Source organism: Nocardioides sp. CCNWLW216 (assembly GCF_037120545.1).
Taxonomy (GTDB): domain Bacteria; phylum Actinomycetota; class Actinomycetes; order Propionibacteriales; family Nocardioidaceae; genus Nocardioides; species Nocardioides lianchengensis.
Genome location: NZ_JBBBBJ010000002.1, coordinates 197,444 through 252,794 on the forward strand (window position 1 = coordinate 197,444; position 55,351 = coordinate 252,794).

Below are 55,351 nucleotides of genomic sequence, written 5' to 3' on the forward strand. Positions count from 1 at the left end.
GCAGCGGCGTCGGTGCGGCAGAAAGCGAGTCTCGTCATCAGGAGCGAGGCGACGATGCTGCGTCGTTCGGAATCGCCGTCGACCAGGACGTCGCAGACGGCCGTCATCAACCGGAGTCTGTCGTCCGCCGGCGAGGACGGGCCGCGGTCCCCCAGCACGCGACGGAGACCCTGCACCAACGCCTGCTCCGCCCGCGCCGGGTCACCGGTGACCGCGACGGCGAGCCCGTAGGCCTCGACCCCTGCTGCGTCGTACAGCGCCGACGCTCGTTCCGCGATCTTCATGGCCCCCCGGCTCATCTCTGACATCTGAGGAAGGCGGTACCCAGCCGAGGCGATCTCGCACGCAGACGCTCAGTCGACGACCGCGCCCCCGAGCGCGTCGCGGACGGCCGCCTCGACGCCGGCCATCGAGGTGCCCTCGGCGACCACGACGACCGCCGTACGGGTGACGGCGGGGGCGTCGAACGTCTCGTGGACGACGGCCAGCGCCTCCCCGACCTCGCGGGCCGGGTCGTCGCACTCGCCGCGCAGCCAGCGGCGCAGCACCCGGTTGTGGGCGGCGACCACGGCCGCCGCGGTGACCTCGGCGCGCAGCTCGGCGGCCTCGGAGCCGTCGCCCCAGGCGCTGAGGTAGCGGCGGAAGAGGCGCTGGTAGCGGGCGCCGCTCACCAGCTCCCGCTCGCGCAGGCTGGGGACGGACGAGGTGAGCCGGTAGCGCTCGCGGGCCCGGTCGCCCTCGTCGACGTAATGGACCAGGACGGCCCGGACCGCGTCGGTGACGGCGAGCAGCGCGGAGTCCTCGTGGGAGCTGCGCAGCCGGCGCTCCACCTGCTCCAGCATCTCGTCGTGGTCGGGGAAGACGACGGCCTCCTTGGAGCCGTACTGGCGGAAGAAGGTGCTGCGGCTGATACCGGCCGCGCTCGCGATCTCGTCGACCGAGGTGGCGTCGTACCCGCGCTCGGCGAAGAGCCGGAAGGCCGCGGCTCGGATGTCGGGGGTCTCGCTCACAGGGTCAGTGTGGCGGATGGGGGTGACCGATGGGACTGAGTGTCATACAGTGATTCCAGATTCCATGCGAAGGGATTATCGATGACGCTCGTCTCGCCCGAGGCACGACGTGACAGCACGACCTGGGTCACCAGCGCTCCGCACCTGCAGCCGGCCGGTCCGGGCGGGCGGATGCCGTGGGGCACCCGGCACGCCCGGGTGAACACGGAGCCGTGGACCGCCTGCGGGCTGCCCGCGGCCACCTGGAAGGTCTTCTGGCACCTGCCCTTCGAGACGACGGGCGCCCAGGCCTGCCGGGGCTGCGTCGACGAGGTGCTGCGGGTGCGGGTCGAGGGTCGCGCTCGCGGCTGAACGCCCTCAGGAGTCGAAGCCGAGGCCGAGGCGGTCGAGCAGGCGCAGCCACGGGTGGCGGCGTCCGGTGCGGTCCTCGCGGGCCAGCGCCCAGCGGGTCAGGTTGATCCCGATCCAGGCCAGCGGCTCGGGCGGGAAGGGCAGCGGCCGGCGGCGGACCATCCGCAGCCGGGTGCGCTCGGTCGGACGGCCGTCGAGCAGGTCGAGCAGCACGTCGGCGGCGAAGCGCGACGCGCCCACGCCGAGGCCGGTGAACCCGGCGGCGTAGGCCGTGCGGCCGCCGTGCGCCGTACCGAAGAAGGCGCAGAAGCGCGTGCAGGTGTCGATGACGCCGGCCCAGCGGTGGGTGAACCGGACGCCGGCGAGCTGGGGGAAGGTGGCGGCGAAGTTGCGCTCCAGGACGTCGTACGTCGCCGCACGGTCCTCGTGCGCGGGGTCGATGGAGCGGCCGTAGTGGTAGATCGCGTCGTAGCCGCCCCACAGGATCCGGCGGTCGGGCGTGACGCGGTAGTAGTGGAACTGGTTGCCCGAGTCGGAGATGCCGACCGCGGGGTCCCAGCGGATCTCGGCGAGCTGCTCCTCGGTGAGCGGCTCGGTGGCCAGCACGTAGTCGTAGACCGGCACGGTGGCGTAGCGGAGCCGGCGCAGCGGACCCGGGAACACGTTGGTCGCCAGCACGACGTGGCGGGCCCGGACCGTCGCGCCCTCCGTGGTCGCGACGACCCCGCGACCGCTGCGCTCGAGGGCCAGCAGGCGGGTGCCCTCCGCCAGCACCGCGCCCTGCCGCTCGGCGGCCTCGGCCAGGCCCCAGGCCAGCCGGGCCGGGTCGACCAGCGCGCACTCGTCGGGCGTGTGCCGGCCCGCGAGGTAGGTCGGCGAGTCGACCAGCGCGCGGACGGCGGCCTCGTCGAGGAAGCCGGGCGTGCCGGGTTCGAGGTGCTCGACCTCGTGGGGCCGGGTCGCGACCGCGAGCGAGCCGCCGCGGACGAAGCCGCAGTCGATCCCGTAGCGGGCCACCGTCTCCTCGATCGCGTCGAGGTTGCGCAGGCCGAGCTCGTGCAGGTCGTCGTACTCGTCGGGCCAGCGGGTGCGGCCGTTGCTCTCGCCGTGGGTCAGGCTGGCCTCGCAGAACCCGCCATTGCGGCCAGTGGCGTGCTCGGCGATCCGGTCGGCCTCGACCAGCAGCACCCGGGTCCCGGGGTTCCGCTCGACCGCGCGCAGCGCCGTCCAGAGCCCGGTGAACCCGCCGCCCACCACCAGCAGGTCGACCTCGTGCTCGCCCGCGAGGGTCGGGCGCGCGGCGGGCCGCAGCGGGGTGTCGAGCCAGAGCGGGAGGGTGGTGGGCACACACTCAGCCTAGTGGGGTACGACGGAATCAGTCTCTTCGGCCACTCAAGACGACGGATTCCTGCCTTCAGGCCGGTGAAAGCCGACGCACTCGGAAGGTCCGGGGCCGACTGAGCGCGTCTCGCGATACCTGACTAGAGTCAGACACATGTCCGACGCCACCGCGGTCCTGCGCCGCTTCAACCGCAGTTACACCCAGCGCATCGGGGCGCTCGACGACTCCTTCCTGGGCCTGGGGCTCCCCCTCGGCGCGATGCGGGTGCTGTTCGAGACCGGCGACGGGTGCGGCGCCCAGGAGCTGCGCGAGCGGCTGGGGCTGGACTCGGGCTACCTGAGCCGAGTGCTGCGGCAGCTCGAGGACCGGGGCCTGGTGGCGGTCGAGGCCGACCCGGCCGACCGGCGCCGTCGTACGGTCACGCCGACGTCGGCGGGTCGTCGTACCCTCCGGACGCTGGACGACCGATCGGAGGAGCTCGCGGCGCGGCTGCTCGCGCCGCTCACCGAGCGGCAGCGCGACCGGCTGACCGAGGCGCTCGCCACCGCCGACCTGCTGGTCCGGGCCGCGACCGTCTCGCTCGACCCGGTCGACCCCGCCTCTCCCCCGGCCCGGCACGCGATGGGTCGCTACTTCGACGAGCTCGACCGGCGCTTCCCCGGCGGGTTCGACCCCGGGCCGGTGGACGACGTCTCCTCGATGACCGCCGCCCGCGGCGGGACGTTCGTGGTGGCCCTCAGCGACGGCGTCCCGGTGGCCGCCGGGGGCGTCCAGCGGATCGGCGAGGGCGTCGGTGAGATCAAGCGGATGTGGGTCGACGACGCCTGGCGCGGCGCGGGGCTCGGATCGCGGATGCTGCGGCACCTCGAGGCCGAGGTCGTGCGGCTCGGGTACGACGTCGTCCGCCTCGACACCAACCGGGCGCTGGGCGAGGCGGTCGCGATGTACGCCCGCGCGGGCTACCGCGAGATCGGGCGGTACAACGACAACCCGTACGCCGAGGCGTTCTTCGAGAAGGAGGTCGGCTGAGTCAGCGCGCCCAGGTCGGGACGACCGCGACGCCCTCGACGGCCCTTGGGCGTCGTCCTCGACAGCGACGAGCCGGACCGGTCGACGACGGGCCGGGACCCGGCCGCGCCCGATCTGCCGGCTGCCCCGGTGCTGGCGGGGGCCGTCGCCCGGGCCCAGTTTGCTGGCCGACCCGCCCCGGAACCTGTCGTCGCGACTGACGCGGCTCCGCGGACCCGGCCGCCGGACCGAGACCTCAACCACCCCGACGCCGAGTCGTTGCGAGTTCGCGACGACTCGGCACCGAACTCACGCCGACTCGGCGAGGAGGCGGTAAGCGTCCCGGGTGAGGAAGGCCAGCTGGGCCGGCTTGGTGGAGAGCTCGACGACCGGGCCTAGCTCGAAGCCGAGGCGGGTGACCAGGGCGACCGCCTTGTCGTTGCGGGCGTCGGGCTCCACCACCAACCGTCGTACGGCGGGGTCGGCGAAGACCCGGTCGAGGAGGAACGCGGTCACGGCGGCGGTGAACCCGGGCTGAGCGACGGTCGCCTCGGCGAGCATGAAGTGGACGCCGAGGTCGCCGGGCTGCACGTCGTAGAGGCTGCCGATCTCCTCGGCGGTGGGCTCGTAGTCCTGGTAGAGCGCGACCGGCTCGCCGCCACGGCGCACCAGCCAGACGTGGTGGGTGGGCTGCTCGTCGAGCCAGGTGTAGATCTCGCGGACCTCCTCCAGCGTGCGCTCCTGCATCATCCAGAAGCGGGCACGGTCGGCGACCACCCAGGCGTGCAGGAGCTCGCTGTCGCGGGCGGGGTCGAAGCGGTCGACGGTCAAGTTCACAGGTCCTCCGAGAGCTGGTCCCAGTCGGTGACGACGGGCGCGAGCTCGCCGGCGACCCAGAGCGGGAGCTGGTCGTGGTGGTGGGGGTCACGGGGGTCGGCGTGCGCGCCGAGCGGGACGACCCAGCCGGACGCCGAGCGGTCGGCGAGGTCCCAGACGTAGCGGGCGACCGAGCCTCGGTAGCAGGCGTCGGTCAGGCCGGGCACGGAGCCGGTGCAGCGCACGCAGTCGGTGTCGCCGGAGACGGGAAGCGGCGGCACCGGCGGCGGGTCCAGGTCGACGCTGGCGACGTCGAAGGCGTGCGCGGGGGTGACGACGTGGGTCGCGCCCCAGGTCGCGGGGTGGCCGACGGCGTCCTCGAGGGCCGCAGCGGCGTGCGCCCTCAGGTCGATCCCGTACGGCGAGCCCGCGTCGGCGAGCGTCTCGAGGGCGAGCCCGATCCGGCCCGCCGCGTCGAGCCAGGGGGCGAAGACCCGGTCGTGCCGCTCCTCGAGCAGTGGCGCGAAGACCGGCTCGGCGGCCAGCCGCACCACCAGCGCGCTGCGCCAGGCCGCGAACGCCGCCGCCCCGACCGAGGTGGCGTCCATCCGCCCGTCCCAGTCGAGGATCTCGCTCCGCACGATCGCACCCGGACCGCCGGCGTCGACCGAGCGGACCAGCTCGCGCAGGGCGAGGGCCGGCAGCGACAGCGTGTCGTTGTGGAAGGCCGCGAAGTCGTCCGGCGCCAGGTCGGTGCGCCCGTCGAGCAGGGCGTGCAGCCGCTGCGCCCGGTGCGGCGGCGCGAACCCGGTGCCGATCGGGTCGCTCTCGGCGCCGCGTCGCTCGTTGGCGGTGACGACGTGCCCGTCGGCAGGTACGACGTGCCGCGGCAGTCCGCTCAGCCACCCGCGCCAGACGGCGTCCGCCGAGGCGGCGTCGACGATGCCGCGCCGGTTCGCGTCGTCGCGCACCGGCACCCGGCCGGCCACCCGGTAGCGGACCGCACCGGTGGTGTCGGCGACGACCACGTTGTTGACCGGTTCGACCCAGCCGTCGAGCGCGCGGTCGACGTCGTCGGCGGTGCGGGCGCGCAGCAACGGCAGCAGGGTGTCGAAGCCGAGGTCGCCGAGGACGATCGACGCGGCCCGCACCGACAGTCCCCGGCCCTCGTCGGGCCCACCCTCGAAGACCGGTCCCCGCTCGGTCACGACGACCTCGACGGGCTCGTCGTCCGCCCCGGCGACGGCCACCGTCTCCGTCTGGGCAGCCGCGGGGGCCCAGCCTTCGGGGCCGAGCGCCTCCACCCCGTCCGGGGTACGACGCAGCCGCTCGTCGTAGACGTCCTGGTAGTCGGCCATCGCGTTGGTGATCGCCCAGGCCACCCCGCCGGCGTGCGCGAAGTGCTGCACGCCGGGGACCCCCGGGAAGGCGAAGCCGACCACGTCGAACGCGTCGTCGGGGTCCTCGCAGGCCAGCCGCACCTGCTGGTAGACGCCGGGCGACTCGATCACGCGATGCGGGTCGCCGCCGATCAGCGGGAGCCCGCTCGCCGTGCGTCCTCCGCCGGCCGCCCAGGCATTGCTGCCGCTGGTGTGCGGCCCCTCGTGGGAGAGCAGCGACGCGTCGGCGCCGAGCACCTCGCGGGCGCGGTGCGACCACAGCTTGCCGGGCAGGCTGGCGAAGAGCAGGTGCTGGGCGAGGAACACCGCGAGCGACGTCCAGTCCTCCCACGGCTCCGCGACGATCCCGACGCCGCCGAACTCGGGTGCGTCGGAGTGCAGGCCCGCGTTGATGCCCGCGACGTACGACGCCAGGAACGCGCGGGTCTGCGCGGACAGGCCGGCGTGGGCGCGACGGGCGGTGGCGGCGATCGTCGTACGACGGGCGAGGCGGTCCCACGCCAGCGCGTGCGGGCCGAACGCCGCCGCGGTCGTGCCGGTCGCGCGGCGGCGGAGGAACTCCAGCTGCCAGGCCCGGTCGCGAGCGGTGACCTCGCCCTGCGCGAACGCCAGGTCGGCCACCGAGGAGGCTCGCACGTGCGGCACGCCCTGCGCGTCGCGGAAGATCCGAGCCCCCATAGTTAGGTGACCCTAACCCACAGTGCTCACGTGACGACCGGCAGCCGCACGTGGAAGGTCGTGCCCTCCCCCGCCTCCGAGGTCACCGCCACCGAGCCGCCGTGCTTCTCCACGATGCCGCGCACGATCGAGAGCCCGAGCCCGCTGCCCTGGATGGCGTTCTTCTGGGCCAGCTCGGAGCGGAAGAAGCGGGTGAAGAGCTTCGGCTGCTCGCTGACGGGGATGCCGATGCCGGTGTCCGCGACGTCGAGCTGCGCGAAGTCGCCGAGCACCGCGAGGCCGACCGCCACCCGGCCGCCGTCGGGCGTGAACTTGACCGCGTTGCCGACCAGGTTCACCACCACCCGCTCCATCAGGTCGCGATCGCCCAGGAACGGGACGGGCTCCTCCGGCAGGTCGAGGCCCATCTGCAGTCGGCGCGACTTCAGCACCGGCAGCACCACGGCGTACCCGGCCTCGACGACCGAGCGCAGGTCGAAGGCCCGCTCGCCCGACAGCCCGGAGTCCTGCACCCGCGAGAGGGTCAGCAGGTCGTCGATCAGCCCCAGCAGCCGGTCGCTGTTGCTCGAGACCCGGCGCACGGCGTCGCGCTGCAGCGGCGAGAGGTCGCCGTACGAGCCGTCCTCGAGCATCTCGAGGTAGCCCAGGATGCTGGTGATCGGGGTGCGCAGCTCGTGGCTGACGCTGGAGACGAAGGCGTCCTTGACCGCGTCGACCTCGCGCAGCCGCTGGACCGCCTCCTCGAGCGCGTTCTGGGTGTGCAGCCGCTCGGTGACGTCCTCGGACGTGCTGACGTAGCCGATGACGTGGCCGCGCTCGTCGGCGATCTGCGAGAGCGTCATCGCGTGACTGCGCTCCTCGCCGTCCTTGCGCAGGAAGCCCATCGCGGTCGCGACCAGGTCGCGGTCCATGATCGCGCGCGCCACCGAGGCGTGGTCCGGGTCGACCCCGAGCTCGTCGGCCTTGCGGGCGATCGACTCCTCGGAGTGGAACATCCGGGTCGGCAGGCCGAGGACCTCCTCGCGGGAGTAGCCGAGCAGCCGCTCGGCGCCCGGATTGAAGAGGGTGATCCGGCCCAGGTCGTCGGTGCCGATGATGGCGACGCCCTGGGTGCCGTCGACGACGTTGCGCATCCGGTCACGCTCGGCGGCCGCGTCGCGCGCGGTCACGAGATGCACGCCCGCGCGCAGCATCAGCGGGACGACGATGAAGGCGCAGGTGGCGGCGTACGTCGCCAGCACGATCCCGCGGGCGTCGACGGACATGCCGTACTCGCTCGGGACGTCGGCGAACGGACCCCAGCCGACGGTGGTCATCCCGATCGCGAACGCCAGCACCGCGACCATCTGCAGCAGCGCCTCGAACGGCGCCATCCGGAACGCGCTCCAGGCCAGGATCGGCACGGCCAGGAAGACCAGGCTCGGGAAGTCGTGGGGCAGGAAGACCAGCGGCGTCACGACCGCGATCGAGATCCACTGGAGCACCCGCTCCAGAGGGCCCGCCGACGGCCCGTGGTCGGGCAGCAGGGCGAAGAGCGGGATCACGCAGAGCTGGCTCGCGAGGTGGGCGGTGCCGAGCGCGAGGGCCACCGTCCCCGGCCGACCCCAGTCGGCGAGCGCCGAGGTGACCAGTCCGGTCACCGCCGCGACGGCCCCGCCCACGATCGAGGCCAGGAAGTAGATCCGCAGGTCGAGGTCGGAGCGCAGGGTCAGCGGACCCGGGCGGCCGCGCTTGAGGATCCACCACACGACCGCGGTCTCGACGGCGATGCCGACGGCGTACCCCGCAGCGACGCCGGTCGGTCGGTTGACCGTGATCTCGACGAACGCGAGGAGCCCGACGGCGAGGATCACCAGCGGGACCTGGCGCCCGCGCGCGAGCAGTGCCGCTCCGGTCGCCAGGCCGACCGGCCAGATGCCGATCACCCGACCGTCGTCGGGGGCGCCCCAGACCGCGGCGGCGCCGAAGAGTCCGACGGCCACGACCAGCAGTGCGACACGCACTCCTGAGGACCGAGTCACTGCCACCCTCCCGAGCGCGATAAGACGCCTCGATCCAAACACATCCCACCCCGGGGCGCGGCGCTCATTTTGACGGTTCGACGCGCTGGGCTGGTCAGGTGGGCTAGTCATCTACGGTGGGCCGGTGACATCGGACACCAGCACCAGCAGTCGGCGACAGTACGACGTGGTCGTCGTCGGCGGCGGCCACAACGGCCTCGTCTCCGCGGCCTACCTCTCGCGAGCCGGACTCTCGGTGCTCGTCCTCGAGCGGCTCGACCACACCGGCGGCGCCGCGGTCTCCGCCCAGGCGTTCGCGGGCCACGACACCCGGCTCTCGCGCTACTCCTACCTGGTCTCGCTGATGCCCCAGCGACTGATGGCCGACCTCGGCCTCGACGTCGCGCTGGCCTCGCGCACCACCGCGTCGTACACCCCCTGGGTCCGCGACGGCGTCCACGGCGGCCTGCTGGTCGAGCGGCCGGAGGGCAAGAAGACCCGCAAGTCGTTCGCGAAGCTCACCGGCTCCGACGAGGAGTACGACGCCTGGACCCGCTTCTACGAGGGCGTCGGCGGCCTCGCCGAGGTGGTGGCGCCGACCCTGCTCGACCCGCTGCCCACCGAACGCGACATCCGCGACCGCGTCGACCCCGAGATCTGGCGCGACGTGGTTGAGCGGCCGCTCGGCGCCGCGATCGAGGAGCGGTTCCGCGACGACCTGGTGCGCGGCGTGGTCGGCACCGACGCGTTGATCGGCACCTTCGCCTCGCTGCACGATCCGTCGCTGATCCAGAACCGCTGCTTCCTCTACCACCTGGTCGGCAACGGCACCGGGGAGTGGCGGGTGCCGGTCGGCGGCATGGGCGCCGTCACCGACGCACTCGCGCGATCGGCCGTCGAGGGCGGCGCCGAGATCCTCACCTCGGCCGGGGTCAGCGCGATCCGCACCTCCCCCTCCGGCGACGGTGGCGCCGAGGTCACCTGGGACGCCGACGGCCGCTCGCACACCGTCGAGGCGCGCTTCGTGCTCGCGAACGTCGCCCCGTGGGTGCTCGGCATCCTGCTCGGCGGCGACGAGGACCCGGCGGCCAAGCCGGTCGGCGCCCAGCTGAAGATCAACTTCCTGCTCGACCGGCTGCCCGAGCTCCGCTCGGGGCGCAACCCGGAGGTCGCCTTCGCCGGCACCCTCCACCTGGCCGAGGAGCTCAGCACCCTGGAGACGGCGTACGCCGAGGCCGCCGCCGGTCGGGTCCCGTCGGTGCTGCCCGGCGAGGTCTACTGCCACTCGCTGACCGACCCCTCGATCCTCGGCGCGTCCGGAGAGGGACGGCACACGCTGACCTACTTCGGCCTACACACCCCCGCGACCCTCTTCGGCGCTGACCCCGGCACCGCCAAGGCGAGCGCCGTCGCCCGCGCCATCGCCTCGCTCAACGAGCACCTGGTCGAGCCGATCGAGAGCTGCGTGTCGCGCGACGCGAACGGCAATCCCTGCATCGAGGCCAAGATCCCGCAGGAGATCGAGGCCGACCTGGCCATGCCGGGCGGCCACATCTTCCACGGCGACCTGGAGTGGCCGTGGGCCCCCAACCGCTCCCGCCTCGAAACCCCGGCCCAGCAGTGGGGCGTGCAGACCGGCCTGGACGCCGTACTCCTCTGTGGGTCCGGAGCCCGGCGCGGCGGGGCCGTCTCAGGCATCGGCGGTCACAACGCGGCCCAGGCGGTCCTGGCCTCCCGCTGAGATGTCACGGCGATTTTTCCCCACTGCCGCGCGCTGGTACTGTTCTTCTCGCTTCACCGGGCGCCATTAGCTCAATTGGCAGAGCAGCTGACTCTTAATCAGCGGGTTCGGGGTTCAAGTCCCTGATGGCGTACAGATCAAGCCCCTGACCAGCGGAAACGCTGGTCAGGGGCTTTGTCGTTCTCGGCCACCCCGTTCGCGGCGCCCCCTAGTCTTGCGGGCGTGACTGCCGCGCCGCGTGCCCGATCCCCACGGTGGGAGGCACTGCGCGGCGAGCAGGAGGCGGCCGTGGCCGCGGCCATCATCGCCGTCGTCGCCGAGGACCCGTCCGGGCTGAGCGTCGCCGAGGTCGCCCAGCGCGCGGGGATCAGCCGCCAGACGTTCTACAAGCAGTTCACCTCACTCGAGGCTGCCGTGGCCGTCACCCAGCAGCGCGTGGTGACCGATCTCGGCCGCCGGATCGCCGAGGACCTCGCGAGCGGCCCGCCGCCGACCGACGGGCTCGAGAGGCTCCTCCGCATCTTCGAGGCCTCGTTCGAGATCTTCGCGGCCGACCCCGCCACCCTGCGGTTCACGAGCTTCTACGACTTCAGCTTCCGCGTGCACCGGATGAGCGCGGCCGACCGCGAGGAGCACCCGCTCGCCCCGCCCGCCGACGGCGAGGGCGGCATGCACGACCTGTTGCGAGCGGGGCAGCTCGACGGGTCCATCGACCCGAGCCTCCCGGTCGAGACGACGTGGCGCGCCCTCTCCACCTCGATGCTCGGGGTGATCCAGCGACTCCAGATCCAGGACGACTGGACCGACGGCCGCGACAGTGCGGCCCGCGCAACCTACGCCGCGATGATCGCCGTCTGGAAGAAGACGCTCGCCAGCTCGTAGGCCTCCCCTCTCCCCGGAAGGCGACGCACGTCGCCGACCGTCGGTCCGTCATACCCTTAACGGTCAACCATTGACAGGGTGTCAGCACTAAGTGACGATGACGCACGTCACATTTCTTGAAACGTTCCACTCCCGACGTGGTCACGCGTCCCTCAGAACGGATGAACCTGCATGAGAAGAACACCCCGGCTCCGCGCCGCCGGCACGTACGGCGCCTGCGCGGTCATCGCGACGTCGCTGGTCGTCGGAGCCACGCCCGGCGCGACCAGCACCGGCACCGCCGCGGCGGTCGCGCCCCTCGCCTTCAGCACCCCTGCCCCGGACCCGCTGACGAGCGCCTCGTCCTTCACGAACCCGTCGGCGGGCTTCCGGCCGATGATGCGCTGGTGGTGGGCGGCCCCGCTGACCGCCGAGCAGACGGTCGCCGACCTGGAGCACATGCGGGACGCCGGCTTCGGCGGTGCCGAGATCGCCTACGACGCCAGCAGTTGGGCCACCCCCGCCCAGCGCGACGCGCTCGGTGCGGCGATCGACTGGGCCGAGGAGCACGACTTCCAGCTCGACATGACCCTCGGCGCGGCCTGGCCCGTCTCGACCCCCGCCACCGATGAGGCCAGCGGACTGGCCGAGCTCGAGCTGCAGTACGGCCGGGTCGACGTCGCCGGGGGTGACACCTTCAGCGGGGCCCTCCCGACAGCGTTCGACGGCGTGACCGACCGGACGGCGACCCTGGTCGCCGTGACCGCCGCCCGGGTCACCAGCCGTGGTCCGGCTGTGACGACGGCCAACGAGCCGCCGGCGAGGTCGACCGTCCTCGACCCCGCCTCGATGGTCGACCTCACCGACGAGGTCGACGCGGGCACCCTCGACTGGACGGCACCGTCGGGCGACTGGATCGTCTTCGCGTTCTGGTCCCGCGCCTCATCCGGCGGGAAGACCGGGGTCGCCAACCTCTTCGACGCCGACAGCGCCCGCGCCGCCACCGACTACGTCGGGGACAACCAGCTCGGGGCCTCGAACAAGGCGGCCCTGCCGGGCGTCGGCGGCGCGTACTTCGAGGACTCGCTGGAGAACCACACGGCCTCGCAGTACTGGACTCGCGACATGCTGACCCAGTTCCAGGAGCGGCGCGGCTACGACCTGAGGAAGTTCCTGCCCCTGGTCTTCATGCAGGGCATGAGCCAGTACGCGTTCGCCTTCGAGCACACGGGTCAGCCCGGCACGCTTCCGCCGGCCGACTTCGCCCTCCCGGGCGGCGACGGGCAGCGAGTGCTCACCGACTACTGGCGCACCCTGGACGACCTCTACGCGGACGAGCACCTCCAGCCGTTCATCGAGTTCGCCGCCGAGACCGACATGCAGTTCCGCACCCAGGCGGCGTTCGGGGAGAGCCTCAACACGACCCGGGCGGCCCGTGAGCTCGCCCGGGCCGGCGGCCTGATGGACGACGAGTCGCTGAACGCCGGCGGCTGGGCCCCCGACGAGGTCCTGACCGCCAACGAGGGTTCCTGGCGCTTCATGGCCGACCACTACCGCTCCGCGGTCGGCGGCTCCCACCAGGGCGGCCAGACCCAGGTCAGCAGCGAGCTCGGGGCTGCCATCCCGGCCTTCATGCCGACCATGCGCTCCTATCGGCAGCTCATGGACACCTCGTGGGCGATGGGCATCAGCCGGCCCATCGTGCACGGCTACGCCTACCAGACCCCTCGCGCCGCGTGGCCCGGCACCAGCCGGTTCGGCGACATCGTCGCCGAGTCGTGGAACGCCGAGACGTTCCCCCAGTGGGACGACTGGGAGCCGCTGGCCGACTACTGGGCGCGCGGCACCTACGTGCTGCAGTCCGGGACCCCGCGCAGCGACGTCGCCGTCCTCTACGACGGCTTCCTGACCTCCGCAGCCACGCCGAGCCTCGGCGCCTCGGCCCCGCTGCCGGCCCTGTTCGACGGCCTCTCGGCCGAGACCCGCGGCTACCAGCTGCAGTACGTCGACTCCGCGGGCCTCGCCGAGCCGGAGGCCGCGGGCAACGGCGTCCTCTACCCCGAGGGCCCGGCGTACCGGGCCCTGGTCGTCGACCAGCGGTCGATCGACCCCGCCGCCGCCGAGGCGGTCGCGGCCCAGGCGGAGGCAGGACTGGCCGTGGTGCTCGTCGGCGACGTCCCGAGCCGTTCGGCGACGTACGGCGCGGACCCGGCTGCCGCGGACGCGCGCGTCGTCGCGGCGGTACGGCGGATCCTCGCCGCGCCGTCGGTGCGCCGGGTCGCCTCCGACGCCGGTGTCGGCGCCGCCCTCGATCGTCTCGGGGTCGGTCCCGACACCTCGTGGTCGACCGGTGACCAGCTCTACAGCCAGCACCGGGAGACGGCGTCGTCCGACCTCTACTACGTCTACAACCCGACGACGGAGCCGATCACGACCGACATCGCCTTCGCGGCGACCGGCAGCCCCCGCGAGCTCGACCTCTGGACCGGGACGACGACGGCCCGGGCCGAGTACCGGCGGGTCGGCGACCGGGTCGTCGTCCCCGTCACCCTGGCGCCCGGAGAGAACACCGTGCTCGGCTTCCCCAAGAGCCGGGCAGGCGAGCGCCTGCACGTCACCTCGGCCGGCGGGTCCGACGTCACCTTCGCCGGCACCGGTGCCTTCACGGTCTCCAGCACCACCGCGGGGTCGCGCACCGTCACCTACAGCGACGGCCGGGCGTCGACGGTCACCGTGCCGACGCTGCCGGCGGCCCTGCCAGCCACGACGTGGGACCTGCGCGTCGAGGCCACCGGACCCGAGTCGGAGCAGCCCACCGTCGAGCTGTCCGACGTGACGCCGGCCGACTGGCGCTCGATCGACCAGCTGGAGGACATCGCCGGGGTGGGCACCTACACCACCACCGTCGACCTGCCGCGGTCGTGGACGACCGCCGACCGCGGGACCCGGTTGGACCTCGGCAGGGTCGAGGGCGGATCGGTCAAGGTCTACGTCAACGACCGGCTCGCCACCCCCGACGTCACCGCCGTCTCGCAGATCGACGTCACGCGGTTCCTCCGGCCCGGGCACAACGAGCTCCGGGTCGAGTTCCGCTCGACGCTGCGCAACAAGGCCACCTCGCTCGGCATCGGGACGCTGCTCGGGGCCACGACCCAGGCCACCGGACTGCTGGGGCCGGTGCGGCTGGTCCCGGATGCCCGCCAGCGGGTCGCCCCGACCCGGTCCTCGGCGCCGGTGAAGAAGGTGACGCGCGTCCAGAAGGTCGGCCAGCACCCGCGGAAGGCTGTCGCCGGAAGGCGCTTCAGCCTGCGGGTGTGGGTCAGCTCCCCTGCCGGCGGGCAGCCGAGCGGGCGGGTCCGCGTGCTCCGACACGGTAAGGAGCTGGGATCGGCCCGGGTGGTCGACGGCGTCGCCACGGTGCGCGTGAAGCTGTCGCGGGCGACGCGCCCCGGGAGGGTCACGGTGGTGCTGCGCTACAGCGGCGACGCGTCGTACCGGGCCGATCGGGCGGTGACCAGGGTCGCCGTCGCGAAGTCCCGACGTCGATGATCTGACCCCCCGACGTGCGCGGCGGGCCCCGGCAGCACAGACGCTGCCGGGGCCCCTCGCTACCCGGACCGCGCCGGGAAACCCCGGCCGGAGGGCCCCGCGTCGGAGGACTCCACTAACGTGGGGTGGTGAGCCATCCCCACCCCGAGCTGCAGCGTCCCCCCAAACTCCCCGTTGACGGGCTGCGGATCGTCGGCCTCGGCGGCCTCGGCGAGATCGGTCGCAACATGACCGTCTTCGAGCACCGAGGCAAGCTGCTGATCGTCGACTGCGGTGTGCTGTTCCCCGAGGAGCACCAGCCGGGGATCGACGTGATCCTCCCCGACTTCACCTGGATCCGGGACCGGCTCGACGACGTGGTCGCCGTGGTGCTCACCCACGGGCACGAGGACCACATCGGCGGCGTGCCGTACCTCCTGCGGGAGCGGCGCGACATTCCGGTCGTCGGCTCGCGCCTGACGCTGGCGCTGATCGACGCCAAGCTGAAGGAGCACCAGATCAAGCCGGTGCTCAACCAGGTCAAGGAGGGCGACCGCCTCACCCTGGGGCCCTTCGACATCGAGCTGCTGGCCGTCAACCACTCCATCCCCGACGGGCTCGCCGTGGCGATCCGCACCCGGGCCGGGCTGGTCCTGCACACCGGCGACTTCAAGATGGACCAGTTCCCGCTCGACGACCGGATCACCGACCTCCGCGCCTTCGCGCGCCTCGGCGAGGAGGGCGTCGACCTGTTCCTGACGGACTCCACCAACGCGGAGGTCCCCGGGTTCACCATGTCCGAGCGGGAGCTCACGCCCGCCATCGAGACCGTCTTCCGTACGGCGCCCCGCCGCGTCATCGTCTCCAGCTTCGCCAGCCACGTGCACCGCATCCAGCAGGTCCTCGACGCCGCCGAGGCGCACGGCCGCAAGGTCGCCTTCGTCGGCCGGTCGATGGTGCGCAACATGGGCGTCGCCCGCGACCTCGGCTACCTGCGCTACCCCGAGAGCCTCGTCGTCCCGTTCGAGCAGCTGGAGCGGATGAACCCCAAGAAGGTCGCGATCGTCTGCACCGGCTCGCAGGGCGAGCCGATGGCCGCGCTCGCGCGGATGGCCAACCGCGAGCACAAGATCCGGATCGGCGAGGGCGACACGGTGCTGATGGCCAGCTCGGCCGTCCCCGGCAACGAGACCGCCATCTCCTCCCTCATCAACGGCCTCACCCGCTGGGGCGCCAACGTGGTCCACAAGGGCAACGCCAAGGTGCACGTCTCCGGCCACGCCAGCGCCGGCGAGCTCGTCTACTGCTACAATATCGTCCGGCCGACCCACGTGATGCCGGTCCACGGCGAGTGGCGCCACCTGAAGGCCAACGGCGACCTGGCGATCCGGACCGGTGTCGCCCCCGACCGCGTGATCATCGCCGAGGACGGCGTGGTCGTCGACCTGGTCAAGGGTCGCGCCAAGATCACCGGCAAGGTCCCGGCCGGCAACGTCTACGTCGACGCCCAGACCGTCGGCGGCGCGACCGAGACCACGCTGAAGGACCGCCGTACCCTCGCCGAGGAGGGCGTCGTCACCGTGCTCGCCCTGGTCGATGCCGACAACGGCACGCTCGCCGAGGAGCCGGACTTCCTGGTCCGTGGCTTCGTCCACGAGCCCGACGCGTTCCACGCCGCGATCCCGGTCGTCGAGAAGACCCTGGCCCGGGCCGCCGCCGAGGGCATCGGTGACGCCCACCAGCTGGAGCAGATGATCACCCGCGAGGTCGGGCGTTGGGCCTACAAGAAGTACCGCCGCAGCCCGCTGATCATCACCATCGTCGTCGACGCCTGACGGGCGCCGCACGGGCGGCGTGAGTTTCATCGGCTGGCCGATGAACCTCGCGCCTGGACGATGAACCTTCGTCGTCCCGGCAGGAGGTCTGTCGGCCAGCCGACGAAACTCTCGACCCGGCCCGGCGGCGCCCCTCACCGGACCCTCCGAGCGTTCACCTGCTCGTCGGCCAGCGGTCAGGGACCCGGACGGGATCGTTCTCCCGCACCCGGGAGGGTCTCCCCCCGGTGCCCGTCCGGCACCTCGCCACCGCACCGGAGAGCACCTCCTTGTCGACTGCCCCGCCCCGCGGCCGCGCCGCCCTGGTCCTGGCCCTGGCCGCCCTCCTGGTCCTGGTCGCCGGCCCGGCACGGGCCCATCCCTTCGGCCCGCCGCAGCAGGTGACCGTCGACGCGGACGGCGACCCCGGCACGGTCCGGGTCCACTGGCAGGTCGGCGGCACCGACGACCTCACGCTGCTCGCCGTCTCCCTCGGCGTGCTGCCCGAGGACCGGGTGCTGCTGGACGGCGCCGTGGCCTACGAGGACGACGACGCCGCTGCCCTGGCCGCCGCACCCGCCTTCCGCGACTACCTGCTGGACCACGTCGTGGTGGAGGGGAACGGCGCCGCCTGCGCGGGCGAGGTCACGGCGGACGACGACCTGGCGACCGCCGGGGTGCGGCTGGACTTCACGTGCGCCGACGACGTCACCACCGCGGCGGTCGAGGTCACCATGCTCACCGACCTGCACCCGGCGTACCGGACGCTGGCGACGGGGCCTGCCGGCCAGCGGGCGGTGTACGACGGCGAGCAGACCCGCCACGACTGGACCCTGGGCGAGCACGCCGGGAACGGCGGCACCGGAACGAGCGCGCTGCTGCAGGTGGGCGCCGTGCTCGGCGTCCTGCTGCTGGGCGTGGTCGCCGGCCTGGGGTGGCTCCGGCGCCGAGGCGGCCGCTACCCGTCGTAGGGGACCTCGGTGCGCCAGTCGCCCTCGTCCTGGCGGGCCGCGGCGACCAGCGCCTCGGCCACCCGGTCGGGGCTGAACGGCCCGTCGCCCCCGAGGGTGCCGTTCACGGTGACGGAGACCGCGCGGATCCCGTCGTCGCGCAGGGTCGCGTCGAGGCTGTGCACCAGGTTGCGGACACCGGCCTTCTGGACGCCGAGCGAGGCCGCGCGGTGCCAGGGCCGGTCGGCGGCCATGCTGCCGGTGACCGTGATCCGGCCGCCCTCGACCAGCAGCGGCCGGACCGCCTGCACGGCGGTCAGCAGGGCACCGACGCCCAACGCGACGTCGGCCAGCAGGTCGGGCACGCTCAGCTCCAGCGGGTCCCGCTCGCGGAACGCGCTGGGGTTGAAGTGCAGGACGTCGACGCGGCCGAGCCGCTCCGCGACCCGTCGTACGGCGTCCGCCGCCTCGGGACCGGTCACGTCGACGATCTCCGTCTCCACCCGTACCCCGGACGCACCGAGCAGCTCAGCGAGCGACGCCACCTGCTCGCCGTTGCGGCCGAGGAGACCCACCGACCAGCCGTCGGCGGCGTACCGGCGGGCCAGCGACCCGCTCACCCCCGGGCCGGCGCCGACGACGACCACCGCACGCGTGCTCATGGGCCCACCGTAGTCAGGGCCGTCGCTTGCCCTGCGACTTCCCCTTGCCCTGACCGGCCTTCCTCTTCGCCTTCTTCGCCTTCTTGACGGCCTTGCCCGGTCGGGGCTTCACGGTCTTCTTCGCTGCGGTCTTCTTCGCCGCAGTCTTCTTCGCCGCGGTCTTCTTCGCTGCGGCCTTCGTCGTGGCGGCTCGCGCCGGCTCCGCGTCCGGGACGACCACCGCCGCTGCCGCCACCGTGGGCGAGGGGTCGGGAACGGTCGGCGTGGCCGCGGCGCTCGGCGTGGGCTTCGCCGCCGCAGCCTGCTCGGGGCCATCCGAGCGACCCACCACACCGGCGACGGCGATCAGCAGCGCGAGCGCAGCAGCGATCCCGGCCGCCGGGACCCAGGTCGCACGCCGACGCCCGCTGAGGGCGACCGCCGCCGTCGCCTCGTCGGGTACGACGGTCTCCGCGTCCGGGTCGGCCAGCGCGGCGAGCCGGTCCGCGACCTCGACCGCGGTCGGCCGCTCGACCGGATCGGTCGCGGTCATGCCCGCCAGCAGCCGGGGCCAGCCGCGGGGCAGCGAGACGGGGATGGTCGGGTTGCGGCGCAGCCGGGCGAACGCGGCCTCGACCGAGGTGCCCGGGTAGGCCCGCTCGCCGGTCACCGCCTCCAGCAGCACCAGCCCCAGCGCATACACGTCGGTCGCGCCGCTCACCTCGTCGCCGCGGACCTGCTCGGGGGCGAGGTAGGCGGCGGTGCCGACCGTGAAGCCGGTGCGGGTGTGCCGCAGGCTCTCGTCGACCAGCCGGGCGATGCCGAAGTCGGCCAGCCGAGCTCGGCCCGACGCGTCGACCAGGACGTTGCCGGGCTTCACGTCCCGGTGGATCACCCCGGCCGCGTGCGCTGCGGCCAGCGCGGCGGCGACCTGGACTCCGACCCGCGCCGCCTCCCGTGCGTCCACGGCCCGCCCGGCGAGCTCCTGGGCCCAGGTCCGGCCGACGACCAGCTCCAGGACGAGGTAGGGATGCTCCCCCTGGGTGCCGGCGTCGAGCAGCAGCACCAGCCCCGGGTGTGACAGCCGCGCGAGCACCCGTGCCTCGGCGGCGAATCGCGCACGGTCGGCCTCGGTGTCCGGCGAGTCGCGCAGCACCTTCACGGCCACCGGGCGGTGGAGCAATCGGTCCTCGGCGGCGTAGACGTCCGCCGACCCGCCCCGGCCCAGGACCTCGCCCAGCACGTAGCGGTCGCGCAGGAGGGTGCCGGGACCGATGCTCACGATGCTCCAGTGCCCTCGCGACGGCCCTCGTAGCCAGTCGAACTGGCTAGAGTTCTCCCGAGGCGCTTGGTTGTCGGGCGCAACCACCTCTCGAGGAGCACCGTGTCCCCCTTCGCCGCCCGCGGCAGCCGTCCGATCACCTTCGCCGTCCTGACGGTCGCGGTCATCTCGTTCGTGCTGCTGCAGTCGCTGGTGGTGCCGGTGCTGGCCGAGACGCAGCGCGAGTTCGGCACCGACCAGGCGACGACGACGTGGGTGCTGACGGCGTACCTGCTCTCCGCCTCGATCTGCACCCCGCTCCTCGGCCGCTTCGGTGACGCGGTCGGCAAGCGCCGGATGCTGGTGATCACCCTCGCCGCCCTGGCGGCCGGCTCGCTGGTCGCGGCCCTCGCGCCGAGCATCGAGTGGCTGATCGTCGCGCGCGTCGTGCAGGGCGCGGGCGGCGGGGTCCTGCCCCTGGCGTTCGGCATCATCCGCGACGAGTTCCGCGAGCGGATGACGACGGCGATCAGCGTGCTGTCCTCCCTCACCGCCGTCGGCTTCGGCGCCGGGATCGTGCTCGCCGGACCGATCGTCGGGACGCTGGGCTACGACTGGCTCTACTGGCTGCCGATGATCGCCACCAGCCTGGCCGCGCTGGCGGCCCTGCTCTACGTGCCCGAGTCCCCCGTCCGTACGCCCGGTCGGCTGCCCGTCCTGCCCGCCGTCCTGCTCGCGGTGTGGCTGGTGGCGCTGCTGCTCGGCCTCAGCGAGGGCAACACCTGGGGCTGGACCTCGGCCCGGGTGCTGGGCCTCTTCGTCCTGGCCGCCGTCGGGGCGACCGCCTGGGTGCTGGTCGAGCGCCGGGTCCCGGTCCCGATGATCGACATGCGGATGATGCGACTGCGCGGCGTCTGGACCACCAACCTGGTCGCCCTGTTCGTGGGCTTCGGCACGTTCGCGTCGTTCGGCTTCCTGCCCCAGTTCCTGCAGACGCCGACGGCGGCCGGCTACGGCTTCGACGCGACGATCAGCGAGTCCGGGCGACTGCTGGTGCCCTCGGCCCTGGCCAGCTTCGTGGTCGGGTTCAGCACCGCCCGGCTGGTGCGGTCCTTCGGCGCCCGACGGGTCATCCTCACCGGCGCCGTCCTGACCGGCCTCGCGTTCTTCTCGATCGCGCTGTGGCACGACGCGACCTGGCAGCTGTACGCCGCCACCACGCTGCAGGGCGTCGGCTCCGGCCTGGTCTTCTCCAGCCTGGCCGGCGTGGTCGTGATGTCCGTGCCGCCCGAGCAGACCGGCGTCGCGAGCGGCATGAACGCCAACATCCGCACCATCGGCGGCTCCCTCGGCTCGGCCGTGATGGCCGGCATCGTGACCGCCCAGGTGGGCCCGCTCGGCATCCCCGAGGAGTCCGGCTACACCGTCGGCTTCGCCGTGCTCGGCTTGGCCATGCTGCTCGCGGCCGCCGGCGCCGCGTTCGTGCCGGATCTGCGGCGCTCCGGCACCAGCGGACCGCTCGAGGACGCCGACAACGCGGAGCTCGGCTACGTCCCCGCGGCGAGCACGCAGCAGACCTAGGGGCGCCTAGGCCGGCGCCCCGGCCAGCTCACGGTCGATGTCGGCCACCCCGACGGAGCGCCGCAGGGCGACGACGAGCACCACGGCCAGGCCGACCAGCAGCGCGCCGATGGCCAGGATCTCACCTGCGGCCGGCAACCGGGTCAGGGAGTACGCCGTCGCCGCGACCAGCGCGGCCGCGGGCACCGTGACCGCCCAGGCGACCAGCATCCGGCCCGCGATCCCCCAGTGGACGGCCTGCCGCGGCCAGGCCAGGCCCACTCCGGTGACCGCCCCGGCCGTGGTGTGGGTCGTCGACACCGGGACGCCGAGCAGCGTGCTCGTGAACACCGCGGCCGCCGCCCCGGTCTCGGCCGCGAAGCCCGACGCCGGGCGCAGCTCGGTGATCCGCATGCCCATGGTCCGGATGATCGACCAGCCGCCCGAGAGCGTCCCCGCCGCGATCGCGCCGTGCGCGGCCAGCACCACCCATAGCGGGATCTCGATCTCCCCCGAGGCGCCGGCGAGGTGGCCGGTGGCGACGAGCAGCGCCGCGATCACCCCCATCGTCTTCTGGGCGTCGTTCGCCCCGTGCCCGAGCGCCATCGAGGCCGAGGAGACCAGCTGCAGCCCCTTCCAGGTGCGCGAGTCGTCCTCCAGCGACGTCCCGCGCTCCAGCAGCCGGGCCAACCGGCCGACGCCGTACGCCACGACGGCGCCCGCCACCGGGGAGACGACGATGAAGATCGCGATCGTGCGCACCTCGCCCCAGGCGATGGCGTCGGTGCCCGCCGCGGCGACGCCCGCGCCGACCAGGCCCCCGACCAGCGCGTGCGAGGACGAGGACGGCAGTCCGAGCCACCAGGTGAGGTAGTTCCACACGATCGCCCCGACGAGGGCCGAGAACACCACCGGAACTCCCACGGTGGCGGAGTCCACGACCTCGCCCACCGAGTTCGCGACGGCCGTACCGAAGAACAGGAAGGCGATGAAGTTGAAGAAGGCCGCCCACGCCACCGCCACCCGGGGCCGCAGCACCCGGGTCGCGACGATCGTCGAGGCCTGGTTGGCGCTGTCGTGGAAGCCGTTCGTGAAATCGAAGAGCAGTGCGAGCGCGACGACGCCGATCACGGCGAGCAGGGTCTGGTCCATGCCGTCCCGGTGACCTCCCGGGTGAACGGGACCCGAATCCCCGGCATCGGGAGAGTTTGCTCAACAAAACCTCAAGACGCCGTCAAGACCGTCAGTAGGTTCGCCGAACCCTCTCGTTGAGGTCTCGATCCGATGTCACGCTTTTCCTGTTCTCCCCCCGACAGTCTCGGAGCATCCGATGCGATTCCGTACCACCGCCCTCGTCGCCGCCGCGGCCCTCGCGCTGGCCCCGGTCCTGGCCGGCGCCGCCAGCCCGGCCGCCGCCACGGCCGCCGTCTCGTCCTGCGCCACCCTGAGCTCCGGCCAGGTCGACCCGAGCGGCACCCCGCGCGCCGTCGCCGCCATCGCCCCCGGGGGCCACCTGGTCACCGGCTACTGCGTGCAGGCCGGCTCCGCCGCCCCCGTGTACGTCGACCTCGCCGCCCCCGTCACCTGGACCGTGATCCGGGGCGCGGCCGGCATCGCCCACTACTCCTACGCCTGGATCGCCACCGACTCCACCGAGGTCGTCGAGCCCGGCCAGGAGCCGTCCGTCCCGGACGAGGCGCCCGAGCTGCCCTCGACCCCGGCTCCCGCGCTGAACCCGTGGGACTGGAACTGGACCTACGCCGCTCCGACCTGTGACGCGCTGACCGTGCGCTACCCCGCCAACATCCCGGCCGGGCAGTCCAACGACGTCAACATCCGCTTCAACAGCAACCTGGGGCGGACCACGTTCAACTACCACAACAACGAGGGCACCTGGTCGGGCACGACGAGCTTCCCCTACGCCCAGCACCCGGCGTACCCGACCAGCGGCCTGCGCTGGTTCACCGTCGAGTGGATCCAGGTCGCCGGCACCAACTACCACTGGCAGGGCGCCCTCAACTGCCTGGTCGGCTCGGACGGCAAGGCCGAGACGGTCGACGTGCCGCAGGCGGTCACCAGCATCTCCGGGTTCAACACCAGCACCGTCAAGGTCCGGGTCGGTACGACGGTCGCCGCCGACACCGTGGTCCTCGCCAACGTCGACCTCTCGGCCGTCGTCCTGCAGCGCTGGACCTCCGGCCGGTGGGCCGCCGTGAAGACGGTCGCCAAGGTCGACGGGGCCATCAAGGTCACCTTCCCGAAGGAGACCCGGCCGGGCACGGTCACCTACCGCCTGGCGGCCCCCGACACCGACTTCGTCACCGGTGCGGTCACCAAGAACCTCGTGGTCAAGGTCGTCAAGGCGCCGAAGAAGAAGCGTCGCTGACCTGCAGCACCCGCTCCTGGGAGGGAGCAGCACCACGCGAGGGCCGGTCCCGGGAGGGGGACCGGCCCTCGTGGCGTGACGGGGGTCGGCTCAGAGGTAGAGGCCGGTGGACTCGTCGCCGAGCCGGTCGGCCGCGACGGCGTGCACGTCCCGCTCGCGCATCACGACGTACGTCTCGCCGTGCACCTCGACCTCGGACTTGTCCTCGGGGTCGAAGAGCACCTGATCGCCGATGACGACCGCCCGCGCCTGCGGGCCGACGGCGACGACCTTGGACCAGGCCAGCCGCTTGGCCCCCATGGCCGCGGTCGCGGGGATCACGATGCCGCCGGTCGACCGGCGCTCCCCGGCGTCGCGGTCGACCTCCACGAGGATGCGGTCGTGCAGCATCTTGATGGGGGTCTTGTCGCTCATCGGGCTACTTCAGGGCCTTCCGGACCACGACGACCAGGACGACGGCGCCGACCACGCCGCCGACGACCTTGAGGATGTTGTCGGTGCGCGGCTGGCCGGTCTCGACGTCGACGAAGTGCGCCTTCAGCGAGGCGACCTCGCGACCGACGATCGTCTTGGGGCTCGACCGGTAGAGGAGCTGGTCGATCGTGGTGGCCAGGCGCTCGCGGGTCTCCTCGATCTCGCGCTCGAGGGAGGACGTGTCCTTGTCCTTGCTCACTTCTCGTCTCCTCGGGGCCGCCGGTCGCCCGGTGATCGGGTCGGGTGGAGGCTATCAACCGGCCGGTGGCGCCATGCCTGTGGTCCGGGGGTCGAAGCCGAACGGCAGCTCCAGCCGGTTGGCGCGCATGAGCGCGTCGTCGGTCAGCACGTCGTACGTCGTCCCGTCGGCGACCACCGTGCCCTCGCTCAGGACGACCGAGCGCGGGCAGAGCTCCAGGGCGTACGGCAGGTCGTGGGTCACCATCAGCACGGTCACGTCGAGCGAGCGGAGGATGTCGGCGAGCTCGCGCCGCGACGCCGGGTCGAGGTTGGACGACGGCTCGTCGAGGACCAGGATCTCGGGCTCCATCGCCAGGACCGTCGCGACCGCGACCCGGCGCCGCTGGCCGAAGGAGAGGTGGTGAGGCGGCCGGTCGGCGAAGTCGGCCATGCCGACCAGGTCGAGGGCGTGCATGACCCGCCGCTGCAGCGCCTCGCCCTTGAGCCCGAGGTTCGCCGGCCCGAAGGCGACGTCCTGGCGCACCGAGGCCATGAAGAGCTGGTCGTCGGGGTCCTGGAAGACGATCCCGACCCGGCGTCGGATCTCCTGCACGTGCTTCCTCTCCACCGGGAGACCGCTCACGGCGACGGTGCCGGCACCCGCGGTGAGGATGCCGTTGAGGTGCAGCACCAGGGTCGTCTTGCCGGCGCCGTTGGGCCCGAGCAGCGCGACCCGCTCACCGCGGTGGACGTGCAGGTCGACGCCGAAGAGGGCCTGGTGACCGTCGGGGTAGGCGTAGGCCAGGCCCTGCACGTCGAGGACGGGGGCGGTCATGCCTGCTCCTCCGGCGAGGGCAGCTTCCCGGTGTAGCCGCGGGACACCATCGCGAGGTGCACCCGCTCCCCGCGCTCGTAGCTGCGGATGAAGAGGGCACCCAGGGAGCGGGCCAGGGCCGGCCAGTGCCGGGGCGAGCGGGGCTCGCAGCCGCGGGAGCGCATGGACACCATCATCCGCCCCATCTCGGCGGTGACGACGTCGAGGTAGCGGATCATGAAGCCCATGATCTGCACCAGCAGCTCGGGCATCCGCAGCCGCTGCAGCCCCGCGAGCACCGCGGTCGGCTCCGTCGTGGCCGCCATGGTCAGCGAGGCGAGCACGCCGAGGGTGCCCTTCGCGAGCAGTCCCCAGGCGGCGAGCAGCCCGGGCTCGGAGACGGTCAGCCCGAGCACCTCGGTGCGCGGACCGGTCGCGACGAACGGGACGAGCAGCGCGAACACGACGAACGGCACCTCGACGACCATCCGCTTCGCGAGGTAGCCGAACGGCACCCGGCTCAGCGCGATCACGCCGAGGAGGGCGGCGAGGTAGCCGGCGTACGCGGCGTACCACTCGCGGGGCGTGGCCACCACGACGAGCACGAAGGCCAGCAGCGCGAGGAGCTTCAGGTGCGCCGGCGCCCGGTGGACCGGACTGTGCCCGTGGAAGTGCAGGCGGTGGCCGTGACCGGCTCCCACTAGACGGTGGCCTCGTCCTTGTCGTCGGCGACAGTCTCCTCAGCAGGCGTACGACGGCGCACACCCCAGGCCAGCCCGCCGGCGATCCCCAGCACGAGCAGGACGCCGACCACGCCGGCCAGGCCGCCGCTGAGGCGCTCGTTGTCGACCCCCGAGGTCTGGTAGTCAGCCAGCGGGCTGTCGGCGGTCGGGCTGTCCTCGGCGGAGTCGAGGAAGCCGGTCTTGCCCGCGACGTACTCGAGGCCGTCGGGGTGGCTGCTGGCGTAGTAGCTGGCGACGCCCGCCACCAGCAGGGCCACGAGCAGGAAGGCGGCGAAGAAGCGACGGTTCCTCATGCGGCGACCTTCCGGATCTCGAGCTCGCGCCCGGCCAGCAGGCCGCGCGCCCCGTGGACCAGGTCCGGCCTCGCCGCGACCACCGAGCCGACGACGAGGAACGTGACCACCGCCTCGCCGACCCCGATGAGCAGGTGCCAGCCGACCATGGCGGTGAGGACCTTGCCGGTCTCGACAGGCGCCTGCCCGCCGATCGCGAAGAGCAGCGTGAAGACGGTCGCGGCGACGGGCACCGAGAGCAGCGCTCCGACGGCCGCGGCGGGCGCGATGCTGCCGAGCTTCTTCGGCAGGACCGCGCGGACGCCCGCGAAGACCAGCCAGCCGGTGGCGACGCCCACGACGCCCATCAGGGTGATGTTGGTGCCGAGCGCGGTGATGCCGCCGTCGGCCATGAAGAGGCCCTGGACGAGCAGCACCACCGAGATGCAGAGCACGCCGGTCCACGGCCCGACCAGCACCGCCGCGAGCGCCCCGCCCAGCAGGTGACCGCTGGTGCCGGCCCCGACCGGGAAGTTGATCATCTGGGCGGCGAAGACGAAGGCGGCCACGAGGCCGGCCATCGGCGCCGTACGGTCGTCCAGCTCGTTGCGGGCCTTGGTGAGCGCGAGGCCCACCACCCCGGCGGCGACCACACCGGTCGCGACCGACGTCGGCGCGTCGAGGAATCCGTCGGGGACGTGCACGGTGGGTGCTCCTGCGGTCGTGGGTAGATTCGGGTCCGTACCCGAACGCATCGACACTATCGCTGTTGCACACCATTTGCAGTAAGCGTCCAGGACCAGGAGACGAACGTTGAGCGACGCCGCCCGCCTCACCCCCGGTGACACCGCCCCGGAGTTCACCCTCACCGACGACACCGGCGCCGAGGTCGCCCTCGGCGACCTGCTCGGCAAGAAGGTGATCGTCTACTTCTACCCCGCCGCCATGACCCCCGGATGCACCAAGCAGGCCTGCGACTTCACCGACTCCCTCGACTCGCTCCAGGCCGCCGGCTACGAGGTCCTCGGCATCTCCCCCGACAAGCCCGAGAAGCTCGCGAAGTTCCGCGAGAAGGAGTCCCTCACCATCCGCCTCCTCTCCGACCCCGACAAGACGGTCATGAAGGAGTACGCCGCCTTCGGCGAGAAGAAGCTCTACGGCAAGGTCGTCGAGGGCGTCATCCGCTCCACGATCGTCGTCGACGAGGACGGCAAGGTCTTCCTCGCCCAGTACAACGTCAAGGCCACCGGCCACGTCGCGAAGCTCCGCAAGGACCTCGAGCTCAACGACGCCTGACCGATCTGCCACCACCGGTGGTCCGCTCAGAGCGCTGAGCGCAGCTCCCACAGCACCGGGAAGTACTTCAGCGGCACCCGCGAGCGCAGGTACGTCGATCCGCTCGACCCACCCGTGCCGGACTTGTCGCCGATCATCCGCTCGACCATGACGACGTGCCGCGCCCGCCAGCTGGCGGCGAGCTCGTCGTGCTGCAGCAGCGCCTCGGCGAGCGCCCAGATCACGGCGTACTGCGAGCGGTCGTGGGCCACGGTCCGCATCGAGTCGGCGACCTCGTCGTCCGAGCCGGCCGCCAGGCCGTGCGCGACCAGCACGCGGAGGAAGGCGTCCCAGAGCGTCGGCTCGACGAGCCGCTGGTCGAGGCGGGACCGCTCCAGGTCGGTGATCCCCCGGAACCGTTCGAGGTACGACGGGTCCTGCGCGCCGGACAGGAACTCCAACTCCCGGAACTGCACCGACTGGAAGCCGCTCGCCGGAGCCAGCCGCTGCCGGAACTCCAGGAAGTCCTGCGGGGTCATCGTCTCCAGCACGTCGACCTGCTGGACCAGGGTCCGCTCGATCACGTGCACCCGCTGCAGCAGGTGCTGCGCCCACCACAGCCGCTCCCCGTCGAGCATCGCGTCGCGGGCCGCGGTCACCTCGTGCAGCAGCTGCTTGAACCACAGCTCGTAGACCTGGTGGATGGTGATGAACAGCAGCTCGTCGTGCGCCGGCGGGTCCGACTCCAGGTGCTGGGCGTCGAGCAGCTGCGGCAGCCGGAGGTAGCTGCCGTAGGTCAGCTGCGCCCCCTGCTCCCCGAACGAGACGAAGTTCTCGGTGGTCATGTTCGCCAACTCTCCCACCTGCGGGCGCGTGAACCGCCAGGATGGGCCGCTCCGACCAAGGAGGGACCACGTTGGTACGACGACTCGCGGCCGCCGGAGCCGTGATGGCGCTCCTCGCGGGCTGCAGCGCGCTCGAGGGTTCCGGTGCCGTGCGCCAGCCTGCGCCTGACGGGTCCGACCTGTCCGACCGGCGGTTCACGAGCCGACCGGCCGCCACTCCCACGGCCGACTCCCGGCGGGCCGAACCGGCGGGCCCGACCGCGGCGCGGCGAGCCCTCCGGCGCGCGCTGCGAGACCTCTACGACGCGCAGTACGGCGAGTTCCAGACCCTGGTCCGGCTCGACGACCCCCGTGGCCGCACGATCGAGTACGAGCACCGGGGCACCTACGACCTGGTCGCGCTGCGCGCTGCGTACACCTCCTCGTTCAGGATCGGCGGGGACGGGGTGGAGCTCCAGGTCCGGTCCACCGACACCGACGCCTGGTTCGCCGTCACCGCGCTCGCGGGCAGCGAACAGCCCGACCGGACGTGCTGGATCCACCCCGACACCGACGTCGTCCGCGACGTCACCGGCCTCGACCTTCCGGTGACCCCGGGGGTCGGGCTCCCACCGCAGGTCGCCGGCCTCCTGACCGCCGAGGTCACGCAGCTGAACGGCTACGGGAGCCTGGTCGGTTCGACCGATCTCTACACCGCGGCCGGTCTGCTCGGCGGTGGCGTGCAGCGCTCCCTCGGCATCCCGTTCGACTCGCTCGCCCGGGTGCCGGCCGAGTTCTACCTGACCGGCGACCGGATCACGAGCTGGTCGGTCGACTACGACGACCTCGTCACCGCTGCCGACGAGGCGGGCTACCTGACCCGGCGGATGCGGCGCCAGGCGCGCAGTGCCTGGCCCCCGGGACAGAGCTCCCACCTCCTGACGGAGTTCTTCCGCGTCGGTGAGCCGTGGACCTACCGCCCTCCCCCGCCGCGCCGCACCATCGAGATGAGCGACGTGGACTCCTTCGAGTCGGCGATGAGGTCGTGCACGGGGGTCGGCCAGAGCCGGGCATGATGTCGGCCATGAGGTTCCGACACGAGCTCGTGTACGACGCCCCGCCCGCGGAGGTGTTCGCCATGCTGGCCGACCCGTCGTTCCGCGAGGCGGCCTGCGCGGCTCAGGACGTGATCTCCGCGGAGGTCACCCTGGAGCGCAGCGGGGAGGGATTCACGCTGACCATCGACCAGCAGCAGCGCACCGACGACCTGCCGTCGTTCGCGAAGGCGTTCGCCGGCGACTCGACGCAGGCGATCCAGCGCGAGGAGTGGCCCGACCAGCTCGGCGGCAGCCTGCGCATCGACGCCCCCGGCAAGCCGTCGTCGGTGGCGGGCAGCATCACCCTGTCCGCGGAGGGCACGGGCACCCGCGAGGTGGTCGAGCTGGAGCTGCGGATCAAGGTCCCGCTCATCGGCGGGAAGCTGGAGAGGCTGCTGGCCGAGAAGATCACCGCTGGCATGGACGCCGAGCACGAGGTGGGCGTCGCCTACCTCCGCAACACGACCGGGAAGAAGTGAGATGAGCAGGCGCATCAAGCACGAGCTGACGTACGACGCCCCGCTGGCCGCCGTGGCCGCGATGCTGGGCGACCCCGCCTTCCGCGAGGAGGTCTGCGAGCGCCAGCACGTGCTGCGACAGACGGTCTCGGTGACCCCGGCGGGCGCCGGCAAGGAGGTCGTCGTCGACCAGGTCCAGGCGGCGACGGGCATCCCGACGTTCGCGAAGAAGTTCGTCGGCGACGAGATCAACATCGTCCAGAAGGAGATCTGGACCGACGCCGAGCGCGGCGACATCTACGTGACGATCCCCGGCAAGCCCGGCGACATGAAGGGCACCGTCCGCCTCGAGGAGAGCGGCGGCCGCACCACCGAGACCGTGTCGCTCGAGATCAAGGTCGGCATCCCGCTGGTCGGCGGCAAGATCGAGGGCCTGATCGGCGACCTGCTGCTGAAGGCGCTGCAGCGGGAGAACGAGGTCGGGCGAGACTACCTGTCCCGCTGATCCTCGGCCGCCTCGGCGGTGCGGTCCTGCCGACGGCGTACGGCGACGACGATCCCGAGCACGACGAACGGGCCGAAGGCCAGCGCCAGCGTCAGCGCCTGCTCGACCGGGTGCAGCGCACCCATGTGCAGGGGAAGCACCACGATCAGCCCATGTAGGGGTAGCGGTAGTCGGTCGGCGGGACGAACGTCTCCTTGATCGAGCGCGGCGAGGTCCAGCGCAGCAGGTTGACCGCCGCGCCCGCCTTGTCGTTGGTGCCCGAGGCCCGCCCACCGCCGAACGGCTGCTGGCCCACGACCGCACCGGTCGGCTTGTCGTTGACGTAGAAGTTGCCGGCCGCGAAGCGCAGCTCCTCCTGCGCCCAGGTGATCGCCGCCCGGTCCCGGGCGATGACCGCCCCCGTCAGGGCGTACGGCGAGGCGCCCTCCAGCTGGCGGGTCACCTTCTCGAAGTCGGCGTCGTCGTAGACGTGCACGACGAGGATCGGGCCGAAGTACTCGGTGGAGAACATCTCGTCGGACGGGTCCGAGCCCTCGACGACCGTCGGTCGCACGAAGTACCCGACCGAGTCGTCGGTCTGCCCGCCGGCCAGCACGTCGAGCTTCCTCGACGAGCGCGCCCGGGCGATCGCCCGCTCGTGCTTGGCGAACGCCCGGTCGTCGATGACCGCGCCCATGAAGTGCGACAGGTCGGTCGGGTCGCCCATCGAGATCGCCTCGACCTCGGCCAGGAAGTCGTCCTTCATCCGCTTCCACACCGACCGGGCGACGTACGCGCGCGAGGCGGCGGAGCACTTCTGGCCCTGGAACTCGAAGGCCCCGCGGACCAGCGCGGTGCGGACGACGTCGGGGTCGGCGGACGGGTGCGCGAGCACGAAGTCCTTGCCGCCGGTCTCGCCCACGATGCGCGGGTAGGAGCGGTAGTTCTCGATGTTGTTCCCGACCGTGCGCCACAGGTGCTGGAAGGTCGGGGTCGAGCCGGTGAAGTGGATGCCGGCCAGGTCGGGCGAGGCCAGCGTGACCTCGGAGACGTCGATCCCGTCACCGGGGAGCATGTTGATGACACCCGGCGGCAGCCCGGCCTCCTCCAGCAGCTCCATGGTCAGCGACGCGGCGAGCTGCTGCGTCGGCGACGGCTTCCAGATCACCGTGTTGCCCATCAGCGCCGGCGCGGTCGGCAGGTTGCCGGCGATCGCGGTGAAGTTGAAGGGCGTGATCGCGTAGACGAAGCCCTCGAGCGGGCGGTGGTCGGTGCGGTTCCAGATGCCCGGGCTGTTCGCGATCGGCTGGTCGGCCAGGATGCCGCGCGCGTAGTGGACGTTGTAGCGCCAGAAGTCGATCAGCTCGCACGCCGAGTCGATCTCGGCCTGGAACGCCGTCTTGGACTGGCCGAGGACCGTGGCCGCGTTGATCCGCTGGCGCCACGGGCCCGCGAGCAGGTCCGCGGCCTTCAGCAGGACGGCGGCGCGCTCGTCGAACGGCAGCGCCCTCCAGTCGGCGGCCGCCGCCCCGGCCGCCTTCACCGCCGCCTTCGCGTCCGCCTGCGTGGAGGCCTTGAACGAGCCGAGGACGTGCTGGTGGTCGTGGGGCTGGACGACCTGGGTCTCCGCTCCTCCACCGGACTTCCAGCGGCCCCCGACGTACCCCTTCAGCGTGAGCTGCTTCTTCTCCAGCTTCGCGATCTCGACCAGCAGGGCCTCGCGCTCGGCGCTGCCCGGCGCGTAGGTGAGGTTGGGCTCGTTGGTGGGAGCCGGCGGGGAGGTGATGGCGTCCATGCCGCGACTCTCTCACCGCGGGGTCGTGCACTCAAAAGTCAGAACGCGGAGCCGTCGAGCAGGTGCGGGACCTCCTGGGTCGCGAACCAGGCCAGGTCGTCGTCGGGGTCGGCCCCCTCGAGCGCATCGGCGTGCACCGCGACGACCTGGCGCCACGCGACCGCGGCGTCCGGGTCGGCGGCCTCGCCGACCACCACCACCCGTCGACCGGGACCGTCCAGCAGCTCCGCGGCGGCCTCCCCGGCGGCGACGAGGGCGGCGTACTCGCCCTCCTCGGACTCGTCGGGGGCCACGAACCGCTCGGCGGAGGCCGGCACCTCGCCGGCGGCGACGTACGACGCCAGCCCGGCCAGCGTCGTCGGCACGTAGACGCGGGTGCTCACGGCTTCACCTTCCTCGCGGCCTTGCGGCGGCCCCGCGGCACCCGGGGACGCGCCCCGGTCACGGTGTCGAGCAGCTCGTCGAGGGCCTCGCGGAGGCACTGGCCGAGCACCTCGGCGTCCGGCACCAGGTCCCGGTCGGCGGTGAGGCCGTAGGACACGCGGCCGTCGTACGACGTGACGCCGATGGCGAGCGCGTGACCCGGCAGCAGCGGCGGCACGGGGTAGGTGCTGACCATCCGGGCGCCCGCGGCGTAGAGCGGGGACTGCGGGCCGGGCACGTTGGTGACCGTCAGCTGGAAGCCGCGGCCGCGCTCGGCCGCGGCGACCCGCGAGCCGATGGCGTGGAAGGTGGTCGGGGCGAATCCCGCGATCCCTGCCAGCCGGTTGGCGGCCACCCCGCGGCCGGTCTCCTTGTGCACCTTGAAGGAGTAGGAGACCTGGTGCAGCCGGACGACCGGGCTGGCCTCGCCGATCGGCAGCTCGACCAGGTGCGCGGCGATCTGGCTGCCGAGCGAGGTCGCCTCGAGCTCCTGGTCGATGACCGAGACCGGGACCACCGCCCGGATCTGGCGCAGGCCCGAGAGCGAACCCCGCGTCATCAGCCACGCGCGCAGCGCCCCGGTGACGGTGGCCAGGATGACGTCGTTGACGGTGCCGCCGTGGACGTCGCGGATCCGGCGGTAGTCCTGGAGGTCGGTGCACACCGCGACCACGCGGCGCTGCTGCGAGAGCTGGCCGGCGAACGGGCTCTCCCGCACGGGACGCCGGCCGGCGAGCCCGTTGACGACCCGCCCGGCCCGCTGCGCCGTGCTGTCGACACCACGCAGCACCGAGCCGGTGGTGCTGCGGACCGTGTCGAGCGCGGTGGTGCCGTCGCCGAGCGTGTCGCGCACCGCGCCCGCCAGCAGCGCGGCCGGGGACGGCCGTCGGCCGGGCGTCCACGCGTCGCCGCCGAGCTCCTTGGGCTCGGGCGTCATGTCGAGCAGGACCTGGCCGAGGTCGACGGTGTCGATGCCGTCGACCAGCACCTGGTGGGCCTTGTAGAGCAGGGCCACCTGCCCGTCGGCCAGCCCCTCGACGAAGTAGACCTCCCACAGCGGCCGGCTGCGGTCGAGGGGGCGCGACACGATCCGCGCGACCAGCTCCTGCAGCTGACCGAGGGTGCCGGGCCGGGGCAGCGCGGAGCGTCGTACGTGGTAGCCGATGTCGAAGTGCGTGTCGTCGACCCAGACCGGGTTCGCGACCCGGCCGGGGACCGCCTGGAGCCGCTGGCGGTAGCGCGGCACGAACGAGATCCGGTCGGAGATCAGGCGCACCAACCGGTCGTGGTCGAACCCCGACTCGCCCGGGTCGAAGATCTCGACGGTCGCGTTGTGCATCGGCGTGGTGGCGGACTCCTCCGCCAGGAGGGCGAGGTCCCGTGGCCGCAGCCGCTCGCTCATCCACCCCGCCTCTCGTCGCGCGTACGGGCCCCCGAGACCCCTTCGCTTGCTCTGCATGGGATTCTGGCAGACGTGCCACAGAAGATGAGGAACCGTCCGACGCGCCGAGTGCTCGCGAGCGCCGCGGTGATCGTCGCGACCCTGGCCCTGACCAGCGCCTGCGGTGACGAGGAGGAGCCGCCCGCCGGCAACGGTGAGCCGGTCTCGTTCGACATCACCTTCGACGGCGACACGGTGACGCCCCGCGGCGCCGAGGAGACCATCGCGAAGGGCAGCGACATCGAGCTCGTCGTCGAGGCGGACAAGCCCGGCGAGCTGCACGTCCACTCCTCCCCCGAGCAGCAGGTCGAGTACGGCGCCGGCACGACGACCATCCCGGTCAAGCTGGCCAACCAGGCCCCGGGCGTGGTCGACATCGAGTCGCACGACCTGGACCAGGTCGTGATCCGGCTGACCATCCGCTGAGGTGGCCCGACTCGACGGCAGCACGCTCGCCCACGGCATCGGCGGCGCGCAGGACCTGCCCATCTCGCCCGAGCTCGCGATCGCGGGCGCGGTCGCCGCGCTGACGGTCTCCTTCACCGTCCTCGCCGTCGCCTGGCGCACGCCCCGGTACGACGACGGCGAGACCGGTCGGCCTGCTCCCGGCTGGATCGACGCCCTGGTCGCGCACCCGGCGTTCCGCGTCGGCCTGCGGGTCCTGGGCATGGTGCTGTTCCTCTACACCGCGATGGCCGCCGTGTTCGGCCAGGACCGCGTCACCAACCCGTTCTTCGGCATCTTCTACGTCTGGTGGTGGGTGGGCCTGGTGCCCTTCTCGCTGCTCCTCGGCCCGGTGTGGAAAGCGATCAGCCCGGTCCGCACCATCAACCTCGCGTTCGCCAAGGTCTCCGGCGGCGACCCCGACGAGGGCATCTTCCGCTACCCCGAGCGGCTCGGCTACTGGCCCGCCGCCGTGGGCCTCTTCGCCTTCGTATGGATGGAGCTGGTCTACCCCTACTCCACCGAGCTCGGCCCGGTCCGCCTGTGGTGCGCCGTGTACGTCGCCGCAATGCTGCTCGGCGGCGCTCTGTTCGGCAACACCTTCTACGAGCGGGCCGACCCCTTCGAGGTCTACTCCAGCCTGGTCGCCAAGATGTCGGTCTGGGGCACCCGCGGCGGGCGGGTGGTGGTCCGCAGCCCGCTCGCGAACCTCTCCACCGTGGTGGCCCGCCCCGGCCTGGTGGCCGTCACGGCCGTGCTCTTCGGCAGCACGGCCTTCGACTCGTTCCGCGACTCCACGACCTGGCTGAACTTCCTCCAGGAACACGACATCATCACGACCAACGGCGCGGTCGGACCCGACACCGCGGCGGCGATCGCCAACAACCTGGCGCTGCTGACCTTCTGCGCCGGCATCGGCATCATCTTCGCGCTCGCGACGATGGCGACCGGAGTCGACCCGGAGATCGACCGACGCAGCCTCCCCAACCGGTTCGCCCACTCGATCGTGCCGATCATCGTCGGCTACATCGTGGCCCACTACCTGACCTACTTCGTCGAGGTCGGCCAGCTGACCCTGATCCTGGCCAGCGACCCGTTCGGCGACGGCAGCAACTACCTCGGCACCGGCGACCTGCAGGTCAACTACTGGCTCTCCTACCACCCGACGCTGCTGGCCAACACGAAGGTGGCCGCGGTCGTCGTCGGGCACGTGCTGGGTGTGATCGCTGCGCACGACCGGGCGATCAAGGTGCTCCCGGCGCGCCACCAGCTGACCGGTCAGCTCCCGCTGCTGTTCGCGATGGTCGGCTTCACCGCAGGAGGCCTCTTCCTGCTCTTCGCCGCCTGAGCCGTCCGACCGTCGCCGGCGCCGCCGGCCCCACCAGCCCGTCGGCGACGGCCGCGATCGCGCGGACGACGGGCGAGTCGCCCTGAGCGACCAGGGTGCTGCCCGTGACCAGCGCCCGGTCGACGGTGACCCGGTCGTCGGGCACGAAGTGCAGGCTCTCGTGGCGGACGAACCCGGCAACCATCCCGGCGACGTCGCGCTCGGACCAGCCGAGCGAGGTGCGCATCCGGTTGACCACGACGCGCACGGGGGTGCCCGGCAGGCGCTCACGCAGCTCGACCAGGCCGCGGGCCAGCCGCGACAGGCCGACCGGGTCGGCGGACCCGACGACGATCACCTCGTCGGCCGCGTCGAGGGCCTCCAGGGTGAGCTGGTGCCGACCGGGGCGGGACCCGAGGTCGCCCGATCCGTCGTCCTCGAGGACCGGACCGGTGTCGACCACCACCTGTCCCTGGGCGCTCGCCAGGCCCAGCAGGTGCTCGACGACCCCGGGCCGGACCTCCACCCAGCGGTCCGGCCGCGGCAGTCCGGTCACCACCGTCAGCTGCCGGTCGAGGGCGCGCTGGACCGACGGCAGCCCCTCCTCCAGGTCGCCGGTCGAGGCGAGCCGGGCGGCCGAGAGCAGCCCGGACACCTCGTCGAGGACGCCGAGCTGCTGGGCCACGCTGGCCGACACCGGGTCGGCGTCGACCAGCGTCGTACGACGCTCGCGCCGGGCCAGCTCGGCGGCCAGCCCGGTGGCCAGCGTCGTGCGGCCCGGGGAGCCCGGCGGCCCCCACACGACCACCACCCGGCCCGGGGCCGGTGGCGGCTCGGCCGGTGGTGGCCCGTCGGGCCCGACCGGCTCCGGGGCCGCGACAGAGGGCTCGAGCGCCGGCTCGGCGGCCGCGATCACGGTCCGAGACAGCACGTCCAGGTCGGTCTCGGCCAGCACGCTGCGGACGCCGATCCGGGTGGCCCGGAGCCGGGCCGCCTCGTCGGGCACGCCGGCCGGGGCGACCGCGACCGGCGCGACGCCGTGCCGGTGCAGGTGGTCGACGGCCGAGCGGTCGAGGCCCGGGGCGTCGAGCGCGAGGACCGCGACGTCGGACTGACCCGCCGACGCGACCGCAAGCAGGTCGTCGACGTCCACGCAGCGCTTCAGGACCACGATCCCGGCGGTCTCGTTGAGGCGGCCGATCGCCGCGGACTCCCAGTCCGCCCCCGCGGCGACGACGAGCACGACGGTCGCCCCGCCCACCCCGGTCGGCACCGCTCAGCCCCGCCGTACGACCGTCAGGACCGGGTCCGCCACGGCACCCACAGCCTCGAAGTAGCGAGCCACGTCGGGCTCGGCGACCGCCAGCACCAGCTGCCGCCGACCACCGGTCGCCAGGCCCGAGCCGGCGGCCGGCGCGTCGACGACGGTGGCCTCCTCCAGGAGCAGGCCCGCGGGAGCCGAACCGGCCTCGGCGGCCTCGACCGCCCCCGCCGGACGCGGAACGCTGAGGTAGACGCTCACCACCGACCCGGACCGGACCGACGCCGGCACCAGTGCGGGGTCGACCGAGATCGGCAGCTCGAGGCTGCCGCTCTCCCCGACCGTGCCGACCGCCCCGCGGGGCAGCAGCTCGCCCGCCCCGACCGCCCGGGTCAGCTCGAGGTCGGCGGGCAGCTCGTCGTCGACGGTGAAGTAGCCGGCGAGGTCCTCGTCGTCGCCGAAGCGGACGCGGTGGGCCACCAGGTCGGGCTCCCCGACCCGGTCGCCCGGTCCCATCTCGGCGGACACCGCCCAGACCTGCACCGTGTCGTCGGCGGCGGCCAGCAGCCGACCCCCGGCGACGACGGACACCGCGACGATCGCCACGCCGACCCAGAGGCGCGGGTCGCGCCATCCCGACGTCGTGGACCGCACCGCGGGCGGCGGCAGCTGCGTGGTGGGGACACCCGGACTCCTCGACACGGCGCCATCATGCCCACCCGAACGGGTGGAGACACCCGCCTCTCCACAGGACCCCTCTCCACAGGCGGCGGGTGCTGCCGACGTCCCCGCCGCCCTAGGTGCGACGATGACCCCATGGCCGGAACGCCCCGCTTCCTCACGCTCGCCGACGTGGCCGAGGTGCTCAACACCTCCAGCGCGCAGGTCTACGCGCTCGTGCGCCGCGGCGACCTGCCCGCCATCAAGATCGGCGGGCGCGGCCAGTGGCGCGTCGAGGGCTCGGTCCTCGAGGAGTACATCCAGCGGATGTACACCGAGACCGCCCAGTTCGTCGACCAGCACCCGTTCGTCGAGGCCGAGCAGGACCAGCCCTCCGAGCAGGTCTAGCCGACCTCGGAGTCGAGGGTGACCTCGACGGTCTCCTCGTCGTCCCCGCGCCGGATGGTGAACTCCAGCGTCTCGCCGGGCTGGTGCGAGCGGATCGCCACGATCAGCGCGATGCCGTCGGTGACCCGCGAACCCTCGACGGCCACGATCACGTCGCCCTTGCGCAGGCCGCTCTCCTCCGCCGGGGTGCCGTCGTTGACCTCGTCGATCTCGGCGCCCGCCCCGCTGCCGCGCTGACCGGTCTGGACCTGCGCCCCGATCACGGGGTAGCGCGCCTCGCCGCTCTTGAGGATCTGGTCGGCGGTGATCCGCACCTGCTCGACCGGGATCGCGAAGCCGACACCGATGTTGCCGGACTCGGTGCCGAAGCCGCTGCCGCCCGTGGTGGCGATGGCCGAGTTCACGCCCACGACCTGACCCCGCAGGTTGACCAGCGGACCGCCCGAGTTGCCCGGGTTGATGGCCGCGTCGGTCTGCACCGCGTTGATGTACGACGACTCGCTGGCCGCGTCGCCCGTCGACACCGGGCGCTGCAGGGCGCTGACGATGCCGGCCGTGACCGTCGAGCTGAGACCGAGCGGGGAGCCGATGGCCACCACGCCCTCCCCGACCCGCAGCGAGCGCGAGGCGCCGAGGGCGGCCGGCGCCAGCTCCTTGGCCTCCTCGGAGTAGAGCACCGCGAGGTCGTAGACCGGGCTGCGGCCCACGACCGTCGCCTCGTAGCGGTTGCCGTCCTGGTCGACGATCGCGATCGGACCGTCCTCCTTCGCGGCGTCGGCGACGACGTGGTTGTTGGTGACGACGTGGCCCTGGCGGTCCAGCACGAAGCCGGAGCCGGTGGCGCCGTTCGCCTGGCCCTCGAACTCGGCGGAGATCTGGACGGTGCTCGGCAACAGCTCCTGCGCGACCGCGGCGATCGAGCCGTCGTCGGCCGGCAGCGGGGGCGTCTCGACGACGTCGACCCCGGCCAGCCCCTCGCTCACCGAGCCGGGTCCGTCGTGGTCGTTGAGCTCGTCGTACACGACCGAGCCCACCACGCCCCCGGCGAGGCCGAGGACCAGCGCCAGGGCGGCGACCGACGGCCAGACCCACCCGCTGACCCGTCCGCGGTCCGCCGCGTGCCTCGGCGGCACCGGGGCGACCGGGAGCGGCTGGGTGCCGGGCGGGGGGAACGGCGGCCAGGAGGCGGCGGGCACCGGACCGGCCGGCGGCTGGTGGGTCGGCGGGACCCACGACGGGCCGCTGGGCCCGCTCGGCTGGGCGGGACCGATCGGCTGGGTGGCGTCGTCGTCCGCCCGGGAGTCGTCCGGCGGCGGCGTCTGGCCTGCGTCGTTCACGGCTCCATCATCACCTGTCGCCCGAAATGGCCGTCGGCCCGACCGCCTGCGGCGACCGGGTCAGGGCTGCCGGACGCTCCGCGTCGCCGGCAGCGGGGCCTGCGAGGTGGTGGAGTTCGGCAGCGAGGTGACCGGCGCCCGACGCTCGAGGTTGGGTGCGTCGGCCGGGGCGGTGCCGAGCACCAGCACGCCCATCACCGCGGCACCCACGGCGCCGCCACCGATCGCGGCGAGACCCGCCGTACGACGGGGTCGCGACTCGGGGCGTCCGCTCATCGCGAGGAAGAGGTCGCCCGGCGGGATGCCCATCTCGGCGGGACGGCAGTCGGGCGCGCCGAGCAACGAGCCCTTCAGCCCGGCCGGCGTGCAGCCGCCGTCGAGGGAGAGCCCGGCCAGCCGGGTCTTCACCCAGCCCTCACGCTCGACGAGGTCGCGACAGAGGTGGCACTGGTGGACGTGGGCCCAGGCACGCTCGGACTCCTCCGCCGAGAGCTGGCCGTCGAGCAGGGCGCTCGCGCGGGAGCCGAGGTGGCCGATCATGCGCGCCCCGGGAGGGCGATCGGGCCGGTGGCGGGACCGGAGTAGCGGGCGCGGCCGGCCCCCGGCGCGCGGTGGGCCAGCGCGGTGCGGAGCATCGCGCGGCCACGGTGGATGCGCGAGCGGACGGTGCCGAGCTTGGCGCCGAGGATCTCGGCGATCTCCTCGTAGGACAGGCCCTCGACGTCGCACAGCACGACCGCGGCCCGGAAGTCCGGCGGCAGGGTCGCGAGTGCCCGCTCCACGTCGTCGTCGAAGCGTTGGTCGGCGTAGGCGGCCTCGGGCGCCGGCGAGGCGCTGGTGAGCCGGTCGGCCCGCTCGTCGGAGAGCGCGTCGAAGCGGATCCGCTGCTTGCGGCGGGCCTGGTCGAGGAAGAGGTTGGTAGTGATCCGGTGCAGCCAGCCCTCGAAGGTGCCGGGCGTGTAGGTCGACAGCGAGCGGAAGACGCGGACGAAGACCTCCTGCGTGAGGTCCTCGGCGTCGTGGCGGTTGCCGGTCAGCCGGTAGGCGAGGCGGTAGACCCGGTCGGAGTGGCGCTCCACGATCTCGTCCCACGTGGGGACCGTCGTCGCACTCTCCTGCTGAACGTCCACGGGGACCCCTCTCGACCTGAACAACGTCCCGTCCCTCCGTACGCTAGGTCACCTTGCTGAAAGGACCCTGTGAGCCAGGATCCATCCGTGCCAACGAGCGGGCCTGCGGCCGTGTTCCCGGTCGGCACGGCGTGATCGCGATACGTTGAGCCGGTGACGACGCCCATCAACGCCGCGAGCTGGTCCTACTCAGAGGCGTACGTCGCCGAGGACGACGTGCTCGCCTCGGCCCGGTCGCGGGCCGAGGAGGTCGGCGTGACCGCCATCGGCTCCGGCGGCGGTGCCGCGCTGCGGTTCCTCGCCTCGGTCCTGGAGGCCCGGGCCGTGGTCGAGATCGGCACCGGCACCGGCGTGTCCGGCCTCTGGCTGCTGCGCGGCATGCGCGCCGACGGCGTGCTGACCACCGTCGACATCGAGGCCGAGCACCAGCGCCTGGCCCGCCAGTCGTTCACCGAGGCCCAGATCCCCAGCCAGCGTGCGCGCACCATCTCCGGCGCGGCCCTCGACGTACTCCCCCGGCTGACCGACGGCCACTACGACATCGTGTTCTGCGACGGCGACAAGCGCGAGTACGGCGCCTACCTGCGCGAGGCCCTCCGCCTGCTCCGACCCGGCGGCGTGGTGGCCTTCGACAACGCGCTCTGGCACGACCGGGTCGCCGACCCCGCCCGCCGCGACGAGGAGACCGTCGCCATCCGCGACCTGGGCCGCGAGGTTGCCGCCCACGACGAGCTGGTCCCGGTCCTGCTGCCCGTGGGTGACGGGCTGCTCCTCGCCAAGAAGGAGTGGACGCCGCAGGACTGAGGGCTGCCGGGCCGTTGTCCTACTTACCCGGTGATCAGGGGAAGTAGGACGCCTCCTGAGTCACTCAGGTCCCACCGGCCTCACCGCTCAGGGTTTCCCGGACGTTCCCGGCCGAAGCTTCGCCCGGGAACGTCCGGGAAGGGGCCTTATCCGGGTAAGTAGGACAGCGCTCCCCGCCTCAGACTCGACGCGGCCACCAGAACCGGTCACCGAGCCGGATGGCCAGGGCCGGGACGAGGACGGTGCGCACGAGCAGCGTGTCGAGCAGGACGCCCAGGCAGATGACCGTGCCGATCTGGGCGAGCACGACCAGCGGAAGCACGCCGAGGACGGCGAACACGGCCGCGAGCAGGATGCCGGCGCTCGTGATCACCCCGCCGGTCGCGGTGAGCGCCCGGAGCATCCCGTCGCGGGAGCCGTGCTCGCGCCCCTCCTCCCGGGCGCGGGTCACCAGGAAGATGTTGTAGTCGACGCCCAGCGCGACCAGGAACAGGAACGCGAAGAGCGGCGTGCTGGTGTCCAGGGCCTCGAAGCCGAGGATCCCGGTGAACAGCCACCAGGAGAGCCCGAGGCTGGCCAGGTACGTCGCCAGCACGGTCAGCACCAGGAGGCCGGCGGCCACGATCGAGCGCAGGAGCAGCAGCAGCGCACCGAGCACCAGGACCAGGATGAGCGGCAGGATCAGCAGCCGGTCGCGTGCGGCGCCCTCCTTCTCGTCGATCCCCTCCGCCTCGGCCCCGAGCACATGGGTGTCGTCGAGCCCGTCCACCGCGTCGCGGATGCGGTCGACGGTGTCGCGGGCCTCGTCCGACCCTGACGCGCCGGTCAGCACGACGTCTAGCTGGCTGACGCCGTCGCCCTCCGCGCTCGGGCGGACCGACTGCACGCCCTCGACCGCGGCGACGCGCTCCTGCACGGAGGCGGGGTCCTCGGTCGTCACCACCTGCGCGGGATCGGTCAGCCCGGCGGGGAAGGACTCGGCGGCGCGGGCCGCGGCCGAGATCGCCTCGGGCTCGTCCAGGAACTGCTCGGAGCGGTCCAGGCCGGTGTCGATGCGGAAGGCGCCGAGGGCCAGCACCGCGAGCAGCAGCGCGCTGCCGGTCACGAAGGTGCCGGGGCGTCCGGCCACCCGCTGTCCGACCCGGTGCCAGATCCCGTTGCCGTCCACCAGCGCCGGCTCCCCCTGGCGCGGGACCCGGGGCCAGAAGACCCAGCGTCCGAACAGGACCAGGGTCGCGGGCAGGACCACCAGCGCGAAGAACACCGCCACCACGACCCCGACCGCGCAGGCGAGGCCAAGTCCGCGGGTCGTCGGGGTCAGCGAGAGCAGGAGGGTCAGCAGGCCGAGGACGACCGTGGTCCCGCTGGCGAGCACAGGCTCCGCCGTACGACGCAGCGCCTCGGCCATCGCGCGGTGCCGGGGCCCGTGCCGGCGGAGCTCGTCGCGGTAGCGGGAGATGAGCAGCAGCGAGTAGTTGGTGCCCGCCCCGAAGACCAGGACGGACAGGATGCCGACCGTCGACTCGTCCCAGGCCACGTCGACCGCGGCGAGCACCTGGGTCGCCACGACCGCGGCCAACCGGTCGGCGATGCCGACCACGGCCAGCGGGACGATCCACAGGACCGGGCTGCGGTAGGTGACGACGAGCAACAGGGCCACGATCAGCGCGGTGGCCATCAGCAGCCGCAGGTCGGCGCCCTCGAACACCGCCGACAGGTCGGCCTGGATGGCGGCCGGACCGGTCACCTGCCCGGTGACACCGTCCGGCAGCGCCTCGTCGAGCGACGCGCGCAGGTCCGCGACCGCGTCGGAGGTGTTGCCGCCGTCGTCCGTCTCGACCGGCACCACGGCGATCGCCGCCGTCTGGTCGTCGGACACGGTCAGCTCGGACTCCACGGGTACGGCGTCGAGCGCGGCCTGGTCCAGGCGACCCGCGTCGGCCGTCACCAGGACGATCGCGACGGAGCTGTCCGCGGCGGGCAGGCGCTCCTGGAGCTCGGTTCCGAGCGTGCTGTCGAGTCCGGCGGGCAGGGAGTCCAGCGGACTTCGGTCCCGCTCCCCCTCCCCGACCAGACCGAGGACGACCCCGGCGAGCAGCAGCGGAAGCAGAGCGACCAGCCACGCGGTGCGGCGGCCGGTGATGAGACGGACGGGCGAGGGCATGCTTGTCCTTCGAGCGACGTTGGTACAATCGCTAACTAGGTTAACCACTAAGTAGGTGAAGGAAACGACCGCCCCCGTGAACCACCCCACGTCGGCCCTGCTCCGCGAGCTGGTCGAGGCGGGTGTGCGACTGCGCCACCACGTCGCCCGCACGGCCGGACTGGGCGAGTCGGAGCTGGTCACCCTGCAGCACCTGTCCGCGGCGCCCCTCGGCCCCGCCGAGGTGGCCCGTCGGCTGGGCGTCAGCACGGCGGCCTCGACCGGCATCGTCGACCGGCTGGCTGCGCGCGGGCACGTCGAGCGTCGCCCGCACGACCACGACCGGCGACGGACCGAGGTGCACCTGACGGAGTCGGGACGCACCGAGCTGGTCGCGCACCTGATGCCGATGTTCGTCGGCCTGCGGGAGCTGGAGGAGGCGTTCACCCCGGAGGAGCTCGCGGTCGTCCAGCGCTACCTGACCGGTGCGACCGCCGCGTTCGAGGCGGTCTCGGAGACCGGCCAGGAGACCGGTCAGTAACGGGCTGCGGCCTCGAAGCCCTCCCAGCCCTCGGCGATCGCGACCACGTCGAACGCCTCGATCAGCACCGGCGGACTGCCGACCATCCGCGACCCCGGCACGTCGGCCGCGCCGGCGCGGAACTCCTCCTCGAACGCCGCGCGCGCCTCATCGGTGGCGAAGACGTAGGTGCCCTCGAACCACTCGCCGCGGCGTACTCGCCAGGTCTTGAAGCGCAGCCCGGACATGCCGGTGAACCGGGCGTGGGACGTGCCCGCGACGTACGACGCGAGCTCGTCCTCGACGCCGTCGGGCGCGTCGACCAGCGACCAGCGGATCGACAGCCCGAGCACGCTCAGATCCCGTCGAGCGGCGCCGGGCCGCCCAGCCAGGCGAGCAGGGCGCGCGCCCCGAAGCCGGTCGGGCCGGTGGTCCACTCGAAGGACTCGGACGGGGAGTCACCGACCGAGGCGACATCGAGGTGGGCCCACGGCACGTCGCCCACGAAGTGCTGGAGGAAGAGCGCGGCGGTGATCGCCCCGGGTCCGCCGCCGGCGTTGTCGGCGTCGGCGACCTTGGAGGCGATCTTGTCCTCGTAGACCGACGCGAGCGGGAAGCGCCACAGCGGCTCCCCGGCAGCGGCGCCCGCCGCCGCGACCCGCTCGGCGAGGGCGTCGCGGTTGGCGAAGAACCCGCCGACCTGCTGGCCGAGCGCGACCTTCATCGCGCCGGTCAGGGTGGCGATGTCGACGACGACCGCCGGGTCGAGGGTGGCGACGGCGTACGCGAGGGCGTCGGCCATCACGACCCGGCCCTCCGCGTCGGTGTTGGTCACCTCGGTCGTCCGGCCGCCCCAGTGCCGGACCACGTCGCCGGGGCGCAGCGCGTTGCCGGAGACGGCGTTCTCCGCCATCGGCACCAGCCCGACGACCCGGACCGGGCAGTCGACCTCGGCCAGTGCGGCGAGCACCGACAGCACCACGGCGCCGCCGGTCATGTCGCGCTTCATCGTGGACATCGCCTCGCCGGGCTTGATCGACAGACCACCGGTGTCGAAGGTGATGCCCTTGCCGACCAGCACCACCGTGGGCGTACGACGGGTGGCCTTGCGCGGGGTGTAGTCGAGGCGGACCAGGCGCGGCGGCGTGGCCGAGGCCTGGCCGACCCCGAGGATCCCGCCGAAGCCCTCGGCGGCGAGCCGCTGCTCGTCCCAGACCTCGTAGGCCAGGCCGGCCTCGTCCGCGACCAGGCGCGCCTGCTCGGCGAGCCAGGCCGGACTCTTCAGGTTGGACGGCACGGTCGCCAACTGCCGGGCCCGCCAGCCGGCGCCACCGACCGCGACGGCCCGACGCAGCACCGGCGTGTCGCCCTCGGGACGCCCGGCGACGACGATCCGTCCGACCGGCACGTGCTCGGGCGGCGTGGAGCGCCAGTGGAAGCGGAACGAGCCGAGCATGGCCCCGACCACGAACGCCTCCAGGCCCGCCTCGTCGGCGACGGCCGCCACCGAGGTGGCGACCGAGGCGCGGTCGACCGCGGCCCGCGCGAGCGCGGCCCCGGCCCGGCGCAGGTCGTCGGGACGCTGATCGCCGACCCCGACGAGCAGCACCTGGCGCAGCTCCGCGTTCTCCGGACCGCCCAGCGGCACGGGCAACGAGGTGACCTCGCCCGCCTTGCCGCTCGCCCGGTCCTGCTCGAGCACCGCGAGCAGGTCCAGGCCCAGCTGGTCGGCCAGCTGCTCGGCGCCGGGGCCGAGCAGCGGACCGTCCCCCTCGCCGTCCGCGGGCAGCACCGGGAGGGCCACCACCTCGACGCCGAGGACGGCGTGCGGGAGCACGTCGCTGAGGGCGAAGTCCGGAGGTGAGACCTGGGTCGGGAGATCAGGGCGTGCCGGTGAGGTCGTCAACCTCAGCCCACGACGTCCTTGAGTGCATCACCGAGGGCGCCGGCTTCCTCGGCGTTGAGCTCGACAACGAGGCGGCCTCCGCCTTCGAGGGGGACGCGCATGACGATGCCGCGTCCTTCCTTGGTGACCTCCAGCGGACCGTCGCCCGTCCGCGGCTTCATCGCCGCCATCCGGCACCTCTTCCTTCTGTCCAGGGGCGTTCACGGACCAGGGGGACCCGCGACGCCGTGTGCGTCGACCATTATCCCCCATGACGGGGGTGTGCCGTGCCACAGTCCGGGTGAACCCGGGTGCGGCAGACTGCGGCCATGACCGATGCTCCCGTTCTTCTCGACATCTCAAACGGCGTCGCCACGATCACCTTGAACCGCCCCGAGGCCATGAACAGCCTCGACGTGGCCACCAAGGTGCTGCTCCGAGAGGTCGTGCAGCAGGTCGCCGACGACGACGCCGTCCGGTGCGTGGTGCTCACCGGCACCGGGCGCGCCTTCTGCACCGGCCAGGACCTCAAGGAGCACATCCAACTGCTTCGAGGCGGTGGCAGCGACGCGCTCTTCCGCACCGTCGACGAGCACTACAACCCGATCGTGACCGCGCTCGCCGGCATGGCCAAGCCGGTCATCGCCGCGGTCAACGGCGTCGCGGCCGGGGCGGGCGCGAGCCTGGCCTTCGCCTGCGACCTCCGGCTGGTCGCCGACACCGCGGGCTTCAACCTGGCCTTCGCCAACGTCGCCCTGTCCTGCGACACCGGCGCCAGCTACCACCTGCCGCTGCTGGTGGGGCAGGCCAAGGCCCTGGAGCTGCTCTACTTCCCCCGCACCGTGAAGGCCGACGAGGCCCTCGCACTGGGCCTCGCGACGCAGGTGCTGCCCGCCGACGAGTTGGCCGCCGAGGCGCAGACGCTGGCCGCCCGGCTGGCCGCCGGGCCGACCGTGGCCCTCGGCGCGATCCGGCGCTCCGTCGGCTACGCCGCGGCCCACACCTTCACCGAGGCCCTGGAGTTCGAGAGCTCGATGATGCAGAAGAGCGGGGCGACCGAGGACCACCAGCGCGCCGTGGCCGCCTTCGTGGCCAAGGAGAAGCCGGTCTTCGAGGGGCGTTAGCGGGGGTTCAGCCCCGGTTGGGGCGCTCCTCGACCGTCCGGTAGCCGCGCCAGGCGCGGAAGACGCGGAGGACCTGCTCCGGGGCGACCCGGGTCATCTGCCGCCTGCTCGGGCGGGCGCCGTACTCGACGGTGAGGGCGTTGCCGCGGAACCGGTCGTTGTACCAGCCCGTCATCGTCCCGTGGCAGACGCCGCCGCAGTCGAAGGTCTTGCCCGGCAGCCGCAGCACCCGGGCCACCCGGCGGGCGAGGGGCTTGTTCTTGGTGTCCGTGTCGACGCCGTGCAGCGGCTGGTGGAAGCTGAGGATGTGGTCGGGCCGCACGTCGCGGAGGAAGCCCATCATCGCCTTCGTCTCCGGCTCGGACGCGGGCCCGCTGCCCGACTCGTAGCCGCCGTCCAGGTCGGCCCAGCGGTAGGGGAAGTTGCGGTTGAGGTCGACCCCGCGGGCGTTCTTGCGGGTGCCGGCGGCGAGGCCGTCGGGGTTGTACGTCGGCACCACCCACAGGTCGAGCCGGCGGACCGGCTCCCCCTTGACCAGCGCCTGCAGGATCTGGCGGGGTGCCGCCTCGTTGCCGTGCATGGTCGCGATCAGCACGACCGTCGGGACCTTCCGACCTGGCTTGCCGAGGTGGTAGGCGACGATCGGGCGGTCCTGGACCGAGCGGCCGATCACCACCTTGTCGATCACGGTGGGCTCGGCCGCGGCCGGTGGGGTCGGGGCGAACGCCACCACGAGGGTGAGCGAGGCGAGCAGGGTCCCGAGACGTCGCATCATGCGCCCATCACACCTTCTGGACGAGGTAGGCCCAGGTGAACACGCCGACCCCGACCACCATGCCGACGTGGGCCAGGACCGACAGCCCCGGGCCCGACGACCAGCTGTCGGTGCGCTCCTCGGCGGCGTGCCGCCCCCGGCTCGGCAGCCAGCGGACCAGGATCAGCAGGCCGGCCAGCGCGACCAGCCACCACAGCCCCACGGCGGCCAGCCCGACGAGGCTGCCGCCCAGCGGGTGGCTCTCCGGGGCGAGCAGGAACGCCACCCAGGCGATCAGCGCGAGCACGCCCGCACCGGTGTGCAGGTTCAGCAGCGCAGGCCCGACCTCCAGGCGGCCGGCGACCTCGGCACGGCGCAGGCGGAGCCGGGTGAGGACCACGACCACGGCCGCGAGACCGGTCAGGACGCCGACGACGGCGTAGGTGACTTCGGGTGACACGGCGGGCAGTCTGCCCTACGCCGGAGGCGGGGGGCCATCGACGGGCGGCGGCGACCACTCCCGCATCGGCTCCGACTCCGGCCCCGGAATCGGCTCCGGAGCATCGTCGGCGACCACGGTGGCGGCCTCCTCGCGCTCGGCCGCGAGGCGGTCGAGCAGTGCGTCGACCTCCTGCATCCGGTAGCCCCGGAACGCCAGCGGGAACCGCACCCGGCGCAGGTCGTCGGCACTGACCGGCCCGGCCGCGGGGACGGTCGCGTCGACGCGGTCGTCGTACGCCTCCGCCAGGGGGGCGCCCCGGCCGGCCGCGACCATGGCCACGACGCCCATCGCGAGCACGACCAGGACGGCGAAGAGCCACATCACGGGGTGTCCTCCCCGATCGGCTCGTCCCGGGCGGCGACCATCAGCGCGACGGCCTCGTCGATGTCGTCGGTGACCAGCAGCGCGTCGAGGTCGGACTGCGAGATCCGGCCCTCGGCCAGCACGGTGCCGCGCAGCCAGTCGATCAGGCCGCCCCAGTAGTCGGTGCCGAGCAGCACGATCGGGAAGCGGGTGATCTTCTGGGTCTGGACCAGGGTCATCGCCTCGAACAGCTCGTCGAGGGTGCCGACGCCGCCCGGGAGCACGATGAAGCCCTGGGTGTACTTCACGAACATCGTCTTGCGGACGAAGAAGTAGCGGAAGTTGATGCCGACGTCGACCCAGTCGTTGAGGCCCGACTCGAAGGGCAGCTCGATGCCGAGGCCGACACTGAGCCCGTCGGCCTCGCAGGCGCCCTTGTTGGCCGCCTCCATCGCCCCCGGGCCGCCGCCCGTGACCACCGCGAAGCCGGCCTCGACGAGCTTGCGACCCGCTTCCTCCCCCGCGGCGTACGACGGGTGCTCGCGCTCGGTGCGCGCGGAGCCGAAGACGGCCACCGCCGGGCCCAGCTCGGCCAGCGTGCCGAAGCCCTCGACGAACTCGGCCTGGATGCGCAGCACCCGCCACGGGTCGGCGTGCACCCAGTCGGCCGGACCCCGGGAGTCCAGCAGCCGCTGGTCGGTGGTCGAGAACTCGACCTGGTCGCGCCGTTGCAGGACCGGGCCCTTCCGCTTGGACCTCACCACCGGGTCACCGTCCTTCCAGCCAGGCCCGCAGGCGGGCCTCGCAGCGCTCGACGTGCTCGACCGGCACGTGCTCGTCCTGCTTGTGGGCGAACATCGGGTCGCCCGGTCCGTAGTTGACCGCGGGGATCCCGAGGGCGGTGAACCGCGCGACGTCGGTCCAGCCGAACTTGGGGTTCACCTCGCCGCCGACGGCCTCGACGAAGGCCCGCGCGGCGGGCCGGTCCAGGCCCGGCAGCGCTCCGGGGGCGGTGTCGGTGAGGCGGACGTCGTACCCGGCGAAGAACTCGCGGACGAACGCCTCGGCCTCGGCCTCGCTGCGGTCGGGGGCGAAGCGGAAGTTGACCTCGACGACGCACTCGTCGGGCAGCACGTTGCCGGCCACGCCGCCGCGGATGAAGACGGCGTTGAGGCCCTCGTGGTACTCCAGCCCGTCGATGACCGGCCGGCGTGCCTCGTAGGAGTTCAGCCGGGCCAGCACCTCGGCGGCGCCGTGGATCGCGTTGACGCCGCGCCAGCTGCGCGCGGAGTGGGCGCGCTCCCCCGTGGTCCGGACCTCGACCCGGAGGGTGCCCTGGCAGCCGGCCTCAACGACGGCGTTGGACGGCTCCATCAGGATCGCGAAGTCCGCCGCCATCAGCTCGGGGTCGCTCTCCGCGAGGTGCCTGAGGCCGTTGAACTCGGCCTCGATCTCCTCGCCCTCGTAGAGGATGAAGGTGACGTCGCGAACCGGCTCGGGGACCGTGGCGGCGAGGCGCAGGATGACCGCGTCGCCGCCCTTCATGTCGCAGGTGCCGAGGCCGTGCAGGATCCCGGCCTCCTCGTCGAGGCGGCTCGGCAGGTTGTCGTTGACGGGCACCGTGTCGAGGTGGCCGGCGATCACGACCCGCTCGTCACGACCCAGGTCGGTGCGGGCGACCACCGTGTGGCCGCGTCGGGTCACGGCGAGGTGCGGGAGCGCGCGCAGGGCAGCCTCGACGGCGTCCGCGATCGCCTGCTCGTCCTTGCTGACCGACTCGAGGTCGACGAGCTGGCGGGTCAGGGTGACGGCGTCGGCGGTGAGGTCGAGGGTCGTCATGGGGCTATCCAAGCAGGCGGGCCGGCGCGGCCAGCGCCGTCCTCGTGCTCTCCTCCCGCGCCGAGGGCGCCGCGGGCCGGCCCCGAACCGGCGCAATTGCGCTGGCTACGGGCCGGTAGCGCGGCCTGGGTCCCCCCGTCGGCGCCATTGCGCCGTTCCTGGGGCCGGCGAGGCGCCCGCTGGCGTCCCGATCACGGCGGTGCACCTGAGCGGGACTGCGCTTCCACGTCACTAGAACCGGTTCTAGTGTGCAGCCATGCGCAACGGGATCGTGCTCTTCACCTCCGACCGCGGCATCACGCCGGCCGCCCTCGCGACGGCGGCCGAGGACCGCGGGTTCGACACGCTCTACGTGCCCGAGCACACCCACATCCCGGTCAAGCGGACCGCCGCGCACCCCGGCACCGGCGACGAGTCGCTGCCCGACGACCGCTACCTGCGCACCCTCGACCCGTGGGTGTCGCTCGCGACCGCCGCCGCGGTCACCACCCGGATCGGGCTCTCGACCGCCGTCGCGCTGCCGGTCGAGTCCGACCCGATCACCCTCGCCAAGTCGATCGCCACGCTCGACCACCTCTCCGGCGGCCGGGTCTCGATCGGCGCGGGGTTCGGCTGGAACACCGACGAGCTGGCCGACCACCACGTCCCGGCGGCGAAGCGCCGGACGGTGCTGAAGGAGTACGTCGAGGCGATGCGTGCCCTGTGGACGCAGGAGGAGGCGTCGTACGACGGGGAGTTCGTCTCCTTCGGGCCGTCCTGGGCCTACCCCAAGCCGGCCGCCCACATCCCGCTGATCATCGGCGCCGGCGGCGGGCCGAAGACCTTCCGGTGGATCGCCGAGAATGCCGACGGCTGGATGACCACCCCCACCCAGACCGACATCAGCGACCAGATCGAGGCACTGAAGACGGCCTGGACCGAGGCCGGTCGCGACGGGATCCCCGACATCCGGGTCCTCATCGCCTTCAAGCCCGACCCGGCCGACCTCGCCGCCTGGGCCGAGGCCGGCGTGTCCGAGCTCATCTGGGGCGTCCCCGACAAGTCCCCCGACGAGGTCGTGGGCTCGCTCGACCGCCTGGCGGGACGGCTCGGCCTGGGCTGACCCCCCTCCGACCTTTGGGGGTTCCTCCCTCATGCCCGGGGGTGCCGGTCGCGGGAGGGTCGAGGCATGAGGTCGCGACCGTCGCGACCCGCCCGACTCGGAGGATTCCCCCATGTCCCGCACCACTCCCCGCCTGATCACCGCTCCCCTGGCCCTGCTGCTGGCGACCCTGCTGCTCGTCGTCGGCCTGGCCGGTGGGGCGACGGCGGCCAAGCTGATCACCGGCAAGCAGATCAAGAACGGCACCATCACCTCGGTCGACCTGAAGAACGGCAGCGCGACCGGCGTCGACGTCAAGAACGGCAGCGTGACCGGCGTCGACGTGAAGGACGGCTCGCTGACCGGTGTCGACGTGAAGGCCGGGAGCCTGGGCCCCGACCGGCTGGCTCCCGCCGTCCTGAACGAGGTCCGGGTCCACGACGCCCCTGACCACAACCTCGGGACCTGCAGCGACACGGGGCTCGACGACTGTGACGCCGTCGCCGCCACCCCGATCGGCTCCGGCACCTGGCTGGTCGTCGGAACCCTCTCGGTCGACAACTTCGACGGCCCGGCCCTCGCACTCACCGACCGCTGCGGCCTGGTCCGCGGCGACTCGGTGCTCGCCGAGGCGCGCACACCGCTCGCCGCCAACGGGACGCCGGGCGAGACGCAGTCGCTCACCCTGCAGCAGGTCGTGGTCAGCACCGACGCCACGCCGGTCTCGATCCGTTGCACCGAGATGCCCGGAGAGAGCATCCGGGTCGGCAGCCCGACCATCACCGCGCTGCGCGTCCGCTGAGGAGGGTCCGGGTCAGCACCGGGGGGTGCTGACCCGGACCTCGTCAGGCCTTCGTGACCTCGACCGTCGGCTCGGCGCCCCCATCGGCCACCACGTCGTACGACGTCGCGAGGGTCTCGCTGGTGATCAGCTGCTCGTGGGTGCGGGCGGCGGCCTGGACCTCCGCCGAGCCGGCGACGGTCAGGGCGATCCGGTCCGAGACCTCGAGGCCGGCGTCGCGCCGGGCCTGCTGGACCTGGCGAACCAGGTCGCGGGCCAGGCCCTCGGCGGCCAGCTCCGGGGTGACCGCCGTGTCGAGGACGACGAAGCCGCCGCGCGGGAGCATCCCGACCGCGGTGGTCTCGTCGGCAGCACCGGCGACGGTCTCGAGGGTGTACTCGCCCTCCTCCAGCACCAGGCCACCGGCGGTGACGGTGCCGTCCTCGGCCACCGACCAGTCGCCGGACTTCGAGCCCTTGATCGCGACCTGCACCTCGCGGCCGAGGCGCGGACCCGCCGCGCGGGCGTTGACGGACAGCCGCTGCGAGACGCCGTACGACGCCGCCTCGGGCGCGTCGGCCGCCAGCAACCGGACGTCCTTCACGTTGACCTCGTCGCGGACGATGCCCTCGAACCCGGCCAGCGCGGCCGGGTCGTCGACCACCACGGTCAGGGTCGCCAGCGGCAGCCGGTTGCGGTGACCCGCGGCCTTGCGGAGCGCGGAGGTCGCCGAACAGACGTCGCGCACCTGGTCCATGGCCGCCACCAGTGCGTCGTCGGCCGGCAGCTCGTCGGCGGACGGCCAGTCGGTCAGGTGGACCGACCGCTCGCCGGTCAGACCGCGCCAGACCTCCTCGGTGGTGAGCGGGAGCAGCGGCGCGGTGGTGCGGCAGACGATCTCCAGCACCGTGTAGAGGGTGTCGAACGCGTCCGCGCTGTCGCCCCAGAACCGGTCGCGGGAGCGTCGGATGTACCAGTTGGTCAGCACGTCGAGGAACGAGCGCGTGACGTCGCAGGCGTCGGCGACGGCGTAGTCGTCGAGCGTGGCGGTCATCTGCTCGACGTACTGGCGGGCCTTGGCGAGCAGGTAGCGGTCCAGCGGGTCCGTGGAGTCGGTGCGCGCGGCGGCGTCGTGCCCCTGACCACCGGCGGCGGCGTTGGCGTAGAGCTGGAAGAAGTACCAGCTGTTCCACAGCGGCATCAGCACCTGGCGGACCGAGTCGCGGATGCCCTGCTCGGTGACGACCAGGTTGCCGCCGCGCAGGATCGGCGAGGACATCAGGAACCAGCGCATGGCGTCGGCGCCGTCGCGGTCGAAGACCTCGCTGACGTCGGGGTAGTTGCGCAGCGACTTCGACATCTTGTTGCCGTCGGAGCCGAGCACGATCCCGTGGCTGATGCAGGCCTCGAAGGCCGGCTTGTCGAACAGCGCGGTGGCCAGGATGTGCAGCGTGTAGAACCAGCCGCGGGTCTGGCCGATGTACTCGACGATGAAGTCGCCCGGGAAGTGGCCCTTCTTCTCCGCCGTGCCGTCGAACCACTCCGCGTTCTCGAACGGGTAGTGCACCTGGGCATACGACATCGAGCCCGAGTCGAACCACACGTCGAGCACGTCGGTGACCCGCCGCATGGTCGAGCGACCGGTCGGGTCGTCCGGGTTCGGCCGGGTGAGCTCGTCGACCCACGGCCGGTGCAGGTCGCGCTCGCCCGCGGCGTTGCGCGGCAGTCGGCCGAAGTCGCGCTCGATCTCCTCGAACGAGCCGTAGACGTCCAGGCGCGGGTACGTCGGGTCGTCGCTCTTCCACACCGGCACCGGGGAGCCCCAGAACCGGTTGCGGGTGATCGACCAGTCACGGGCGTTCTCCAGCCAGCGGCCGAACTGGCCGTCCTGGATGTGGTCTGGGACCCAGCGGATCTGCTGGTTGAGCTCCAGCATCCGCTCCTTGATCGCGGTCACCTGGACGAACCACGACGAGACGCCCTTGTAGATCAGGGGCTCGCGGCAGCGCCAGCAGTGCGGGTAGGAGTGGTCGTAGGTCTCGCGGCGCAGCAGCACGGTGCCGGGCGTGACCGAGCCGCCGGCCTCGCCGCGGGTGACGGCCTTGAGGTCGTCGATGATCGGCAGGTTGGCCTCGAAGACCTGCAGGCCCTCGTAGTCGGTGACCGGGAACGTGAACTTCCCGTCCTTGCCGACCGGCATCACCGCCTCGATGCCCTCGCGGTCGGTGACCACCTTGTCGTCCTCACCGAAGGCGCCGGCGGTGTGCACGAGCCCGGTGCCGTCGGTGGTCGTGACGAACTCGGCCGCGACCACACGGAAGGCGTTCTCGTGACCCAGGTAGTAGCTGAACGGCGGCGTGTAGGTCAGCCCCACGAGATCAGCGCCGACGTGCCGCGACACGACCTCGGGCTCGTCGCCGAGCTCCCGGGCGTACGACGCCAGCCGCGCCTCGGCCAGCAGGTAGCGGGTGCCCTCGTGAACCACCACGACGTAGTCGATGTCGGCGCCGACCATGACCGCGAGGTTGCTCGGCAGGGTCCACGGCGTGGTCGTCCAGACGAGCAGCTTGACGCCCTGCAGCGGGCCGTCGGTGGTGACGTCGTACCCGACGGTGACGGCCGGGTCCTGCCGCATCTGGTAGACGTCGTCGTCCATCCGCAGCTCGTGGTTGGACAGCGGCGTCTCGTCGTTCCAGCAGTAGGGCAGCACGCGGAAGCCCTCGTAGACGAGGCCCTTGTCGTGCAGGCCCTTGAACGCCCAGATGACCGACTCCATGTAGTCGGCGTTCATGGTGCGGTAGTCGTTCTCGAAGTCGACCCAGCGCGCCTGACGGGTCACGTAGTCGCGCCACTCGCCGGTGTACTTCATCACCGACTCGCGGCAGGCGTCGTTGAACTTGTCGATGCCCATCTCGACGATCTCGTCGGTGGTCTTGATGCCGTTGAGGCGCATCGCCTCGAGCTCGGCCGGCAGCCCGTGGGTGTCCCAGCCGAACCGGCGCTCGACCCGCTTGCCGCGCATCGTCTGGTAGCGCGGCACCAGGTCCTTGACGTAGCCGGTGAGCAGGTGGCCGTAGTGCGGCAGGCCGTTGGCGAACGGCGGGCCGTCGTAGAAGACGAACTCGTTGGAGCCGTCGGCGCCGGGGTCGCGCTGGTCGATGCTCGCCTGGAAGGTGCCGTCGGCGGCCCAGTAGGCCAGCACCCGCTCCTCGACGTCGGGGAAGCGCGGGCTCGACGGGACGGCGCCCGTGGCGTCGGTGGAGACCTTCGGATAGGTCATGAGCGGCATCTCCTGCGGTACGTCGTGCTCGGGCTGCTGGCCACGAGGACGACATCGCTGCCGCGGTACCACCTCGCTTGCCCGTCTGCCGACGGACCGCTTCGTTCACGGCTGTGACGGGCCTACCCGTCCGGTTCTACT

General features: G+C 72.8%; 56 protein-coding genes and 1 tRNA gene (1 of these 57 only partly in view). 22 read left to right on the plus strand and 35 right to left on the minus strand.

Features of this window, described 5'->3' with window-relative positions:
- Positions 1 to 299, minus strand: the 5' portion of a protein-coding gene (locus V7S47_RS05315; protein WP_336560590.1) for a hypothetical protein. Its footprint begins 85 nt before the window's first position; 299 of the gene's 384 nt are visible here — the first part of the coding sequence; it begins with the start codon at positions 297 to 299; the stop codon falls past the left edge of the window.
- A 54-nt stretch (positions 300 to 353) separates the two neighbouring features.
- Complete coding sequence (locus tag V7S47_RS05320) at positions 354 to 1,010, minus strand: TetR/AcrR family transcriptional regulator (RefSeq protein WP_336560591.1); 657 nt, start codon at positions 1,008 to 1,010, stop codon at positions 354 to 356.
- 81 nt (positions 1,011 to 1,091) lie between these two features.
- On the opposite strand from V7S47_RS05320, the gene V7S47_RS05325 reads away from it, so the two are divergent.
- Complete coding sequence (locus V7S47_RS05325; protein WP_336560592.1) at positions 1,092 to 1,361, plus strand: hypothetical protein; 270 nt, start codon at positions 1,092 to 1,094, stop codon at positions 1,359 to 1,361.
- 6 nt (positions 1,362 to 1,367) lie between these two features.
- Here the strand turns inward: V7S47_RS05325 and V7S47_RS05330 are convergent, their stop codons facing one another.
- A complete protein-coding gene (locus V7S47_RS05330; protein WP_336560593.1) occupies positions 1,368 to 2,708 on the minus strand; it encodes an NAD(P)/FAD-dependent oxidoreductase in 1,341 nt (446 codons plus the stop codon).
- A 148-nt stretch (positions 2,709 to 2,856) separates the two neighbouring features.
- Between V7S47_RS05330 and V7S47_RS05335 the strand changes: the two genes are divergently transcribed.
- The gene (locus tag V7S47_RS05335) at positions 2,857 to 3,732 is read left to right on the plus strand and encodes a bifunctional helix-turn-helix transcriptional regulator/GNAT family N-acetyltransferase (RefSeq protein WP_336560594.1); all 876 of its coding nucleotides are present in this window, start codon (positions 2,857 to 2,859) and stop codon (positions 3,730 to 3,732) included.
- A gap of 288 nt (positions 3,733 to 4,020) precedes the next feature.
- On the opposite strand, the gene V7S47_RS05340 is transcribed toward V7S47_RS05335, so the two are convergent.
- From V7S47_RS05340 to V7S47_RS05350, 3 genes are read right to left on the minus strand one after another with little or no spacing between them, the layout of a single operon-like run.
- Positions 4,021 to 4,542, minus strand: a complete 522-nt coding sequence (locus V7S47_RS05340) for a GNAT family N-acetyltransferase (protein WP_336560595.1) — start codon at positions 4,540 to 4,542, stop codon at positions 4,021 to 4,023.
- A gap of 2 nt (positions 4,543 to 4,544) precedes the next feature.
- Positions 4,545 to 6,605: a penicillin acylase family protein gene (locus V7S47_RS05345; protein WP_336560596.1), complete on the minus strand. Its 2,061-nt coding sequence runs from the start codon at positions 6,603 to 6,605 to the stop codon at positions 4,545 to 4,547.
- A gap of 26 nt (positions 6,606 to 6,631) precedes the next feature.
- The gene (locus V7S47_RS05350; RefSeq protein WP_336560597.1) at positions 6,632 to 8,608 is read right to left on the minus strand and encodes a sensor histidine kinase; all 1,977 of its coding nucleotides are present in this window, start codon (positions 8,606 to 8,608) and stop codon (positions 6,632 to 6,634) included.
- A 142-nt stretch (positions 8,609 to 8,750) separates the two neighbouring features.
- Between V7S47_RS05350 and V7S47_RS05355 the strand changes: the two genes are divergently transcribed.
- From V7S47_RS05355 to V7S47_RS05380, 6 genes are all read left to right on the plus strand, one after another.
- Entirely contained in the window at positions 8,751 to 10,346 is a 1,596-nt protein-coding gene (locus tag V7S47_RS05355) for a phytoene desaturase family protein (protein ID WP_336560598.1), read from the plus strand.
- Positions 10,347 to 10,406: 60 nt separating this feature from the next.
- A tRNA-Lys gene (locus tag V7S47_RS05360) sits at positions 10,407 to 10,479 on the plus strand.
- 89 nt (positions 10,480 to 10,568) lie between these two features.
- A complete protein-coding gene (locus V7S47_RS05365) occupies positions 10,569 to 11,228 on the plus strand; it encodes a TetR/AcrR family transcriptional regulator (RefSeq protein WP_336560599.1) in 660 nt (219 codons plus the stop codon).
- A 171-nt stretch (positions 11,229 to 11,399) separates the two neighbouring features.
- Positions 11,400 to 14,756 (plus strand): glycosyl hydrolase, encoded by a 3,357-nt coding sequence (locus tag V7S47_RS05370; protein WP_336560600.1) that lies wholly within the window; start codon positions 11,400 to 11,402, stop codon positions 14,754 to 14,756.
- Positions 14,757 to 14,884: 128 nt separating this feature from the next.
- On the plus strand, positions 14,885 to 16,570 hold the full coding sequence (locus V7S47_RS05375) for a ribonuclease J (RefSeq protein WP_170867081.1): 1,686 nt from the start codon (positions 14,885 to 14,887) through the stop codon (positions 16,568 to 16,570).
- Positions 16,571 to 16,839: 269 nt separating this feature from the next.
- Complete coding sequence (locus V7S47_RS05380; RefSeq protein WP_336560601.1) at positions 16,840 to 17,520, plus strand: hypothetical protein; 681 nt, start codon at positions 16,840 to 16,842, stop codon at positions 17,518 to 17,520.
- Here V7S47_RS05380 and V7S47_RS05385 read toward each other — a convergent pair.
- Both V7S47_RS05385 and V7S47_RS05390 read right to left on the minus strand, forming a co-directional pair.
- The gene (locus V7S47_RS05385; RefSeq protein ID WP_336560602.1) at positions 17,508 to 18,161 is read right to left on the minus strand and encodes an SDR family oxidoreductase; all 654 of its coding nucleotides are present in this window, start codon (positions 18,159 to 18,161) and stop codon (positions 17,508 to 17,510) included. The two genes, V7S47_RS05380 and V7S47_RS05385, sit on opposite strands and share 13 nt — an antisense overlap.
- A gap of 13 nt (positions 18,162 to 18,174) precedes the next feature.
- Positions 18,175 to 19,422 (minus strand): serine/threonine-protein kinase, encoded by a 1,248-nt coding sequence (locus tag V7S47_RS05390; protein WP_336560603.1) that lies wholly within the window; start codon positions 19,420 to 19,422, stop codon positions 18,175 to 18,177.
- Between the two features lie 102 nt (positions 19,423 to 19,524).
- Between V7S47_RS05390 and V7S47_RS05395 the strand changes: the two genes are divergently transcribed.
- A complete protein-coding gene (locus V7S47_RS05395) occupies positions 19,525 to 20,982 on the plus strand; it encodes an MFS transporter (RefSeq protein ID WP_336560604.1) in 1,458 nt (485 codons plus the stop codon).
- A 6-nt stretch (positions 20,983 to 20,988) separates the two neighbouring features.
- Here the strand turns inward: V7S47_RS05395 and V7S47_RS05400 are convergent, their stop codons facing one another.
- Positions 20,989 to 22,113, minus strand: a complete 1,125-nt coding sequence (locus V7S47_RS05400) for an inorganic phosphate transporter (protein ID WP_336560605.1) — start codon at positions 22,111 to 22,113, stop codon at positions 20,989 to 20,991.
- A 178-nt stretch (positions 22,114 to 22,291) separates the two neighbouring features.
- On the opposite strand from V7S47_RS05400, the gene V7S47_RS05405 reads away from it, so the two are divergent.
- Positions 22,292 to 23,347: a hypothetical protein gene (locus V7S47_RS05405; protein WP_336560606.1), complete on the plus strand. Its 1,056-nt coding sequence runs from the start codon at positions 22,292 to 22,294 to the stop codon at positions 23,345 to 23,347.
- Positions 23,348 to 23,437: 90 nt separating this feature from the next.
- On the opposite strand, the gene V7S47_RS05410 is transcribed toward V7S47_RS05405, so the two are convergent.
- Genes V7S47_RS05410 through V7S47_RS05435 form a run of 6 tightly spaced genes read right to left on the minus strand, consistent with a single transcriptional unit; the run spans position 23,438 to position 26,534 of the window.
- Complete coding sequence (locus V7S47_RS05410) at positions 23,438 to 23,761, minus strand: GroES family chaperonin (protein WP_090857804.1); 324 nt, start codon at positions 23,759 to 23,761, stop codon at positions 23,438 to 23,440.
- A 4-nt stretch (positions 23,762 to 23,765) separates the two neighbouring features.
- Entirely contained in the window at positions 23,766 to 24,020 is a 255-nt protein-coding gene (locus V7S47_RS05415) for a DUF3618 domain-containing protein (protein WP_090857807.1), read from the minus strand.
- 54 nt (positions 24,021 to 24,074) lie between these two features.
- Positions 24,075 to 24,836: an energy-coupling factor ABC transporter ATP-binding protein gene (locus V7S47_RS05420; protein WP_336560607.1), complete on the minus strand. Its 762-nt coding sequence runs from the start codon at positions 24,834 to 24,836 to the stop codon at positions 24,075 to 24,077.
- Positions 24,833 to 25,516 (minus strand): cobalt ECF transporter T component CbiQ, encoded by a 684-nt coding sequence (gene cbiQ, locus V7S47_RS05425; RefSeq protein ID WP_336560608.1) that lies wholly within the window; start codon positions 25,514 to 25,516, stop codon positions 24,833 to 24,835. The genes V7S47_RS05420 and cbiQ overlap by 4 nt, the downstream gene beginning before the upstream one ends.
- Positions 25,516 to 25,851 (minus strand): PDGLE domain-containing protein, encoded by a 336-nt coding sequence (locus tag V7S47_RS05430; RefSeq protein ID WP_211752985.1) that lies wholly within the window; start codon positions 25,849 to 25,851, stop codon positions 25,516 to 25,518. The genes cbiQ and V7S47_RS05430 overlap by 1 nt, the downstream gene beginning before the upstream one ends.
- Complete coding sequence (locus tag V7S47_RS05435; RefSeq protein WP_336560609.1) at positions 25,848 to 26,534, minus strand: energy-coupling factor ABC transporter permease; 687 nt, start codon at positions 26,532 to 26,534, stop codon at positions 25,848 to 25,850. The genes V7S47_RS05430 and V7S47_RS05435 overlap by 4 nt, the downstream gene beginning before the upstream one ends.
- Positions 26,535 to 26,643: 109 nt before the next feature.
- Here V7S47_RS05435 and bcp point away from each other — a divergent pair, with 109 nt between their 5' ends.
- On the plus strand, positions 26,644 to 27,126 hold the full coding sequence (bcp, locus tag V7S47_RS05440; protein ID WP_336560610.1) for a thioredoxin-dependent thiol peroxidase: 483 nt from the start codon (positions 26,644 to 26,646) through the stop codon (positions 27,124 to 27,126).
- A gap of 26 nt (positions 27,127 to 27,152) precedes the next feature.
- On the opposite strand, the gene V7S47_RS05445 is transcribed toward bcp, so the two are convergent.
- Entirely contained in the window at positions 27,153 to 27,950 is a 798-nt protein-coding gene (locus V7S47_RS05445; protein WP_336560611.1) for a tryptophan 2,3-dioxygenase family protein, read from the minus strand.
- Positions 27,951 to 28,099: 149 nt separating this feature from the next.
- On the opposite strand from V7S47_RS05445, the gene V7S47_RS05450 reads away from it, so the two are divergent.
- Genes V7S47_RS05450 through V7S47_RS05460 form a run of 3 tightly spaced genes read left to right on the plus strand, consistent with a single transcriptional unit; the run spans position 28,100 to position 29,989 of the window.
- Complete coding sequence (locus V7S47_RS05450; protein ID WP_336560612.1) at positions 28,100 to 29,005, plus strand: hypothetical protein; 906 nt, start codon at positions 28,100 to 28,102, stop codon at positions 29,003 to 29,005.
- A gap of 8 nt (positions 29,006 to 29,013) precedes the next feature.
- Positions 29,014 to 29,505: a DUF2505 domain-containing protein gene (locus V7S47_RS05455; RefSeq protein WP_336560613.1), complete on the plus strand. Its 492-nt coding sequence runs from the start codon at positions 29,014 to 29,016 to the stop codon at positions 29,503 to 29,505.
- A 1-nt stretch (position 29,506) separates the two neighbouring features.
- Positions 29,507 to 29,989, plus strand: a complete 483-nt coding sequence (locus tag V7S47_RS05460; protein WP_336560614.1) for a DUF2505 domain-containing protein — start codon at positions 29,507 to 29,509, stop codon at positions 29,987 to 29,989.
- On the opposite strand, the gene V7S47_RS05465 is transcribed toward V7S47_RS05460, so the two are convergent.
- Genes V7S47_RS05465 through V7S47_RS05480 form a run of 4 tightly spaced genes read right to left on the minus strand, consistent with a single transcriptional unit; the run spans position 29,974 to position 33,588 of the window.
- The gene (locus V7S47_RS05465; RefSeq protein ID WP_336560615.1) at positions 29,974 to 30,132 is read right to left on the minus strand and encodes a hypothetical protein; all 159 of its coding nucleotides are present in this window, start codon (positions 30,130 to 30,132) and stop codon (positions 29,974 to 29,976) included. The two genes, V7S47_RS05460 and V7S47_RS05465, sit on opposite strands and share 16 nt — an antisense overlap.
- Positions 30,133 to 30,134: 2 nt before the next feature.
- The gene (gene pruA, locus V7S47_RS05470) at positions 30,135 to 31,763 is read right to left on the minus strand and encodes an L-glutamate gamma-semialdehyde dehydrogenase (RefSeq protein ID WP_336560616.1); all 1,629 of its coding nucleotides are present in this window, start codon (positions 31,761 to 31,763) and stop codon (positions 30,135 to 30,137) included.
- A gap of 38 nt (positions 31,764 to 31,801) precedes the next feature.
- Complete coding sequence (locus V7S47_RS05475; protein ID WP_090857837.1) at positions 31,802 to 32,146, minus strand: DUF6912 family protein; 345 nt, start codon at positions 32,144 to 32,146, stop codon at positions 31,802 to 31,804.
- Positions 32,143 to 33,588, minus strand: a complete 1,446-nt coding sequence (locus V7S47_RS05480; protein WP_336560617.1) for a WS/DGAT/MGAT family O-acyltransferase — start codon at positions 33,586 to 33,588, stop codon at positions 32,143 to 32,145. Before V7S47_RS05480 ends, V7S47_RS05475 begins: the two co-directional genes overlap by 4 nt.
- A gap of 84 nt (positions 33,589 to 33,672) precedes the next feature.
- Between V7S47_RS05480 and V7S47_RS05485 the strand changes: the two genes are divergently transcribed.
- Both V7S47_RS05485 and V7S47_RS05490 read left to right on the plus strand, forming a co-directional pair.
- Positions 33,673 to 34,053, plus strand: a complete 381-nt coding sequence (locus tag V7S47_RS05485; protein ID WP_139175556.1) for a fimbrillin family protein — start codon at positions 33,673 to 33,675, stop codon at positions 34,051 to 34,053.
- 1 nt (position 34,054) lies between these two features.
- Positions 34,055 to 35,419 (plus strand): hypothetical protein, encoded by a 1,365-nt coding sequence (locus V7S47_RS05490; RefSeq protein ID WP_336560618.1) that lies wholly within the window; start codon positions 34,055 to 34,057, stop codon positions 35,417 to 35,419.
- Here V7S47_RS05490 and V7S47_RS05495 read toward each other — a convergent pair.
- Both V7S47_RS05495 and V7S47_RS05500 read right to left on the minus strand, forming a co-directional pair.
- On the minus strand, positions 35,382 to 36,671 hold the full coding sequence (locus V7S47_RS05495; protein ID WP_336560619.1) for an AAA family ATPase: 1,290 nt from the start codon (positions 36,669 to 36,671) through the stop codon (positions 35,382 to 35,384). The two genes, V7S47_RS05490 and V7S47_RS05495, sit on opposite strands and share 38 nt — an antisense overlap.
- A 3-nt stretch (positions 36,672 to 36,674) precedes the next feature.
- On the minus strand, positions 36,675 to 37,361 hold the full coding sequence (locus V7S47_RS05500) for a hypothetical protein (protein ID WP_336560620.1): 687 nt from the start codon (positions 37,359 to 37,361) through the stop codon (positions 36,675 to 36,677).
- Positions 37,362 to 37,475: 114 nt separating this feature from the next.
- Between V7S47_RS05500 and V7S47_RS05505 the strand changes: the two genes are divergently transcribed.
- Complete coding sequence (locus tag V7S47_RS05505) at positions 37,476 to 37,727, plus strand: helix-turn-helix domain-containing protein (protein ID WP_090857854.1); 252 nt, start codon at positions 37,476 to 37,478, stop codon at positions 37,725 to 37,727.
- On the opposite strand, the gene V7S47_RS05510 is transcribed toward V7S47_RS05505, so the two are convergent.
- The 3 genes from V7S47_RS05510 to sigE are packed head-to-tail and all read right to left on the minus strand — an operon-like array spanning position 37,724 to position 40,194.
- On the minus strand, positions 37,724 to 39,064 hold the full coding sequence (locus V7S47_RS05510; protein WP_336560621.1) for a S1C family serine protease: 1,341 nt from the start codon (positions 39,062 to 39,064) through the stop codon (positions 37,724 to 37,726). The two genes, V7S47_RS05505 and V7S47_RS05510, sit on opposite strands and share 4 nt — an antisense overlap.
- Positions 39,065 to 39,124: 60 nt before the next feature.
- The gene (locus V7S47_RS05515) at positions 39,125 to 39,604 is read right to left on the minus strand and encodes a hypothetical protein (protein WP_336560622.1); all 480 of its coding nucleotides are present in this window, start codon (positions 39,602 to 39,604) and stop codon (positions 39,125 to 39,127) included.
- A complete protein-coding gene (gene sigE, locus V7S47_RS05520) occupies positions 39,601 to 40,194 on the minus strand; it encodes an RNA polymerase sigma factor SigE (RefSeq protein WP_090857863.1) in 594 nt (197 codons plus the stop codon). Before sigE ends, V7S47_RS05515 begins: the two co-directional genes overlap by 4 nt.
- A 153-nt stretch (positions 40,195 to 40,347) precedes the next feature.
- On the opposite strand from sigE, the gene V7S47_RS05525 reads away from it, so the two are divergent.
- A complete protein-coding gene (locus tag V7S47_RS05525) occupies positions 40,348 to 40,998 on the plus strand; it encodes an O-methyltransferase (RefSeq protein ID WP_336560623.1) in 651 nt (216 codons plus the stop codon).
- A 178-nt stretch (positions 40,999 to 41,176) separates the two neighbouring features.
- Here the strand turns inward: V7S47_RS05525 and V7S47_RS05530 are convergent, their stop codons facing one another.
- The gene (locus tag V7S47_RS05530) at positions 41,177 to 43,162 is read right to left on the minus strand and encodes an MMPL family transporter (RefSeq protein ID WP_336560624.1); all 1,986 of its coding nucleotides are present in this window, start codon (positions 43,160 to 43,162) and stop codon (positions 41,177 to 41,179) included.
- Between the two features lie 76 nt (positions 43,163 to 43,238).
- Here V7S47_RS05530 and V7S47_RS05535 point away from each other — a divergent pair, with 76 nt between their 5' ends.
- Entirely contained in the window at positions 43,239 to 43,682 is a 444-nt protein-coding gene (locus V7S47_RS05535; RefSeq protein ID WP_336560625.1) for a MarR family winged helix-turn-helix transcriptional regulator, read from the plus strand.
- On the opposite strand, the gene V7S47_RS05540 is transcribed toward V7S47_RS05535, so the two are convergent.
- From V7S47_RS05540 to V7S47_RS05550, 3 genes are all read right to left on the minus strand, one after another.
- Positions 43,676 to 44,014 (minus strand): hypothetical protein, encoded by a 339-nt coding sequence (locus V7S47_RS05540; protein ID WP_336560626.1) that lies wholly within the window; start codon positions 44,012 to 44,014, stop codon positions 43,676 to 43,678. The genes V7S47_RS05535 and V7S47_RS05540 overlap by 7 nt on opposite strands.
- Before the next feature lie 2 nt (positions 44,015 to 44,016).
- Positions 44,017 to 45,498, minus strand: a complete 1,482-nt coding sequence (locus V7S47_RS05545; protein WP_336560627.1) for a leucyl aminopeptidase family protein — start codon at positions 45,496 to 45,498, stop codon at positions 44,017 to 44,019.
- A gap of 71 nt (positions 45,499 to 45,569) precedes the next feature.
- Positions 45,570 to 45,737 (minus strand): DUF3117 domain-containing protein, encoded by a 168-nt coding sequence (locus V7S47_RS05550; RefSeq protein WP_082574674.1) that lies wholly within the window; start codon positions 45,735 to 45,737, stop codon positions 45,570 to 45,572.
- Positions 45,738 to 45,875: 138 nt separating this feature from the next.
- On the opposite strand from V7S47_RS05550, the gene V7S47_RS05555 reads away from it, so the two are divergent.
- A complete protein-coding gene (locus tag V7S47_RS05555) occupies positions 45,876 to 46,670 on the plus strand; it encodes an enoyl-CoA hydratase/isomerase family protein (RefSeq protein ID WP_336560628.1) in 795 nt (264 codons plus the stop codon).
- Between the two features lie 7 nt (positions 46,671 to 46,677).
- Here V7S47_RS05555 and V7S47_RS05560 read toward each other — a convergent pair whose 3' ends face one another.
- The 5 genes from V7S47_RS05560 to dapE are packed head-to-tail and all read right to left on the minus strand — an operon-like array spanning position 46,678 to position 50,068.
- Positions 46,678 to 47,445: a M14 family zinc carboxypeptidase gene (locus V7S47_RS05560; RefSeq protein WP_336560629.1), complete on the minus strand. Its 768-nt coding sequence runs from the start codon at positions 47,443 to 47,445 to the stop codon at positions 46,678 to 46,680.
- 7 nt (positions 47,446 to 47,452) lie between these two features.
- Complete coding sequence (locus tag V7S47_RS05565; RefSeq protein WP_336560630.1) at positions 47,453 to 47,884, minus strand: hypothetical protein; 432 nt, start codon at positions 47,882 to 47,884, stop codon at positions 47,453 to 47,455.
- Positions 47,885 to 47,899: 15 nt separating this feature from the next.
- Positions 47,900 to 48,247: a DivIVA domain-containing protein gene (locus V7S47_RS05570; RefSeq protein WP_336561005.1), complete on the minus strand. Its 348-nt coding sequence runs from the start codon at positions 48,245 to 48,247 to the stop codon at positions 47,900 to 47,902.
- Positions 48,247 to 48,993 (minus strand): TIGR00730 family Rossman fold protein, encoded by a 747-nt coding sequence (locus V7S47_RS05575; RefSeq protein ID WP_336560631.1) that lies wholly within the window; start codon positions 48,991 to 48,993, stop codon positions 48,247 to 48,249. Before V7S47_RS05575 ends, V7S47_RS05570 begins: the two co-directional genes overlap by 1 nt.
- A 4-nt stretch (positions 48,994 to 48,997) precedes the next feature.
- A complete protein-coding gene (gene dapE / locus V7S47_RS05580; RefSeq protein ID WP_336560632.1) occupies positions 48,998 to 50,068 on the minus strand; it encodes a succinyl-diaminopimelate desuccinylase in 1,071 nt (356 codons plus the stop codon).
- Between the two features lie 256 nt (positions 50,069 to 50,324).
- On the opposite strand from dapE, the gene V7S47_RS05585 reads away from it, so the two are divergent.
- Both V7S47_RS05585 and V7S47_RS05590 read left to right on the plus strand, forming a co-directional pair.
- The gene (locus V7S47_RS05585; RefSeq protein WP_336560633.1) at positions 50,325 to 51,170 is read left to right on the plus strand and encodes an LLM class F420-dependent oxidoreductase; all 846 of its coding nucleotides are present in this window, start codon (positions 50,325 to 50,327) and stop codon (positions 51,168 to 51,170) included.
- 112 nt (positions 51,171 to 51,282) lie between these two features.
- Positions 51,283 to 51,951 (plus strand): hypothetical protein, encoded by a 669-nt coding sequence (locus V7S47_RS05590; protein WP_336560634.1) that lies wholly within the window; start codon positions 51,283 to 51,285, stop codon positions 51,949 to 51,951.
- 43 nt (positions 51,952 to 51,994) lie between these two features.
- Here the strand turns inward: V7S47_RS05590 and ileS are convergent, their stop codons facing one another.
- Entirely contained in the window at positions 51,995 to 55,210 is a 3,216-nt protein-coding gene (gene ileS / locus V7S47_RS05595; protein ID WP_336560635.1) for an isoleucine--tRNA ligase, read from the minus strand.
- Positions 55,211 to 55,351 lie beyond the last annotated feature (141 nt).

Excerpts from the sequence above, each read along its gene's own strand:
- V7S47_RS05325 (WP_336560592.1), top strand. The coding sequence starts at position 1,092 with ATGACGCTCGTCTCGCCCGAGGCACGACGTGACAGCACGACCTGGGTC.
- V7S47_RS05335 (WP_336560594.1), top strand. The coding sequence starts at position 2,857 with ATGTCCGACGCCACCGCGGTCCTGCGCCGCTTCAACCGCAGTTACACC.
- V7S47_RS05345 (WP_336560596.1), bottom strand. The coding sequence starts at position 6,605 with ATGGGGGCTCGGATCTTCCGCGACGCGCAGGGCGTGCCGCACGTGCGA.
- V7S47_RS05370 (WP_336560600.1), top strand. The coding sequence starts at position 11,400 with ATGAGAAGAACACCCCGGCTCCGCGCCGCCGGCACGTACGGCGCCTGC.
- V7S47_RS05385 (WP_336560602.1), bottom strand. The coding sequence starts at position 18,161 with ATGAGCACGCGTGCGGTGGTCGTCGTCGGCGCCGGCCCGGGGGTGAGC.
- V7S47_RS05400 (WP_336560605.1), bottom strand. The coding sequence starts at position 22,113 with ATGGACCAGACCCTGCTCGCCGTGATCGGCGTCGTCGCGCTCGCACTG.
- V7S47_RS05405 (WP_336560606.1), top strand. The coding sequence starts at position 22,292 with ATGCGATTCCGTACCACCGCCCTCGTCGCCGCCGCGGCCCTCGCGCTG.
- V7S47_RS05410 (WP_090857804.1), bottom strand. The coding sequence starts at position 23,761 with ATGAGCGACAAGACCCCCATCAAGATGCTGCACGACCGCATCCTCGTG.
- V7S47_RS05420 (WP_336560607.1), bottom strand. The coding sequence starts at position 24,836 with ATGACCGCCCCCGTCCTCGACGTGCAGGGCCTGGCCTACGCCTACCCC.
- V7S47_RS05430 (WP_211752985.1), bottom strand. The coding sequence starts at position 25,851 with ATGAGGAACCGTCGCTTCTTCGCCGCCTTCCTGCTCGTGGCCCTGCTG.
- V7S47_RS05445 (WP_336560611.1), bottom strand. The coding sequence starts at position 27,950 with ATGACCACCGAGAACTTCGTCTCGTTCGGGGAGCAGGGGGCGCAGCTG.
- V7S47_RS05455 (WP_336560613.1), top strand. The coding sequence starts at position 29,014 with ATGAGGTTCCGACACGAGCTCGTGTACGACGCCCCGCCCGCGGAGGTG.
- V7S47_RS05460 (WP_336560614.1), top strand. The coding sequence starts at position 29,507 with ATGAGCAGGCGCATCAAGCACGAGCTGACGTACGACGCCCCGCTGGCC.
- pruA (WP_336560616.1), bottom strand. The coding sequence starts at position 31,763 with ATGGACGCCATCACCTCCCCGCCGGCTCCCACCAACGAGCCCAACCTC.
- V7S47_RS05480 (WP_336560617.1), bottom strand. The coding sequence starts at position 33,588 with ATGAGCGAGCGGCTGCGGCCACGGGACCTCGCCCTCCTGGCGGAGGAG.
- V7S47_RS05485 (WP_139175556.1), top strand. The coding sequence starts at position 33,673 with ATGAGGAACCGTCCGACGCGCCGAGTGCTCGCGAGCGCCGCGGTGATC.
- V7S47_RS05505 (WP_090857854.1), top strand. The coding sequence starts at position 37,476 with ATGGCCGGAACGCCCCGCTTCCTCACGCTCGCCGACGTGGCCGAGGTG.
- V7S47_RS05515 (WP_336560622.1), bottom strand. The coding sequence starts at position 39,604 with ATGATCGGCCACCTCGGCTCCCGCGCGAGCGCCCTGCTCGACGGCCAG.
- V7S47_RS05530 (WP_336560624.1), bottom strand. The coding sequence starts at position 43,162 with ATGCCCTCGCCCGTCCGTCTCATCACCGGCCGCCGCACCGCGTGGCTG.
- V7S47_RS05550 (WP_082574674.1), bottom strand. The coding sequence starts at position 45,737 with ATGGCGGCGATGAAGCCGCGGACGGGCGACGGTCCGCTGGAGGTCACC.
- V7S47_RS05555 (WP_336560628.1), top strand. The coding sequence starts at position 45,876 with ATGACCGATGCTCCCGTTCTTCTCGACATCTCAAACGGCGTCGCCACG.
- V7S47_RS05560 (WP_336560629.1), bottom strand. The coding sequence starts at position 47,445 with ATGATGCGACGTCTCGGGACCCTGCTCGCCTCGCTCACCCTCGTGGTG.
- V7S47_RS05570 (WP_336561005.1), bottom strand. The coding sequence starts at position 48,247 with ATGTGGCTCTTCGCCGTCCTGGTCGTGCTCGCGATGGGCGTCGTGGCC.
- dapE (WP_336560632.1), bottom strand. The coding sequence starts at position 50,068 with ATGACGACCCTCGACCTCACCGCCGACGCCGTCACCCTGACCCGCCAG.
- V7S47_RS05585 (WP_336560633.1), top strand. The coding sequence starts at position 50,325 with ATGCGCAACGGGATCGTGCTCTTCACCTCCGACCGCGGCATCACGCCG.
- V7S47_RS05590 (WP_336560634.1), top strand. The coding sequence starts at position 51,283 with ATGTCCCGCACCACTCCCCGCCTGATCACCGCTCCCCTGGCCCTGCTG.
- ileS (WP_336560635.1), bottom strand. The coding sequence starts at position 55,210 with ATGACCTATCCGAAGGTCTCCACCGACGCCACGGGCGCCGTCCCGTCG.